Origin of the sequence: Azospirillum sp. SYSU D00513, from assembly GCF_017356015.1 — a bacterium.
GTDB lineage: Bacteria > Pseudomonadota > Alphaproteobacteria > Azospirillales > Azospirillaceae > Azospirillum.
The window spans coordinates 56,181-110,751 of sequence record NZ_JAFIQV010000013.1; the positions used below are offsets into that span (position 1 = coordinate 56,181).

A 54,571-nucleotide genomic window follows, 5' to 3' on the forward strand; every position below is an offset into this window, starting at 1 on the left:
GCGCATGGCCGACCGCCGCCAAGGTGTCTTTCCTTTCCATGTCCCGATGGTCTATACGAGCGGCTTCCATGAAGACCGCCGATTTCGATTTCGACCTGCCCCCGGACCGGATCGCCGAGCATCCCGTCCGCCCGCGCGACGCCGCCCGCCTCCTCGAGGTCGGGGAGCAACTGCGCGACCACATCGTTCGTGACCTGCCGGCGCTGCTGGAGCCGGGCGACCTGATGGTCGTCAACGATACGCGCGTCATCCCGGCCCGGCTGGAGGGGCGGCGCGGCGAGGTTCGCGTCGAGGTCAACCTGCACAAGCGTGACGGCGAGCGCGAGTGGCGCGCCTTCTGCCGTCCCGGCAAGCGGCTGAAGCCCGGCGACGTCATCGCCTTCGGCGAAGGCTTCGAGGCCGAGGTGCTGGCCAAGGACGGGATGGAGGTGCATCTGCGCTTCTCCGCCGCCGGGCCGGCCCTGTTCGAGGCCCTGCACCGCATGGGCACCATGCCGCTTCCGCCCTACATCCGGCGCAAGGCCGACGTGGGCGACGCCGAGGACTACCAGACGGTCTTCGCCGCGCGCGAGGGGGCGGTCGCCGCCCCGACCGCCGGGCTGCACTACACGCCGGAGCTTCTGGCGGCGCTGGAAGCGCGCGGGGTGCGCCGCGTGCCCGTGACGCTCCATGTCGGGGCCGGCACATTCCTGCCGGTGAAGGTGGACGATGTCGCCGAGCACCGCATGCACAGCGAGTGGGGCGAGATCTCGCCGGAGACGGCCGAGGCGGTGAACGCCACCCGTGCCGCCGGCGGCCGGATCGTCGCCGTGGGCACCACGGCCCTGCGCATTCTGGAGACGGCCGGGCGGGCGGACGGGACGCTCGCTCCCTTTTCCGGCGACACGGACATCTTCATCACGCCGGGATACCGGTTCCGCATCGTGGACATCCTGCTGACGAACTTCCACCTGCCCCGCTCGACGCTCTTCATGCTGGTCTGCGCCTTCGCCGGCATGGACCGCATGCGTGCCGCCTACGCGCACGCCATCGACCGGAACTACCGCTTTTTCAGCTACGGCGACACGTCGCTCCTGCGGAGGACTTCATGACGGGCATCGGCTTCGAGCTTCTCGGGACGGACGGCCGCGCCCGGCGTGGACGGGTCTCCACGGCACACGGCGCCATCAACACGCCGGCCTTCATGCCGGTCGGCACCGTCGCGACGGTGAAGGCCATGACCACCGACGCGGTGAAGTCGACGGGTGCGGAGATCCTGCTCGGCAACACCTACCACCTGATGCTGCGCCCGACGGCGGAGCGGGTGCATCAGCTGGGCGGGCTGCACCGCTTCATGAACTGGGACAAGCCGATCCTGACGGACAGCGGCGGGTTCCAGGTCATGTCCCTGTCCGACCTGCGCACCATGACCGAGGAGGGGGTGACCTTCAAATCCCACCTCGACGGCAGCAAGCACCACCTGACGCCCGAGCGGTCGATCCAGATCCAGCACCTGCTGGACAGCAACATCACCATGTGCCTGGACGAATGCACCCCCTTCCCCGCGACCGAGGCGCAGGCCGCCAGTTCCATGCGGCTGTCGATGCGCTGGGCGCGGCGCAGCAAGGACGCCTTCGTCGAGCGGCCGGGCTACGGCCTGTTCGGCATCGTGCAGGGCGGCGTCTACGCCGACCTGCGGGCGGAGAGCGTGTCGGCCCTGTCCGAAATCGGTTTCGACGGCTACGCCATCGGCGGCCTCGCGGTCGGCGAGGGCCAGGAGACCATGTTCCAGGTGCTTGATTTCACCGAGCCTCTGATGGTCAAGGACCGCCCGCGCTACCTGATGGGCGTCGGCCGGCCGAGCGACCTGATCGGTGCCGTCCGGCGGGGCGTGGACATGTTCGACTGCGTCATGCCCACCCGGTCCGGCCGCACCGGCCAGGCCTTCGTGCGGCGCGGGACGGTCAACATCCGCAACGCCCGCCACGCCCATGACGAGCGCCCGCTGGACGACCGTTGCGGCTGCCCCGCCTGCCGGAGCTACAGCCGCGGCTACCTGCACCATCTGTTCAAGGCGAACGAGATGCTGGGTCCGATGCTGCTGACCTGGCACAACCTGCACTACTACCAGGATCTGATGGCCGAGATGCGCCGCGCCATCGAGCAGGGCCGTTTCGAGGAGGTCGCGGGTGCCTTGGAGGCCGAGCTTCAGGAAGGCGACATCCCGGCCACCATCGACCCGATCGCCAAGCCGCCCAAGCCCGCCAAGGACAAGTCCCACAAACAGAAGACCGCGGCGGCGGAAGCCCCCGCGAAGGACGATGCCAATGTCTGAATCCATCTATTCCGGCCTGACCCAGCTCGGCGGCGCCACCGTCCAGCCGCAGACGCCCGAGGAGGCCGTGCTGGAGCGGGTGCCGAATCCGAACCCCGGCGACCGGTATCTCGTGCGCTTCACGGCGCCGGAGTTCACCTCCCTTTGCCCGATCACCGGCCAGCCGGACTTCGCCCATCTGGTGATCGACTATGTGCCCGCCGACTGGCTGGTGGAGAGCAAGTCGCTGAAGCTGTTCCTGACCAGCTTCCGCAACCACGGCGCCTTCCACGAGGCCTGCACGGTCGGCATCGGCAAGCGGCTGGTGTCCGAGCTGAACCCCGTGTGGCTGCGCATCGGCGGCTACTGGTACCCGCGCGGCGGCATTCCCATCGACGTCTTCTTCCAGACCGGCGAGCCGCCCAAGGGCGTGTGGATTCCCTCGCAGGAGGTCCAGCCCTACCGTGGCCGAGGCTGATCCCGCCAAGCTGAAGGCGGCGCTCCGCGACCGCGCCCTTGCCCTGGGCTTCGACGCGGTCGGCTTCGCGCCGGCCTCGCTCGGCGGCGAGGCGCGGGAGAGGCTGGCGGAGTTCCTGGCCCGGGGGCGCCACGGCGACATGGGCTGGATGGAGGAGAAGGCCGACCGGCGCGTCGATCCCAAGGCACTCTGGCCAGAGGCGCGCACCGTCATAGCGCTCGGAACCAGCTACGCACCTCACGAGGATCCGCGCGGCCTGCTCGGCCATCCCGACCGGGGCATCGTGTCGGTCTACGCGCGCAACCGCGACTACCACGACGTCATCAAGGGCCGGCTGAAGACGCTGGGCCAGTGGCTTCACGCGGCGGCGAAGGCGGAGATCAAGGTCTTCGTGGACACCGCGCCGGTGATGGAAAAGCCGCTCGCCGCCCAAGCCGGGCTGGGATGGCAGGGCAAGCACACCAACCTCGTCTCCCGCACCCACGGTTCCTGGCTGTTCCTGGGCGAGATCTACACCACGCTGGAGCTTCCGGCGGACGAGCCGGGGGAGGACCGCTGCGGGCGCTGCACCGCCTGCCTGGACGCCTGCCCGACCTCGGCCTTCCCGGCGCCCAACCAGCTCGACGCCCGGCGCTGCATCTCCTACCTGACGATCGAGCACAAGGGACCAATCCCGGAGGAACTGCGGCCGCTGATGGGCAACCGAATCTACGGCTGCGACGACTGTCTCGCCGCCTGTCCCTGGAACAAGTTCGCCCGGGCGAGCCGCGAGGCCGCCTTCCTCCCGCGCGCCGAGCTGACGGCTCCTCGCCTGGCGGACCTGGCACAGCTCAGCGACGCCGATTTCCGGCAGGTCTTTTCCGGCTCGCCCATCAAGCGGATCGGGCGCGATCGTTTCGTCCGCAACGTGCTGATCGCGCTGGGCAACAGCGGCGATCCGGGGCATCTTCGCGCCGTCGAGCCGCTTCTGAACGACCCGTCGGAGGTGGTGCGCGACGCGGCCGGCTGGGCGCTGACCCGGCTGGCGGCCAAGACCATTCCTCTCGGCGGAGATGCGGCATGATGCGCATTCGTGGCTACATCGCAGCCAGCCTCGACGGCTACATCGCCGCGGCGGACGGCAGCGTGGACTGGCTGTTGGAATTCCAGCAGCAGGATTTCGGCTTCGCCAATTTCCTGGAGGACATCGAGACGGTAATCCTCGGCCGCTCGACCTACGATCAGGTCTGGAGCTTCGGAGTCGGCTGGCCCTACGCCGGAAAGCGCGCCATCATCCTGACCAGCCGCCCGGTGGAGAACCTGCCGCCGGGTGCGGAGGCCTGGAACGGGCCGGTGGAGGAACTCGCCGCGAAGCTGCGGACCGAGGGTGGCGGCGACGCCTGGGTGGTCGGCGGGGCGAGCGTGCAGCGCGCCTTTCTCGACGCGGGCGCGCTCGACCGGATCGAACTGTTCGTCATCCCCGTCCTGCTCGGCGACGGAGTGCCCCTCTGGCCCAAGTCCGACCACGGCCACCGCCTGTCCCTGACCGCGATGGAGCGCCTGGAGGGCGGCATGGTGCGGCTGGACTACCGGTTCGAGCGCCCCTCGGCGGCTTGAGCGAGCAGCGCACGCCGTTCCTCCTCCAGCCGGCACAAGCGCCTTTCCAGCTTGGCGATGCGCTTCTCGACCTTCCGGAGCTTCTTCGGCCCGCGGGCCGGCGCTTCCGCCTCCATCAGGGGACGGACCCGCTGGTTCACGGCGGTGCGCTCGGGGTCGGACAGGCGCTTCCAGTGCCGGACCTCGTAGCGCGTGCGGAAGCAGGCCCGGCAGACGCCGGTGTCGCCGGACGTGCTGAACTTGCAGACCTTCACGCAGGGGTTCTTCGTGCTGTGATCGTCCGGCATGATGGATGGGTGCGGGAAAAGTGGGAGCATGGACGCGACCGGTCAGCACCGGCGCCATGTCCCTGTAGATGTTGGCCCGCCGCTGGAATGCCCAATCGGATTTTGCGAAAGCGGCGATAGGCGAAGCCTGTCGCCAGCCGGAACCGCGGCTCCTTGCCCCGGTTGACCGCTGAAGAAAAGGAGACGCCGACCATGACCGCGCCGACCATCGTGTCGATCCCCGTCCCGCCGCCAGCCTCGCCGGCCGTGCGGCTCCTCGTCTGGTCGGACTATGTCTGCCCCTTCTGCTATCTGGGGCTGCCGGCGCTGGAGCAGCTCCAGGAGGCCTACGGCGACCGGATCGCCGTCGACTGGCGTGCCTTCGAGCTGCGCCCCGATCCGGTGCCCACGCTGGAGCCGGACGGCGACTACCTGCACCGGGTCTGGGGCCAGTCGGTCTATCCGCTGGCCGAACAGCGCGGCATGACGCTACGTCTGCCGCCTGTCCAGCCGCGCAGCCGGAAGGCGCATGAGGCCGCCGCCTACGCCCGAGCGCAGGGGCGGTTCGACGAGATGCACGCGGCCATCTTCCGCGCCTTCTTCGAGGACGGCTTCGACATCGCGCGCGACTCCGTGCTGGTCGATCTCGGGCGGTCCGTCGGGCTCGACGGCCGCGATCTCGCGGTGTCCCTGCGGGAGGGCCGCTACACGGCGCTGGTCCAGGACGACCATCAGCAGGCGCAGGGAATCGGTCTGAGCGGCGTTCCGGCCACGGTGCTCGTCCCCGACCAGAAGCTGGGCGGCCACCCCCTGCTGGTCAGCGGCGCCCAGCCCTTCGAGGCCCTGGCCGGCGCCGTCGAGGAGGTGCTGGCACGGGGCACGGCGAAGAGCTGAGCAGGCCCCTGCCTCTGCTCCCTACTCCGCCGCGACCGCCAGCGCCGGCGCGCCGCCCGCCATGCCCCGGACCCAGCGCGCGACGTCGGTCGTCACGTTGGTGATGCGTCCGGCCTCCATCTCGACCAGCACGTCGCAGTCGCGCAGGGTGGCGAGGCGGTGGGTGATCATGAAGGTGGTGCGGCCTTCCATCAGCCGCTCTATGCCGTCCATGATCACCCGCTCGGTGCGCTGGTCGAGCGCGCTCGTCGGCTCGTCCAGGATCAGGATCGGCGCGTCGCGCAGGAAGGCGCGGGCCAGCGCGATGCGCTGGCGCTCGCCGCCGGAAAAGCGCATGCCGCGCTCGCCCACCGGTGTCTCGTAGCCATCCGGCAGGCGGGTGATGAAGTCGTGGGCGTCGGCGGCCTTTGCGGCGGCGATGATCTCCCACATGGTCGCGTCCGGGCGCCCGTAGGCGATGTTCGCGGCCACGGTCGTCGAGAACAGGATCGTGTCCTGGCCCACCACGGCGAACTGCTTGCGCAGGTCGTCCAGCTTCAGGTCGCGCAGATCCTGCCCGTCGAGCGTCACCGCGCCGCTCTTCGGGTCGTAGAGCCGCGTCAGAAGCCCGATCATGGAGGACTTGCCGGCCCCGGACTTGCCGACGATCCCGACGCGGCTGCCGGCGGCGATCGCAAAGCTCATGTCGTTGAGGATCGCACGGCCGGTGCCATGGTCGAAGGACACGCCGTCGAAGGCGATGTCGCCCATCGCGCGCGTCATGGGACGCGCGTCCGGGCGCTCGGCCGGGTCCTCGGCCTCGTCCAGCAGCGCGAAGGCACGGCGCAGGTTCGCCATCAGCTTCTGCTGGGCGGCAACCTGGTGCCCCATGTTCTGGAGCGGCTGATAGAGCTGGGCCAGATAAGCCAGGGCCAGGAGCAGCTCGCCCACCGTCAGCGCGCCGGCCTGAACGTCGGTCACGCCGATATAGAGCACCGACGCCGTGCCCGACGCCAGCAGGATCGAGACCAGGAAACCGAGGCCGCTTTCCGCCAGCGCCGCACCCATGAAGCAGCGGATCAGCTCGTCCGTGCGCTGGGTGAAGCGGCGCACCTCCCGCTCCTCCTGGCCGAAGGCGCGTACGACGCGAAGGGCGGACAGCGTCTCGTGCAGGACCGACTTGGCGGCGCTGTCCTTTTCGCAGACCGCGTCCCACCGGCTGCGCAGCCGGTGATGGGAGAGCGCGGTCAACAGGGCGAAGAGCGGCGACACGGCCAGCGCCACCATCGCCAGCTTCGGGTTGATCAGGGAGGTGACCCAGACCATGCCCGCGAAGTAGGCCGCCGATGTCACGAAAGGCAGGATGACGTGGCTGATCTGCCATTGAATGGCACCGGCATCGTCCTCGATGCGGTTCAGCGCGTCCGACACGCCCTTCATGTCGTGCCGGACCAGCGCCAGCCGCTGTGCGTGCAGGAACAGCTTGGCACGGAAATCGGCGACCATGCGCTGGCCGGTCCAGTCGCGAAGCAGCCGCTCCGCGAGGCCATGGAACTGCGTCAGCAGCGCCACGAGGACCACGAGCCCGACCGCGAGGACCAGGGCGTTCCCCCCGCTCTCCAGAAACCATGCGGGAACCACGGCCCGCACCGCGTCCGGCAGGGGCTTGCCGCCGATGACGCTGTCCACCGCGATGGTGACCGGCAAGGGCATCAGCAGCCCCAGCGGCGTTCCCAGCACGCCGAGAAGGAGCAAGGCGGCGAGATGGCCGCGGAAGTGGCGTGCCTCGCGGAACACGCGCGCGTAGAGGGAAAGCAGGTCGGACGGGCTTTGGTCGGTGACCATGGTCGATCTCGAAGGCAGGTGCCTGCACGCCGCAGGTCCGGCCAAACTTGCCGATCATGGTTAAGGATAGGTAACCGCCTATGCCTATCCTAATATTACCTCCTATATAGGTTCTATAGGTTCCTAGTTCTCTCGCCGCGGTGGGGAGGTTGCGCGGCGGCTCCGCCGCCGGCCGGCGAACATCAGCCAGCCGATGGGACCCAGCAGCAGCACCATGACCAGCCATCCGGCACGCGGGCCGAAGGGACATTGGCTGCCCGGCGGGGGGCGCCAGGAGCCGCCGCGCGGCGACAGGGCGACGTGCAGCAGCGGAAGGCCGTACAGGGCAAAGGCGATCAGCCAGGGCGTCATCTCGGGCATGGCGCCAGTCTACACCGGCGGCGAAGCTCGGGCGCCCTGAACGAAACGCATAGCGAACGGCGGATCAGCCGCGCGCGGCTTCGACGAGCGCCCTCAGGTCGTCCGGGCGGACCGGCTTGATGAGGCAGCGCGCGCCGAGCTGCGCGGCGCGGCTCTGGATATCCTCGGACAGGTCGCCGGTGACGATCCCCACGACCGCGTGCGGCGCCATGGCGCCGCGCAGGCCCGACACGGCGGCGATTCCGTCCATCCCGCCCGGCAGCCGGAAATCGGCGAGAACCAGCCGGAACGGCTCCGCCGCCTCCCGCGCGAATTCCAGCGCCTCCGTGCCCGACTGGGCGAGCCGCACGCGGCAGCCATACTGTTCGAGCATCATGCGCATGGCGGTCGCGACCAGCGGGTCGTCCTCGATCACCAGCACCGCGCCGCAGCCCGCTTGGTCCCCGACCGCCTTGGCGGTTTCGGGCTCGGCGGCGGGCGGGCGGGACCGCTGTGCGGCGGGCACCATCACGGAGAAACGCGTGCCCCGGCCCGGTGTGGACACGACGTCGAGGGGATGCGCCAGCAGGTCGCAGGCCCTCCTGACGATGGCGAGGCCGAGGCCGTGGCCGCCCTCGCGCTGGCGCGCCGGGTTGCCGAGCTGGTGGAACTCCTCGAAGATCGCCTGGATCTGTTCGGAAGGGATGCCGGGACCGGTGTCCAGCACGTCGATGCGCCAATGGGCACCCCGGCGGCGGCAACCGAGCAATACCCGACCACCGGCCGGCGTGTAGCGTATGGCGTTGGACAAGAGATTGCGCAGGACGCGCTCCATCAGCGTCGCGTCGGTCTCCAGGGCGGCCTGGCTTTCGACGAAGCGGAGCTCCACACCCTTCGCCTCGGCCGGCCCGGCGAAATCGACGCTGAGCCGCTGCTGCAGCCGGTCCAGCCCGACCGCGGAGCGGTTCACGCGGTAGGCCCCCATCTCGAACTGCGACAGGTCGAGCAGGGCGTTGAACAGCTCCATCATCGCATCGAGCGATTGCTGGAGCTGGTCGATCACCTCGGCGGTTCCCGGAGCGTTCTCCCGCGTGCGCAGCACCCCCAGCAGCAGGCTCATCGCGTTCAGAGGCTGGCGGAGGTCATGGCTGGCCGCCGCCAGGAAACGCGACTTCGTCAAGTTGGCGGACTCCGCCTCCTCCTTGGCCCTGCGCAGCGCCTCGGTCGTGCGTTGGCGTTCCGTCACGTCGCGCAGGAGACCGTAAAGGAACAGAGGCTTGCCGGTGTCGTCGCGCTCCACCGTGACTTCGCTGTGGACCCAGCGGACTTCCCCGTGCGGGCGCAGGACGCGCACCTCGAAGGTACAGGGTGCTGCCCCCCGTTCCAGCGCCTCCCGGGCGGCTCTCCGGTCGTCGGGGTGAATCATCGCCCGCACCTCGTCGATGCCCAGGGGCGGTGCGCCCGGCGCGCGTCCGAAGATGGCCGCGACGATGTCGGAATAGGTAAGCCGCCGCGTCCGGAGGTCGCAACTCCACCAGCCGAGCCCCGCGATGCGCTGGATTTCGGTCAGGCGCCGCTCGCGGTCGGCGATGTCCTGCTCCGCCCGCCTGCGGGCCGTGATGTCGCGGAAGACGACCATGACGCCGGTCCGCACTCCGCCCTCGCCGGTGACGGGATGGGCGGCGAGGGCGGCCCAGAAGGGTTCGCCCCCGCGCCGGTACTGGACCAGTTCCTCCTCATGTGAACGCCCCTGCGCCAGCGCCTGGAAAAGGCGTTGAAGGGCTGCCCGGTCGGTGGCCTGCCCATGCAGGACCGACAGGGGTTGCCCGATCAGATCCTCTTCGGCGTGGCCGCTCAGACGGAGGAAGGCGGGGTTGGCGTAAAGGATGGCCGGCCCGGGACCGTCCGGGACGACCGGATCGGCGGCGAGCACGAGGATGCCGTCGTTTGTCAGTTCGGCGAGCCGGCTGAGCGTATCGGCGATCCGCATCGCGATCCTCTCCGCTTTTGCCCATTCCGGAAGACCGGTCGGCATGACTATGACAGATTCGCGTCTCGGTTTAGAACTTTATATATCTGTTTCGGCAATACCGGAATGCTCTCAGGGCACTCAAGGGCGGTCAATACGACTGGCGGCCTATGACACAACTTGGAAGTGCATCAAACGCCAGTCTCGCCCCAGCCGGCGAAGCCATGCCGGTCCGCACGCCTCCATCGGCATGCCGCGCCGGCGGCATGTTCGGCTGGACCGTGGCTATATTGCCGGTTCGGCTGTTGTTGATCGAAGTAACGGATGTCAACCCGAAACGGAGGCCCCGCCATGCGCCGGATGAAGCCGTCCCTGCCTGTCCCTCTTTCCGCTCCCCTGTCCGCCGTCGCCCTGCTCCTGCTGACCGCCTGCGCGGGCGGCCATGCCGACACCCGGACGGCCGCAGCCGACAGCAACCCGCTGGCGATGGAAGGCCTCATGGTCCTGTCCGAGGACGGCGAACGAATGCTCGGCACGGTCGATGACGTGATCGCCGGTCCGGACGGACGCCCGGCCCGCGTCATCATCGCGAGCCGCCCGCCGGCCTTCGCCGTCGGCGACCGCGTCTCCCTTGCGGCGGAGGATCTGATCGTGTCCACCGACCGCAGCGCTGCCGTTCTGACCGGACTGACGCCCCAGGAGTTCGCGGACCTCGCGACCGGCGATGACATGATCGCGCTGAGCGGTGCCAGCTGCGCCGGCTGCTCGCGGGAGCCGACCGACTGGAGCGGCCTGTCGCGGTAGCGGGCCCCGCGTCGGCGGAAGGACCGGCGGCGTCCGCGCCTAGTCCGCCGGTTCCCGCAGCAGGGCGCCCTGGCGCAGCAGCTCGCGCTGGATGGCCCCCGGATGGATGTCGCGCGGACGCTCCCGGCGCATCGCGGCCAGAGCGCAAGCCGCCCCCGCGGCCTGGCCGGTCGCCATGCAGGTCGGCGTGACGCGGTAGGACGAATGGGCCTCGTGAGAGCCGGAGATGCAGCGTCCGGCCACGAGAAGGTTGTTCACCCCTTTCGGAACGAGGCAGCGGAAGGGCAGCTCGTACCACTCCCCCGAGGGCACCCGCTTCAGGACGGTCCCCTTTCCGGTAGGGCTGTGGATGTCCACCGGATAGGTGCCGCGTGCGACGGCATCCTCGAATTTGGCCGCGCCCAGCACGTCGTCCGCCGTCACGCGGTACTCGCCGACGATGCGCCGGGTCTCCCGCACGCCCACCGCGACGCCGGTCTGGCAGATGTGCGACTCCGCGAAGCCCGGCACGTGCTTCTTCATGAACCCCGCGATCTCCGCGGCCTGACGGCGGCTTTCCCATTCCGCCCGCGTCAGGTCGAAAACGTCCGTGCCGAGAACGCCGGTGACCCGCGTGCAGTTCAGCGCGACCTCCATCCCGTGGGTGGTGGCGAAGAACAGGATGTCCTCGCGCGTCAGATTCAGGTCGCCGGCGGCGGTGCCCTTGGCCACCAGATCCCATAAGCCGTGAACGCCGCGCCACTGCGACGGGTTGGCGCGCACGTAATCGGAAAAGCCCGCATGATCGAATCCGGACATCCGGAACATCAGGGTCATCGGCTGGACCAGCCCGTCCTCCTCCCGTCCGACCTCGTAGTCGCAGCCGGACAGGGCGGCGATGTCGCCGTCGCCGGTGCAGTCCACGATGGTGTCGGCTTCGATGACGACCGGGCCGGACTTGGTCTCGAACACGACCCCCGTCGGCTTTCCCCGGTCGCCCAGGATGCCCGAGGCGAAAGCGTGGAGCAGGACCTTCACGCCCGCCTCGTCCAGGATCTGCTGCGCCGTGACCTTGAGGATTTCCGGATCGAAGGGCACCGTGAACCCCGTGTCGGGCGACGGCGGGATCGCGCCCTGGTTGGCATAGAGCCGCCCGAGATAGACGGCCAGCGCGCCACCGACGACCGGTTCCCCAGGGCCGTGGTCCTGCGGCATGAGCTTGGTGTTGTCCACGACCGCGACGGAACCTCGCTGCGTGTAGAAGCTCATCCAGGGCATCACCAGCGCGACCGTGGCGTTGCCGCCGAGGAAGCCGTAACGCTCGACCAGGATGGTGTCCGCCCCGGCCTGCGCGGCTCCCAGCGCCGCCCCCATGCCGGCCGGCCCGCCGCCGACGACGAGAACCTGGCACCGGCCCGCGCGGAGGGCGGGGCGCGGCGGCAGCATGACGGTTTCGGGGCTGGCCGGTCCGGTCAGAATGGGCATGGTTCCTCTCCCTTCTTCTTGCTCCCCTGGAGGTCTTGCCCGCAGGGTGCGCGCCCACGCGCCGGCGACGCGTCAGACCGCGACGGTGCCGGGCTCGGTGACGGCGCGCGTGACGAGCGGGACGGTCCGGCGGGCACGCTCCCGCAGTTCCGGGACGCGCTCCCGCAGCATCCCGGTCTGCTCGGCCCGGTGGTCCCACAGCCGGTCCAGGTCGGCCAGGAAGGTTCCGACCGTGCTGTGCGCCACGGTGGCGCGCGGCGACAGCCCGAGCGAGGCCAGGAAGTCATAGACCTTCGAGGCGTAGGGCAAGGCGATCAGCGGCGTTCCCGTGACCGCCGCGAAGACCAGGAAATGCAGCCGCATGCCGACGGCCATTTCGAAATGCTGCATCAGCCCAAGGATCTGTCGCGGCCGGTAGCGGTAGCCCAGCAGATGCGCGCGGTCCGGCATCGACATCCGGCCCATGACGCGGTGCGCCTCCCGCAGGTCCGCACGCTCCATCGGCACGAAGACGACCTCCGCCCCGAACCGTTCGACGATGAAGTCGGCGGCCTCCGCGAGGAGTTGGTGGTAGGCCGCCTCCGACAGGTCCGGTGCCGCGGCCCCCACTTCCCGGACCGACATGCCCACCAGCCTGCGGTCCCCCGGAATGCCCGCCTCCGCCAGCATCTCCCGCGTGAAGGGCTCCGGGGTCAGCAGCAGCGCCGGATCGGCGGTGACCGTAACGGGCAGGCTGACGCCGGTCTCCTCGATCAGCCGCTTGGCGCTCTGCTCCCGCACGGTGATGACGCCCATGCGGTTCAGCCCGTCGCGCACGGCGCTCCGTTCCATCTGGTCCTTCAGGGGGCCGACGCCGATGGCGAAGGTGTGGGTCGGGATGCCGTACTGCTGGGCGATCACGACCTCGCGCAGGTAGGTTTGCGCCTCGCTGTCGTAGAGGATGCCGCCCCCGCCGAGCAGCAGGAGATCCAGGCGGCGGACCTCGGGGATGATCTCGTCCCGCATCGCGTCGCGCGGGCACACCACCCGATCGACCGCGTGGTTGAGGCGCGTGTGCTCGGCGTTGCGGGTGAAGACGACGATCTCCACGCCGGGGACGGCCATCCGCAGCTGCTCGACCGCCGAGGTGAGGATCGCCTCGTCGCCGACGTTGAGGCCGCCGTAGGATCCTGAAATGCCGATGACGGTCATGAGCACCTCGCTTCCGGGCTCGGCGGCCGGATGTGGGATGATGAGTTTGCGCGTGCGCCGCGATGAACGATATTGCGGTGCAAACTGCCCGAGGGGCGCATGGTTCCCGTCATCGGACCCGGAAAGACAAGTTCGGCCCGCCGCGGTTATCGTCGGGCAGTGAAACGATGGTGGAGGCTATGCGGCGGCCATGGCGACGATGGAACTGTTTCTTGACCTCGACGGCGTGCTCGCGGATTTTGACCGCGGGGTAAAGAAGGTCACGGGCAAAAGGCCTGAAGAGCTTTCGATGAAGGTCATGTGGCGGGAACTCTCCCGCCATGCCGACTTCTTCGGCACGCTGGAGTTCATGCACGACGCACAGGACCTCTGGTCCTTCTGCGCGCCCCACGACCCGACCATCCTCACGGGCCTGCCCATGGGGTCCTGGGCGCCGGAACAGAAGCGGCGGTGGGTCGCCTCGATGCTCGGCCCCCATGTCCGGGTGATCACCTGCATGGCACGCGACAAGCACCGCTACGCCGGGCCGGGAAAGGTGCTCGTCGACGACCGGGACAAGGCCCGGGATCCCTGGGAGGCCGCAGGGGGCACCTTCATCCTGCACACGAGTGCGGCGACCTCCATCGCGGCCTTGCAAAAGCTGGGGTTTTAGGCATGCCCCCTGCCCTATGATGCTTCCGCGCCACAGGTGGGACAAGAACTCGACATTGGGAAAACACCGCCAGTTGCCGGGGGGGTGTTGGCTCTTGTGCGGATGGTTTGCATCTGCCAATAACACGGAAAAGCCGCAAACATCCCATTCCAAGGAGTCTTCGCATGAACCAGGCTGAGCTTATCGACACCGTCGCCACCAGCGCCGGCATCAAGAAGGCCGACGCGTCCAAGGTCGTCCAGGCGGTGTTCGAAGGCATCCAGGCTGCGCTCGGCCGCGGCGAGGAAGTGCGCCTGTCCGGCTTCGGCATTTTCGAGGTCGCCGAGCGCGCCGCCCGCGAAGGCCGCAACCCGCGCACCGGCGAAGTGGTGCAGATCGCCGCCTCCAAGGCTCCGAAGTTCAAGCCGGCCAAGCAGCTGCGCGACTCCGTCAACGGCTGACGCGCGCGGGCCCGGCTGTCCGGCGGATGGCCGAACCCGCCGGGCCGCCCGGCTTTTTCTCCGGTCCATGAAGAAGGGCGCTCCGCGAGGAGCGCCCTTCTTCGTTCCGGCAACGCCGATCGGGACCCGTTCAGACGGGGGGGAGCGTGCCGTTGCCCTCGCCCAGCGCCCTCTGCATCAGGACGGTGTCGACCCACCGGCCGAACTTGAAGCCGGACGCGGTGAGCGTTCCGCAATGCTCGAATCCGAGATGCCGGTGCAGGCCGATCGACGCGGCGTTGCCGCTGTCGCCGATGACCGCGATCATCTGTCGGAACCCCAGGATCGTGCAACGGCCGACGAGCGCCGCGAGCAGCGCCCTTCCGACGCCCTTTCCGACCGCGTCCGGCGCGATGTAGATCGAATCCTCGACCGTGAAACGGTAGGCATTGCGCAGGCGGAAGGGACCGGCATAGGCGTAGCCGACGAGAACGCCTTCCAGCTCGGCAACGAGGTAAGGACAGTTGCGGGAAAGAAGATCGTCGCGCCGCCGCGCCATCTCGGCGATGTCGGGCGGCACCTCCTCGAAACTTCCCGCGCCATTCAGCACGTGGTGAGCATAGATGGATTGAATGCGGTCCAGATCGTCCGCACGGCTGTCACGAATCAGCATGGAAGGCCTCTAGTTTCGCTGCCGTGACGCTAGCATGACGGCCGCCGCCGGGCCATACCTCGGGCCGGGAATCTATGCGCTTCGACTTGGAACGGCCCTGGACGAAAGTCTGGATGACCAGGTCAATTCCCCTCCCTACTTGTGGTGCATGCCGGGCGCCGCATGCTCCTTTCGGTGCGCCACCTCGACATCCGGCCCTGCGCCTTAGGCTCTGCGGCGGATAGCGTCCTCTTCCCTCATCCCGTCTGGGCAACACCGTAGCGACAGCGCTGTCGAAATGCAGGACCATGGACTAAGCACCTGGCCGAAGGTCAGACTGGCCATTCCGCACAGGTGATACAAGGTTCCGCTCTGCCGAAACGGCGATCCGGACGGCAGAACTGCGCGGATATACGCCGAAAAACACGCGCCTTTGCCCTTCAACGCGCTTGCTGGACAATGGATTACCCGACAAACTGAATTTGTCAGTTACGGTCCATTGCTGAGAATTTCAAAGAAAAGCCTCAGAAATAAGATGCAAAGCCGCCGCGATGCCGCTTTGCAGACGTTGGACGGGCGTGGTCTCGGAAGACCATGGAGTGTTGGATAGAGGAGGCCTTGGAGTGCTTAAAAGACTTCTGACCGGCGAGAATGCCACCCTGAGCCGTTACGTCGAAGAGTCGAAGCGTTATCCAATCCTGGCCCCGGAAAACGAACGTGCACTTGCCGTAGCCTTTCGCGACCGCGGCGACGCCCAGGCACTCGAGCAGCTGGTCGGCAGCCATCTGCGGCTCGTCATCAAGATCGCCCGAGGCTTCGGCGGCTATGGCCTGCCGCTGGTCGATCTCGTGGCGGAAGGCAACGTCGGCCTGATGCAGGCCGCCCAGAAATTCGATCCCGAGCGCGGCTTCCGTTTCGCGACCTACGCGACCTGGTGGATCCGCGCCGCCATTCAGGAATACATCCTCCACAGCTGGTCGCTGGTGAAGATGGGCACCACGGCCGCGCAGAAGAAGCTGTTCTTCAACCTGCGCCGCCTGAAGAGCCAGATGGAACAGTTGGAGCAGGGGGATCTTTCGCCCGCCACGGTGACCGCCATCGCGACCGAGCTGGACGTGCCGGAACTGGAGGTCGTCGAGATGAACCGGCGTCTGTCCTCCAACGACAGCTCGCTCGACGCCACCCTGTCCAGCGACGGCGAGACCAACTGGCTGGAGCTGCTGGCCGATGATCGGCCGACGCAGGAGTCGACCATTGCCGACGCCGACGAGCTGGCGCTCCGCCGCAAACTGGTGGGTCAGGCGCTCGGCCGGCTGGACGCCCGCGAACGCCGGATCCTCTATGAGCGCCGCCTGCGCGACGACCCCTCGACGCTCGAGGCGCTGAGCCAGCAGTTCTCGGTCTCCCGGGAGCGCGTCCGCCAGATCGAGGTGCGCGCCTTCGAGAAGCTCCAGAAGGCGGTGCTCAGCGCGGCTTCGGCCCTGCGCCGCCCGCAGGTTCACCATCAGGCTCACATGGTCGCCTGACGCTCGTCCGGCACTACGCTCCCACACTCCGAATCGGCGGCACCTTTCACGGGTGCCGCCGATTTGCGTTTGCCGCTTCCCGCGTCAGCGCGCGAACGCCGCGAGCGTCTCCGCCACCCGATCGGCGACGGCTACCCAGGCGCCCTCCTCCGGCTGGCGGAACAGCCGCATGGTCGGGTACCAGGGGCTGTCCTCCCGCTCCACCATCCAGCGCCAGTCGGCCTCACAGCGCAGCAGCGTCCAGACCGGCGCGCCCATCGCTCCAGCCAGATGGGCGACGGAGGTGTCCACAGAGATGACGAGATCCAGCGACGCGATCATCGCAGCCGTGTCGAACAGGCTCTCGGTGCGTTCGCCCCGGTCGCGGAAGGGCAGCCGGCCGGCGTCGGCCAGTGCTGGCCCCCGCTGAAGGCAGATCCAGTCGATGCCCGGCACCTCCGTCAGGCGCTCGACGGCCTCCGGCGGCAGGGTCCGGTGCCCGCCGTCCCAGGCGCCCGCCGCCCAGGCCAGCCCCACGGCCAGCCTTTCCCGCCGTTCGAACCGCGCAGCTTGCACCGCGATCCTGGCCGGTTCGGGCCTGATGTAGGGCACGTCGGCGGGGATCGTCTCCAGGCTCGTGCGGAAGGCGTGAGCCAGCTCCATCAGCTCCGCCTGGACGTCGAAGGGCGGCAGTTCGACGTCATCGCCGAGCGGGAAGACCGCATCCACTCCAGGCAGGGCGGCGAACAGTTCGTGCCGGGACTCCGGCGCCTGGACCACGAGGCCGCTCGCCCGGCGGGCCAGAAGCGGCAGGTAGCGGCAGAACTGGATATCGTCGCCGAGCCCCGAATAGCAGCGGACCAGCACTCTCCTCCCGTCGAAGGGATTGCCGTCCCAAACGGCGCGCTGATGGTGGGGCTTGCCGGGATCGTTGAAGCCGTCCGGCGCCGTCCGGCTCAGCACGAGGTCGCTGACCTCCCAGGCGGTCGGGAAGTCGCCGAGCAGCATCGCGGCCATCCACCGTTCGCCGCCGACCTCCAGCGGGTCGGCCCCCAGCGCCACCGCCCGGTCGAACAGGGCCAGCGCCTCGCGGGGCTGGCGGGCGCGCAGGAGGGCGGCGCCACGCTCCCGCAGGGCGTCCGCATCGGGAGGCAGGATGGTGTCCACACGGAGTCTCCAGCGGCTTTCGTCGGTGGGACAACGCCCTGCGGCGGTGCTAGGTTCATGGGGAACATCGGCGAATGAGCCGCCGTTGAGAAGGGTACTTTCTTCGGAGGAGCGCGATGGCGAACCGGTGGGAGGCGGACCTCGCGGAGCAGGGTGACCTGTCCATGCCGCTGACCATACGCCTCGCGCGGGCCGAGGATCTGCCGGTCCTGGAGTGGTACGGCCTGCACACCCCGCACCGGGAGATCATTGCCACCGGCTTCGCCATGCAGGAACGCGGCAACGGCGTCTTCATCGTCGCCGAGGTGAACGGCTTCCCCGGCGGCCAGGTCTGCATCGACTTCGCCCGCAAGCAGCGTTACGGACGCGCGACGCTGTGGGCGTTGCGCGTCTTCCCGCCGTTGCGCGGCGCCGGGCTCGGCGTGCGGCTGATGGCGGCGGCCGAGCGGTGTGCGCTCAGCCGTGGGATCATGGAAGCCGAACTGGGCGTGGACCGCGACAACGCGGGCGTCCTCGGCTTCTACGACCGCCTCGGCTACGCCGTCCATGGCACGGAGAAGGGCCGCTACTCCTACCGCACGCCCGGAGGCGAGCTGGTCCACTTGCCCATCGACCAGTGGATCCTGCGCAAGAGGCTGAGGCCCGCCGCGAACCTCAGCGCGGCACTCTAACGGTCATTCGGCGGCCAGGGCCACGATCCGCAGCGGCCGCCGGCGGATCATGCGGATGCCGGAGCCACCGAGAAGCCCGGCGAGCTGACGCGCGTTCGCCGACGCCATGCGGCACACCAGCGGGGGCAGCCAGAGCGCCAGCGTGTCGGCCGCCTCCGCCTCGTCGCCGTCCTGATAGGCCGCCAGCAGGTCGAGCAGGGCTGCCTCGTCCCGCAGGATGCGGGTGTCGCCAGGCGAGCCGATCTCCGGCCTGCGGACCCCCACGACGGCGAAGCCGCCGAGCACCGCGAAGAGCGGCAGCAAGGCCGTCCGCGGGATCCCGGCACCGTCGAGTCGCGCCCGCATCGCCGCCATCGCCCCGGTCGTCCCCGTCCGGAACCATTGCCGGACGGCGCACAGCAGCGCCCTTTCCGGGCCGGTCAGGTCGTCCATCGTCCAAAGGGACAGCCGTCCCTCTCCGCCGGTCATCATCATGCCTTCCTCCCTCAGGGTTTGGCGTGACGGACCTTAAACACGCAACGCCAAATTTGCGAATCATTATTATTCGCTTTGCGTCCGCATGGCTCCGGAGGAGTGACAAAAAGCGGATGAGACAGGCCCGGAAACGGACCATTAACTCCGATCGGTGATTCCTGGCTCCTCTGGCAGGGAGCGTGGATGATGTTGCGGACCATCGGAAAGGCACTTCGGGGGCTTATCGTCGCAGTTGGGGTCGTCGCGGGCACGGGCTTCGTTCTGGAGGCGGCGCCGGCCGCGGCCCAGATCCGCCTCGTTCCAGCCTATGGGGAACAGAGCATCCAAGGGCCTGGCAAGGCCATGGGTGCTGTGGTGTGGAGCCACGGACGCTCGGTCGAGAGCGAGGATTCCGAGGCGCCGACGCCCCTCTACATGACGGCCTTCCAGAAGGCCGGCTGGGACGTCTACCGGCTGGACCGCATGCGCGTCAGCGACACGCTGCCGAACAGCTCGCGCGCGTTGGCCCGGCACGCCGACGGCCTCAAGGACCGGGGTTACGCGCGGGTGGTGCTGACCGGTCAGTCCTTCGGCGCCTTCATCTCCCTGATGGCCGCCGGCCAGACCAGCCGGGTGGACGCGGTGGTCGGCACGGCGCCGGCCGCTTTCGGGAACTTCTTCGACGCCCATGACAGCTACCGCGACAACGCGCGCCGGCTCTGGCCGATCCTTCAGGAGGTCCGCAGCGCCCGCGTGATGCTGTTCTTCTTCCATGGCGACGACTTCGATCCGGGTGGGCGGGCGGAGCCGGCGCGCGGCATCCTGACTGGCCGCGGCCTTCCGCATCTGGTCATCGACCAGCCGGCCAACCTGCCCGGCCACGCCGCCTCGACGACGGGCCTGTTCGTCCGCCGCTTCGGCGACTGCATCGTCCGCTTCGCCCTGTCCGGCCCCGGCCCGAACGACCCGCCCTGCGACGAGAGCTGGGGCCGCACGCCGAGTTCGGACCTGCTGCAGGCCGGCCTGCAGTCGGCCAGCGCCTCGGGCTCCGAGCCGCCCTCCCCCGCCACCCCCTATCTGGGCACCTGGTACGGCGCCTACCTGAACGGCCGCGAGGTCGCCCTGTCCGTGGAGAAGGTCGCGGGCGGCGAGGTCCAGGCACAGTATCTGCTGGGGCCGGGGGTCGAGCCCGACCAGAAGCCCGAGCGGGTGCGCCGCAAGGGCCGCGTCGAGGATGGCGAGCTGGTCTTCGACGAGAACGGCCGCAACATCCTGCGCTACAGCCTGCGCGGCGACGGCCGGCTGACCGGCACGTGGAAGGAGCGCGACGGCAAGGGGCGGCTGGAAACGGTGATGCGGCGGGTGAACTGACGCGTCAGGCGTCCCGCGCCCAGCGGGACGCCGCCTCGTCGTCGGATTCCTTGGCCTCGACCCAGCGCTCCCCGGCCGGCGTTGCCTCCAGCTTCCAGAAGGGCGCCTTGGTCTTCAGCCAGTCGATCAGGAAATGGCAGCCGTCGAAGGCGGCCTGCCGGTGGGCCGAGGCGGTGGCGACCAGGACGATCTGGTCGCCCGGTTCCAGCCGGCCATGGCGGTGAATGATCAGCACGTCGTCGAGTGGCCAGCGTCCCCGGGCCTCCGCCTCGATCGCCTCCAGCTGCTTCTCGGTCATGCCGGGATAATGCTCCAGCGTCATGGCGCTCACCGCTTCGCCGCCGGCCATGTCGCGGACCAGCCCGACGAACAGCGTGACGCCGCCGATGGAGGTCCTGCCGGCGGTCATGGCCGCCAGCTCCGCCCCGACGTCGAAATCCTCCCGCTGCACCTTGACCGTCATGGCGCGTCCTTCCCGTTGCGAATGCCGAGCCGCAGGCTGTTCAGGGTGAAGCCCCAGTTGGAGGTGACCCAGATCTCCTCCTCTGGCCGCAGGTCGCGGTCGCGGATGGCAAGGCAGATGCGGCCGGCGACATAGCCGTAGAGCAGCAGCCCCACCTCCTCCAGCCAGTCCTCCAGCGCCCGGCAGAGCGCCACCAGCTCCGGCGCCAGCGCGCCGCGCCTCAGCGCCTCGTCGTTGCGCGCCCGGAAGAAGCCGGTGTCGGCGCCGTAATCCCGCAGCAGGATCTTCGCCTCGTCCCGCAGCCGGGCGGCGTTGCGCGCCGGATCGGGGTCGAGCCGGATGCGACCGGCGATCGCGTCCAGCCCCGGCACGAACATCATCCGCACGATCTGCGTGCGTTCCGACACCACCCCGTCCGCCCCGGCATAGACTCCATCGACCTCGTAGAGCGTGTAGCCCTGGATGCCGGTCTCCAGCCGCTCCGCGATCTCGTCCATGCGGTCGACCAGTTCCGGCCAGTGGGGCCTCAGCAAGGCGACGATGTGGGCGCGCTCATGCGCGTCGGCCAGATAGGCGCGCACGTTGGCGGCGTCGAAGGCCTGGGTCAGCGTGTCGTAGAGGATGCCCTGGAAATCAGCGCGCTTGGGCAGGTACAGCTCGGCCTGAAGCCCATGCTCCGGCGGCTGGAACAGGTACTGGCGCGCGCCCGCCGGACCGGCCATGCCCTCAGCCGCCCGTCACCGGCGGGAACAGGGCGACCTCATCGGTCGCGGCGACCGGATGGTCGTAGGGGACATGCTCCTGGTTGACGGCGACCTTCACGACCTTGCTGTTGGCGAGCGCCTCGGCGTGGCGCGGGCTGCGCGTCTTCAGCCAGTCCACCAGTCCGCCGACATCGGTCACGCCGGATGGCAGCTCCACCGTCTCCGACGGAATGCCGATCTTCGTCCGCAGCCACGCGAAATAGAGAATTTTCATCACCGGACCTCGCTGAACGGCAGGAACTGGACGGTCATGCCGGGCTCGACCCGGGTCAGTTCCTCGGGCAGCTCGACCAGCCCGTCCGATTCCACCATGGACGACAGGATGCCGGCACCTTCGCGCGGGTGCTTCACCGCGGTCAAGCCGCCATCAGCGCCGCGCGACAGGCGGACGCGCACATACTCGCGCCGTCCGGCCTTCTTCTTGTAGGCGAACTCGGCCCGCACCGGGAACAGGGGCGGCTCATCGGCGGCGGCCCCCATAAGGCGCAGCAGGATCGGACGCGCCACGCGCTGGAAGGTGACCAACACCGCGACCGGGTTTCCGGGCAGCCCGATGAGGGCGGCCGTGCCGACCCGGCCCAGCGCCACCGGACGCCCCGGCTTGATGGCGAGGCGCCAGAAATGCAGCGCCCCTTCCGCCTCCACCGCCCCCTTCACATGGTCCTCCTCCCCGGTGGAGACACCGCCGGAGGTGACCAGCACGTCATGGTCGCGGGACGCGGAGGCGAGCGCCGCGCGCACGTCCTCGACGCGGTCCGGCAGGATGCCGAGGTCGGTGACCGCGCAGCCGAGCTGCCGCAGGGCCGATATGAGCACGTAGCGGTTGGCGTCGTAGATGCAGCCCGGCTCCAGTGGAGCGCCCGGCTCGCGCACCTCGTCGCCGGTGGAGAAGACGGCGGCGCGCAGCGGCCGGCGCAGCTCCAGCGCGGTCCGCCCAATGGAGGCGAGAAGCCCGATGTCCTCCGGACGGAGCCGGCGCCCACTGGTGAGGATCACCTGCCCTTCGCGGATATCCTCGCCCGCCTTGCGCCGGTTGGCGCCGCGCTTGATGCCGGCGGGGATGAGGACGTCGCCGCCGTCGGTCCGGCAGTCCTCCTGCATCAGGACGGTGTCGAAGCCCTCGGGCATGGGCGCGCCGGTGAATATGCGCACCGCCTCGCCCCGCCGCCCAGGCCGGCCGAGGGCGCGGCCCGCCGGAACGCGCGCGGTGACCGGCAGCCGCGTGTCGCCGGCCGGGTCGAGATCGTCGAAGAAGACGGCGTAGCCATCCACGGCCGAGTTGTCGTGCGGCGGCACGTCGAAGGGCGCCACGACCTCTTCCGCCAGGATGCGGCCGAGCGCGTCGCCGAGGCCCGCCCGTTCCGTCCCCGTGACCGGCCCGATCCGTTCGGCGAGCAGGGAAAGGGCGCGGTCCACCGCCATCAGTTCGCCGCCGAAGGCGAAGCAATCGTCGCTAAGCTGTGCCATGCCCGCAGTTTATGCCTTCACCGCTCCAGGAGCGAAACGAAAAGGGCGGCGCGTTTTCCGTTGTGCAACATTGTGCTGCGCGACGCCGCTGCACAACGGCCGAAATGGCCCAGTCCTCCTGCAACGGCAAGCACTGACACCGGTTCCCGCACCCGGTCCCGTTGTGCACTCGCCCATGCTCCATCCCAGGGTTCCACGAGCGGGCTCAAGATAGGGTCATCATCCCACGGGAAACCTCAAGGTTCGTCCCCGGAAATCTGGGCGAGCATGGCCATGGTGGCCCGGCGCAGTTCCTCCGCCTGGATCGGGCCGGCGACCAGCTCCACGAGGCGCAGGGCGTAGAAGAGGCTGAGTTCGGCCGTCTCCGGGTCGGGTGCGCGACGGACCAGCCTCGGGTAGGCGGCCACCAGAGCGTTGGCGCGCTTGGTGAGACCGGCGCCAAGCCCGGCGATGGCCTTCTCCAGCGTGTGGCGCATCTCCAGGGAGTCGGCCAGCGCCTCGCAGCGGCGGAGCGCGCGGGCGTGGTCCTCCGCCGCGGTCTGCGCCTCGTCGTCCCTGGTGAGCCCTGTGCCGTCGCCGTCGATGAGGGCGATGGCGTCGAGCACCCCGCGCGGCGCCGTCCGGATCACCGTCTCGTCCAGCATGGTCCGCACCGCCCCGCGCACGGCGGCGAGCCGCTCGCGGTAGGCGGTCTCGTTCCTGTGGTCCATCACGGCGCTGGTCGTGTCCAGCCCTTGGATCAGCCGCAACGCGATGTCCACCGCCTCGTCCGGCGAGGTGGCCCCCGCCGCCGGCCCGTCCATCCGGGCGGTGCGCTCCTCCAGATTGGCGACGACGAGGCCGCTGAGCTGCGCGAAGAGCGCCGGCTGCTCCCGGTTGGCGCGCCCAAGATCGAGGTCGTTGAGCACGTCCAGAAGCCCGGCCGGCGCGGCCAGCCGGGAGGCGGCAATGAGCAGCAGGTAATAGACCGTCTTCGGGGACAGCCGCGCGGCGGCCTGCGCCGCCTGCTCGATGGCCGCAACGTGCCCCTCGCCGAGCGCCGGGACGGGCCGGGGCGACAGCTCGGCCTTCAGCGACTCGACGATGCTGCCGATCTCCAGGATATGGGCGACGCTCCGCGCCTGGGCGGCCAGCGCCTCGTCGCCGCCGAAGCCCGTCCAGAGCAGCCGCCGGTCGCCGTCCCCATCGAGCGCCCCGTGAAGTGCCGCGGCCGCCAGCGGCCACAGCCGCCCTCCGACGTTGAGCAGGCCGTTGCGGTTCGCGGCGTCCAGACCCTGCACCGCGCGTTCGAGCGCCGCGAGCTGGGCGGCGTCCGCCCGCTCCCGCACGATCCGCCAGACCGGCTCGATGACCCGCCGCTCGATGCGGCCGAGCGGCACGTCCACGCCGTCCAGCGTCTCCAGCACATCCTCGAAGGGCATGCACAGGATCCGCTTCAGCGTCGGCCGTCGCGCCGGTCTCACCCGCGAGAGCCGGGGCCGGATCGTGGCGAAGGTCTGCCGGACGTCGGGATGATCCCGGACATGCTCCAGCAGGCGGACCACCTCGACGAACTTCGCCTCGGGAATGTCGAGCAGGCGCTCGCGAAGCACCGGCAGCACGTCAGGCGATGCCGCAGGAGTGGGCGTGGCGCCGGCCGGAGGGTCCGGCCGGGTCATGCGGCCTTCGCCTTCAGCATCTCGATGCGCCGGATCGCGTCCACGTCCATGCGGCCCGTCCGCCAGTCCTCGAAGGCGCGGACGGAGCGGCGGTGGACGGCAGCGACCCGCTCCGCCTCGCCGCTGAGGTCGCGGTCCGATTCGAGGCGGGGAACCAGCGGAATGATGCGGAACAGCTCGTTCACCACCATGGACTGGGCGTGGCGGTCATCCCGCTCCATGGCCATCTCCCAGGCCTTGGCTATGTGGTCCCAGCCGTCGAGCAGCCAGGCGATCCGCGCGGCGAGACGGCGGATCTCCGCCATTTCCGCGTCCCAGTCGCGCAGGATCTGGCCGATGGCCGCGACACGGCGGTGAAGGTTCCCCAGCACGGCATCCCCAATGGCGACGGTGTGCTGCGCCACCTCCGCGCAGAAGGCGGCGACCGGCGCCGCTTCGCTCATGGCCTCGTTCGACCAATCCTCGATGGAGGACTTGAAGCCCTTCAGCTCCATCAGGCCACGCAGCAGCCGGCCGGGCTTGGGCGATTGGGCCAGCCCGACCGGTGCCACCGTGTCGGCGATCTGCGCCAGACGGGCGTAGAGGAGATTGGGTTCCATGCGCAGCGCGGCGGCGGCGCGCGCCATGAGCTGCCGGGTCAGGCGCTGGCCCTCGTCGGTGTCGAGCCCCGCCTTCAGCACGTCCGCCGATTCCAGCCCCACCGCTTTCAGGACCGACATGAGCAGCAGATAGTTGGTGAGGGTCCGCTGCTCCTCCTCTTCCTCCAGCGCCTGTCGGGCGGCCTTCACCGCCTCCGGCCCGGCCAGCCCGCGCCGCGCCGCGCGCAGGGTGGCGCTGCGGATCTCCTGCGGGGAGCATTCCTCCTGCTTCACGATCAACTCGTGCAGGTAGCGGTCGTGCATGGTCATGCCGACCATCTCCGGCACGGCCTTCCAGGCGACGACATAGATCCCCAGCCCTTCCGAAAGGCTCGGGATCAACACTTCCAGCCGCGAACGCTCCCCCCGGCGAACCCGGGTCTGCGACAGCAGCGGGGTCGTGAACGCCACGGCGGCGCCCCGCTCCTCGAAGGTCGATGGCGCGTACTCGACGGAACCTTTGAGCATTTTAGCCAAATTTGTTATACAGTTCGCTCATGATGCGGAGGCTGCCCGCAAAGGTGGCGCTCCAAATTGCGGAATTTTGCATCGAAACGTGACAGGCCGAACGGGGTCTCTGGACGTTCCGGCATAACCCCGGCAAGATTAGCTCCTTTGGTTGAGCCACATCCTAGGGTATGTTCCGGCCAGGGGTTGAGGCAGCGTCAGCGCACGGGGTTGGGCAGGCATGGTGGCACCGGTGATCGTCGTGGTCGAAGACGAGACCTCGTTACGGCGCGACATGGTGGAATATCTGCGAAGCTGCGGATTCGACGCCCTTGGCGCGCGCAATGGCCAGGAGCTCGACGAGCATGCCGCGGTCAAGCCGGTCTCGCTGGTGATCCTGGACGTCAACCTGCCCGGCGAGGACGGCTTCAAGATCGCGTCCCGCCTGCGCGAGAACCGTGACCTCGGCGTCATCATGGTGACCGCGCGCGGCTCGACCGTGGACCGGGTCGTCGGGCTGGAGATCGGCGCCGACGCCTATCTGGTGAAACCCGTCGAGATGCGCGAGCTGGAAGCCCAGGTCAAGGCGCTGCTGCGCCGCCTGGAATCCTCGGAAGCCAAGCCGGCGCAGGCGGCCCCGTCCGCTCCCGCCGAGGAGGCCGGCGAAGAGGGGCGCTGGGCGCTGGACGCGACGGAATGGTCGCTGACCAGCCCCGCAGGCGTGCGCATCAGCCTGACCAGCATGGAAATGAAGCTGGCCTCCCTGCTCGCCGCGCAGGCCCGCCAGCCGGCCACCCGCGACCAGATCTCCATGGCCCTCTACAGCCGCCGCTGGAACCCCGAGGACCGCTCCATCGACACGGTCGTCGGCCGCCTCCGCCACAAGATCGAGGCCGCCATCGGCGGCACCGCGCCGCTGAAGTCGGTTCACGGAGTCGGCTACGTCTTCTCGGCGCAGGTCCGGGTGCTCTGAAACCCTGAGGGACGCCGTCAGCCCCGCAGGTTCGGACTCGCGGACAGGGTCGTGCCGACCGAGGCGAGTACGATCATCCCGATGGCCAGCCACTGAACGGGCGAGAGCAACTCGCCCAGCAGCGCCAGCCCGACCATCGCGCCGATGGCCGGCTCGGCGCTGGTGAGCGTGCCGAAGGTCTGGGTGGGCAGCCGGCGCAGGGCGACCATCTCCAGCGCATAGGGCAGAGCGCCCGACAGCAGGGCGACGACGGCGCCCGCGAGCAGAACCGCCGGTTCGAGCAGCGCTGATCCGGCATGGGCGATCCCGACCGGGGTCACCAGAAGCCCGCCGATGATCATTCCCAGTGCGGCGGCCTGCGCGCCGTGCTCCGCCCCGGCGCGCTGCCCGGCCAGGATGTACAAGGCCCAGAAGACCCCGGCGCCCAGCGCGAAACAGACGCCGCGCCAATCGAGCGCACCGACCGAGGAGCCGAGCGGAAGAAGCAGGAGCAGCCCGGCGGCGGCCAATGCGACCCAGAGCAGGTCGATCCGGCGCCGCGAGGCGAACACGGCGACCGCGAGCGGCCCGGAGAATTCCAGGGCGATGGTGACGCCCAGCGGCACCGTTTCCAGCGCCATGTAGAACAGCAGATTCATGGCACCCAGCGAGCCGCCATAGAGCAGCAGGGGCAGCGCGTTGCGCCTGGACAGCCGCGCGCGCCAGGGCCGGAAGACCAGGGCCAGCATGAGCGCCGCGAGCGACAGGCGCAGGGCGGTGGTGCCCTCCGCGCCGACGACCGGAAACAGGGTCTTCGCGACCGAGACGCCCGAGGTGATCGACAGCATCGCCAGCAGCAACGCGCCGACGGGGACGAGCATCGGGAAGGCCGCCGCCATACGGCTGGCCAGGAACGCGTTCGGTTTCATGGAAGGGACTCTCGAATCCGTTGCCGTTCGCGCCGGGACCGGCGAACCGCTCGCGCCGGAGATTAGCGGTGGGCACCGTCGAAGGGTGTCGATTTGGGCGGGAAAACGATAAAATTTATCGCCCTGGAGAACGACGATGCAGAAGACCGACCTCGACGCCCTGGACCTGAAGATACTGGAGCAGCTCCAGGGGGACGCGCGCATGCCCTTTCCGGAGCTTGCCGAGCGGGTCGGGCTGTCAGCTCCCGCCTGTTACCGGCGCGTGCGGCGGCTGCGCGAGACGGGCGCGATCGAGCGGGAGGTGGCGGTCGTACGGCCGCGCACCATGGGCTGGCCGTTGATGATGATCGTGCTGGTCACCTTGGAGCGCGAACGCGCCCACACGCTCGACCAGCTGATGCGCAAACTCGCCGCCGTCCCCGAGGTCGTCGAGGCCTGGTACGTGACCGGCGATCACGACGTCGCGCTGCGCATGGTCGCCCGCGACATGGAAAGCTACGACGAGCTGACCCGGCGCGTCCTTCTGGGGGAGGAGAGCGTGCGTTCCTTCAAGACGCTGGTCGTGATGCGCCATGCAAAGCCGATGAGCCCGATGGTTCCCGCCCAGGGTTGATGCCCGGCTGATGAGGCACGGCGGAGCCGGCAGCCCTCAGGCGTCGGGCGCGCGGCGTGGGAAGGTCACGGTGAAGGTGGTGCCGCTGCCCGCCAGGCTCTCGACGGTGATGGTCCCCTTCAGTGGGCCGGCCACCAGGTTGTGCACGATGTGCAGGCCGAGACCGCTTCCCCCCTGCCCGCGCCGGGTGGTGAAGAAGGGTTCGAAGATCTGCGTCAGGTGGTCCGGCGGGATTCCCCGCCCGTCGTCGCGGTAGACGAGCTGCACCGTGTCGGGATCGGGTCTGGAGGCGGCGATGGACATGGTTCCCGCCTGCCCCTCCGCGAAGGCGTGGGTCAGGGAATTGATCACGAGGTTGGTCAGGATCTGCGAGACGGCTCCGGGATAGCCGTCCACCTCCAGATCGGCCGGGCAGGTCACCTCGACCGTGTGGTGGCCAGGGCGCAGCTTCGGCTGGAGGCTGGTCAGGGTTTCCTGGATCGTGGAGCGCAGCGGAAAGCGCCGGCGCTCGGCACTGGCGCGATCCACGGCGATCTGCTTGAAGCTGTTGATCAGCTCGGCCGCGCGCCCGGCGTTGGAGAGGATCAGCGCCGTGGTGTCCGCCGCCGTGGCCAGATAGCGGTTGAAGTCCGCCCGACCGAGCGCGCCTGCCTCGACCTTCCCCTTCAGCTCGGCGGTGGCATCGGAGAGATGAGAGGCGCAGGAGACGGCGATGCCGACCGGCGTGTTGATCTCGTGGGCGACGCCGGCGACGAGCGCGCCGAGCGAGGCGAGCTTCTCGGCCTGGACGATCATCTCCTGCGCCTCGCGCAGCCTTTCCAGCGCCGTCTCAGCCTCCTGACGGCGGCGCTCCAGCTCCTGGTTGGCCGCGCCGACCTGTGCCTGGAGACGGTCGCTGACGCGGACGAGGCGGCGCTGCTCGCGGTAGCTGCGCTTGAAGCTGTCGACGAGCGCCTCGAACTCGGCGCTGCATTCCGGCGCCGCCGAGGCCAGCTTCTCCGCGAGCAGGCGGGCCTGACGGATCGCCTGCTCCTCGGCGTCGAACAGCGTGAAATCCATGCGCTCAGCCTGGCGAGGTCTTGTGCGCGGGGCGTGCCTTCATCGTGAAGGCGACGGCTTTAAGGTCCTCGGAGAAATCCTCGCCCAGCTCCATCATGGAGTCATCGTCCGGCTCGTAGTACCAGTCGATGGCGACGTCGCGCCCGCCCTCCGCGACCGTCTCCAGCATCTGGAAGATGTTCATCAGGGCCTTGGCACTGGAGCTGTTGAAATAGACCAGTTCCATGTCGAAGCGGATCGGCGTCTTGTCCGGCTCGGCCAGATAGGCGCGCAGCGCCGAGAAGATCGGGCCGAAGAAGGTGGCCACATCGTCCGGGTAGGACTCGCCGCGCATGCGCAGGACGCCCGAAGCGAAATCGAAATGGACGTCCGGCGTCCGGCCGGTCGCGGCAATGTTCAGGGAATCCATGATCGCGCTCAGATTCTAACCTTCAGGCAGAAAAAGGTCTTCCCGTCCTCGGAGGGCGCGAAGTCGTACTCGATGGGCTCGCTCGCCCGGCGCGCGATCTCGATCAGGCCGATCGTGGCGCCCCGGCTCCCCTCCTCCGGGGCTTCGCGCAGCTGCTCGCGGTAGTATGTCTTGATGGCGTCCTTGTCGAGCCCCTTGAGAAAATCCAGCCGCTCCCTCAGACGCGGCACGTCGCAGTTGAGCACGATGTTGCCGCAGACGATGAAGACCTTCCCCTGCTCCATGCCGATGGTCACCATGCCGGCGCTCAGCTCGACGGCGCGCTGCTCGCCACCGGTCAGCTTCTCGGCCGAATAGCGGATGATGTTCTGCATCTGCTCGACGAAGACGGAAAAGACGCGCCGGATGGTCGGCCCGTCCGTCTCCTCCAGCGTCATCTTCTCGCGCAGGGCCTCGCCGAGGGAATAGAGGATGCCTTCGGACAGATACCCGCTGAACGAGAAGACGATACCCTTGGCGTCGAGGTCCCGTTTGATGATCGAGTATTGATGGGCGAGCATTGCTGGAATCCGTGCAGATCCGTTGAGGCGTATCGAGGAAGGGGTGGAGACTATCTCATCATCCGCATGCGGCGGCCACCGTCCCGTGCGGCCGGGTACCGAGCTGAACTCTGGCTCCGTCTCATGCCGTGGCGCCGCGCACCGGCAGGACGACGCGGAAGGTGGAGCCGGCGCCCGGCTCGCTGTCCACGTCGATGGCCCCTCCGTGGAGTTGGACGACCTGCTGGACCGTGTGCAGGCCGATGCCCGTGCCGGGCACGCCGACGGAGCCCGCCCCCCGGAAGAAGCGGTCGAACAGCCGCGGGATCTCGTTCTCGGCGATGCCGCAGCCGTTGTCAACGACCTCGACGACCGCCATCGGCCCATCCTTGCCTCCGCGGATCGTCACCGAAGGGGAGGCGCCCGCGTATTTGACAGCGTTGTTGACGAGGTTTGAGAAGACCAGCCCGAGCAGGTTGGCGTCGCCGGAGAGATGGGACGGCAGACCGTCCAGTTCCAGCTCGAACCGGTTGCCGGGATGGGTCACCTGGAAGGGGCGGACGACGTCGCGCAGCAGCGCCGGCAGATCCACCTGGCGGCGTTCCAGCACCAGCGTGCCGGATTGCAGCCGCTCGTCCGTCAGGTGCGCCTCGATCAGGCCGGTCAGCCGCTGCACGCTGGTGCGGATGACGGAGAGCCGTTCCAGCATATCCGGGTCGATCCGCTCCGCCCGGAAGCCCAGCATCTGGGCGGCGCTGTCGATGATGGCCAGAGGCGTGCGGAATTCGTGCGAGACCATGGCGAGGAACTGGCGCTGGTTGTCGCCCGCCGCCAGTTCGCGCTCGAGCGCGCGCTCCACCCGCTCCTTCGCCGCGACGAGGGCCACCTGGTTGGCCGCCAGCTCCGCCGTCCGGTCGCCGACGCGCTGCTCCAGGGACTGGTTCAGCGCGATCAGGTCCTCGTAAAGGCAGACATTGTCGAAGCCGATGGCGATGCGGTTGCAGAACAGCTCCAGCAGCCGGTGGTCGTCCGCGCTGTAGGGTTCCGGCCGTTCCAGCAGGAAGACCGTCACCCCATGCTCACGCGTTCGGAAGACCAGCACGCAGCGGTCGCCCGAATAGGCGCTTTCCTGGCTTTCGAAAGCCAGTGCGACGTCCGCCGCCAGGGATGCCGGCAAGGCCTCGGTGGCGGGCAGCCCGGCGAGGGGCGAATGGCGGCCGGTGGCGGCGACGATGCTGATGCGCCTCACCCCGTCGCCCGACACCACCTCGCGGCAGGCGACGGTCGAGCCGGCGCAAGGCTGCGCCAGCCCGTGATCGACGACCCGGCCGAGCTGGTTCACCAGCCCCTCGACCAGCCCGCGCATGGACCGCTTCTCGAAGAGGGCCGAGGAGACGGACAGGATGCGCTCCAGCGCCTGCCGGTGCCGCTCAATGGTGACGATGTCGCGCCATGCCCGCAGTGCGCTGACCAGGGCGGTGAAGAGGCGCTGCGCGGTCAGCTCGCTCTTGCTCTTGTAATCGTTGATGTCGTAGGCGACGACCACGTCCCGCTCCGGCGCCTGGCCCGGCTGGCCGGTGCGCAAGATGATGCGCATGCGGGTGTTGCCCATCACGTCGCGGATGTGGCGGACAAGCCGCAGGCCCGCGTCGTCCGTTTCCATGACGACGTCGAGCAGGGCGACGGGGATCTCTGGGCGGCCGGCAAGGACGGATTGCGCCTCCGCCGCGGACAGCGCGCTCACGATCTCGAAGCGGCGCCCGTCGAACTCGAAGTCGCGCAGCAGCACGGCGGTCATCGCGTGCACCTGCGGGTCGTCGTCCACCACCAGGATGGTCCAGGGCTCCGCCTGCCCTTCGGCGGCCGACTGTTCCTCCTCGGCGTCCGGCCGGAACAGCAGATCGTCGTCCATCCTCATTGCGTTCTCCAACGGTCCCTTCTCGACGGCCTCTCGCGCGCAGACCAATGCAACCAAGGAATACCGCCTCGCGCGGCTTTGGGAAGCCGATTCTTGGAGACACCCCGCAGATGACACAATTTATTGCGAACTGTCGGAAACCTCGCGCGGCGCGGCGCATGTTGCCACCATTCCTTGCGATTGTTGCGTGTCCAGCGCGGCTCCGGTCGCATAGATTGGACTCTCAGGCAAGAGGCTCGAATCGACGGGCGCGGGAGGGCGGCGGAATGCAGCGGAGCGACATGATGACGGGACAGTACGAACCGGTCCGCCGGCTTCTGCTCCGCCTCGACCGCCAGTTGCAGATGCGGCTGTTCGACCGGATCGCCGCAGGCGACCCCGATCCGGACGCGGAGCCCGCGGGCTCCGCCGTGGCTCCGGTGACGGGCATGCTCCTCGACCTGCTGGCCGGCCGCCGTCAGGAGCATGCGCGGCGGCTCTGGACGGACTGGTTCGAGCCGGTGATCCAGCGCGACCTCCGGCCTCTCGCCGCTTCCCGCCGCCTGCCCGGCTGCGTCCACGTGCTCGACGTCTCGGCCTGCTGGTTGGCGCTCTCCCGTGCCATGATGGCGACCGTGGCCGACATCCAGTACCGCGCAGCGGCCATGGCCCGGCACATGCCGCTGGACCGGGTGCTCGTCTCGGAGGAAGCGCTGGCTTGGGCGGAAACGCTGCGCCGCGCGAGCCTGGCCGAACTCCAGGCGATGCGGCGTTCGCCCGCGCGTCTGGCGGCTTTTCTCAGCGTGGTGAACGCGGAGCGCGCCGGCCTGACCGCGCGGCTCGTTCCGGTGGCGCGCGCCTTCGAGGCCGCGGACCTCCAGGACATCGCCGCCGTCCTGGAACATGCGCCGGCGCTCCGCGCCTTCCGGCGCAACGCCGGCACGCTGGCGCCCGACGTCTTGCAGGCCGAACTCGCGCGCGCCCTGGAATCCGGAACGGTCGCACTGGAAGCGGTGGCGCTCTACGCCGCCGCCGGCCTGCACGCGCGCGGAGAGCCTTCGCTCGCGGCGCGCCTGTCGGCGCTTCTGCCGCTGCCGCTCGTCGAGGAAGCGGCATCGGTCTGCCGCCGGGAAAGTTCGGCGGAGCCGGGCGGGATGGAGGCGGACGGAGCCCCGGTGGGCAGCGCCGTCGCTCGCTGCGGCTCCACCCCCGCCGGCGACGCCCCGCTTTCGCCCGAAGAAGCCGCCCTCGTAGGGCGTTCGCTTGCCAGGATCGCGGAAGCCCTGTCCGGCACCACCCCGTTCCGGCGATAATCCGTACGGACGCGGACGCTTGACCCGGACGCCGCGCCTCTCACATAAGAAAGCCAGCCCACCCGCGAGGACGACCTCGCCCAGCCACGGGGGATCGGCGGGGACGACCCTGCCTTTTGCCGGGATGTGGCACCATGGCCTGGGTCTATCTTTTCATCGCCGGACTTCTCGAAATCGTCTGGGCGATCGGCTTGAAGCACACCGACGGATTCTCGAAGCTCGCTCCGACGGCTGTGACGGTCACCGCCATGCTGGCGAGCGTCCTGCTGCTCGGCCTTTCCCTCAAGACCCTGCCGATCGGCACCGCCTACGCGGTGTGGAGCGGAATCGGGATCGTCGGCACGGCCCTGACGGGCATCCTGCTGTATGGGGAAGCGGCCGACGCGCTGCGGATCGGCTGCATGGCGATGATCATCGCCGGGATTGCCGGGCTGAAGCTCCTGACGCATTGAGGCTTCCGGCCGCTTCTGGCACAAGGCGGCTGGCTGTCTAGCGCGGCTGACCGGCGCTTCTCAGCGCGCCGGCGCCGCGGCTTGAGCCGCCTCTGACATGATGCAGTTGCGGCCCGAGCGCTTGGCTTCGTAAAGAGCCTCGTCAGCGCGGCGGACGAGGCTTTCGGCGGTGTCGCCGGCCCGCCCGCCGACCGCGATCCCGACGGAGACGGTCACCGGGATGCTGCCGACCTCAGCCGAGATTTCGAAGGGGGAACCGGCGATGCGGTCGCGAAGGCGTTCCGCCACGAGCAGGGCCGCTTCACCGTCGCTGTCCGGGAGGATGACGATGAACTCCTCCCCGCCCAGCCGCGCGACGAGGTCGAAGGTGCGCAGGTGGCGGCTGGCGCGCGCGGTCACCTCGCGCAGCACCTCGTCGCCGATGCCGTGGCCGTAGGTGTCGTTCACGACCTTGAAGTGGTCGATGTCGAACATCAGCAGCGACACGGGCTTGTTGCTCTCGATGGCTCGCTCCAGCAGCCGCGGCAGATGCGCGTTCACGTAGCGCCGGTTGAACACGCCGGTGAGGCTGTCGGTGAGAGCCATCGACAGGCTCTGCTCGTAATTGGAGCGCAGCCGCTCCTGGTAGCGCTTGCGGCGGAGTTGGGTGCGCGCCCGGGCGAGCAGCTCGTTGCGGTCGAGCGGCTTGATCACATAGTCGTTGGCGCCGAGTTCGAGCCCCTTGGCCACGCGGGTCAGGTCACCCTCGTCCGCCACCAGCAGGATGGGAACCTGCCGCGTGCGGTCCTGCGACCGGAGCTGCGAGCACAGGCGCAGCCCATCCTCGTTCAACAGGGTAAGGCTGATGACGACGAGGTCGAAGTCGCCAGCGAGCGCCTGCTCCATCGCCTTGGCGCTGACGTCGGTCGCCACGATCTCCGCCCGGTCGCGCTGGAGCGTTTCCGTGATCTTTTCCACGTCGAGCGCCGAATCCTCGAGCACCAGCACACGGCCTCGCTCATGCGATTCGCTCTGCAGGGTGCCGGCCCGCTCGATGACGCCGAAATGGCCGGACGTGCTCTCGCGCAGCCGCCATTCGTCCATCATCATCTTCAGCCGGACCAGCGAGCGGACGCGCGCGAACAGCGCGATGTCGTTCACCGGCTTGGTGAGGAAATCGTCCGCACCCGCCTCCAGCCCGCGGACCCGGTCGGCGACGTCCGACAGGGCTGTGACCATGACCACGGGGATGTGCATGGTCGCCGGGTCGGACCGAATCTTCTCGCACACCTCGAAACCGTCCATGCCCGGCATCATCACGTCGAGAAGCACGATGTCCGGAGCCTCCCTGCGGATCTGCTCGAGCGCTTCGGGACCGTTGTAGGCCGTGATGACGTCGAAATATTCGCGCGTCAGCTTCGCTGCGAGAAGCTTGACGTTCGGCAGAACATCATCGACGACCAGAACACGTGCTGACATGAAAAGATCCGGTTTTGTTAGGGCGCTATCAGGCCACAAACTTCTGAACGGTTTCTAAAAACTTCAAAACCGAGATGGGCTTCGCGATGTACTCCTCGCAGCCGCCCTCGCGGATCTTTTCCTCGTCGCCCCTCATCGCGAAGGCCGTGACGGCGATCACCGGGATCGACCGCAGCTCCGCGTCTTCCTTCAACCGCCGCGTGACCTCCAGCCCGGACACCTCCGGAAGCTGGATGTCCATGAGGATGAGGTTCGGCCGGTGCTGCCGCGCCAGTGACAGGGCGTCCAGACCATTGGCCGTCTGGATCGTCTCGTAACCATGCGCTTCCAGAAGGTCCTGAAAAAGCTTCATGTTCAACTCGTTGTCCTCGACGATGAGGACACGCTTCCCCGGCCTGTCTTCCGCCGCCACCATGGGCAGGCTATCCGCGTGGGCAGACAATGGAACCCCTCCTTAGACTGGCCGTCCTGCCGGGACGGTATCAACTCCCGCCTCAGCTACGCGCATTGGGGGAGATACCTATCCTTTCTTCATAGATGCGGAGGGTTAATTTCTTATTACCGAAAGGGGGTTCCCCATGAAATGCCAAGCTCCCGGTTGCCTCTCGCGCCTGCCCGGCGGTCAGGCCGCGCGGCGCATGGCCCGGCGCTCCCGCTTGTCTGCGTACATGCCGATGTCGGCGAGGCGCAGCACCTCCTCCTCCTGGTCCTCGGCGCCATAGGGCTGGATGCCGAGGGAGAAGCGGATGGGCAGTTCCACCCCGTTCCAGGCGGCGCGGGCATCGCGGGCGGCATCCGCGATCTGGCGCGCGCGGGCGGCGCCGGTGTCCGGGTCGGTGTTGGTCAGCAGAACCGCGAACTCGTCCCCGCCCAGCCGGGCCACCACGTCCGCCGCGCGGACGCTGCCGGCCAACAGCCGGGCGACCTTCCGCAGATAGGCGTCGCCGGCCAGATGGCCGTGGGTGTCGTTGATGGCCTTGAAGCCGTCGAGATCGACCAGCATCAGGACCCCGCCGGCGGCATCGTTGCGCCGGGCCGCCGCCAGCTCGCGCCGGAAATGGCTCGCGAAGCCGCGGCGGTTCAGCAGACCGGTCAGCTCGTCCGTCATGCTGAGGCTTTCGAGATAGGCGATGCGCTCCTGCTGCAGGGCGATCATCTCCCGCGCCTCGGCCAGCATGGCAAGCGCGTCGTCCAGAGGCCGCGCGGCCAGGGTGTCGGCCGACGCGGAGACGCCAGGATAGGGGAAGCCCGGCCAGGACGCGGAACGGGCGGCCTTGGCGACGGCGGACTTCTTCGACACCCGGACGGCTGCGCTGGCGCTCATGGATCGGCTCCTCTTGCTCGGCGGAACGCTTCACCCACCACCGAGCAACGGCCATGCCAACGATCACCTCCCTGATTTTGCTCTATTTTTCTTGGACGGCCCGACTGGTGCCGCAGTCCCTGCCCGGCAGGTTTTTCCCCGCCGGCCGCCCAGGCCGGAAAATATGACCAGGACGGGCGGGTCGGAACGGAGCCGGGCGGGACGGAAGGCGGCCGCCGGCTCAGGCCACTTGGTCGGGAGGAGCGGCGCCTGCGAAGAAGGCGTCGAGGTTGTCCAGTGCCCGGAACCCCATGGCGTTGCGGGTTTCGATGGTGGCGCTGCCGAGATGGGGCAGCAGGAAGCAGTTGGGGAGGGTGCGGTAACCGGGATGCAATTTGGGTTCGTTCTCGAACACGTCGAGCCCGGCTGCCCGCAGCCGCCCCGACTTGAGTGCTGCGATCACCGCCTCGTCGTCGATCACGCTGCCCCGCGCCGTGTTGACCACGATGGCGCCCGGCGGCAGCTTCCCGATGCGCTCCGCGTTCAGCCAGTGGTGCGTGTCGGGCGATGCCGGGAAATGGAGCGACAGCACATCGCACACCTCCAGCATCGCTTCCGGATCGGCGTGGAAGACCGCGCCCGATTCGAATTCGGCCGGCAGGCGACGGCGGTTGCTGTAGTGGATCGCCATGCCGAAGGCGCGGGCGCGCTGGGCCACCGCGCGGCCGATCCGGCCCATGCCGACGATGCCCAGGCGCTTGCCCCCGAGATGCGTCCCCAGGAGCTGGGTCGGCTTCCAGCCGGTCCAGGCGCCGTCGCGGATCATCCGCTCGCCCTCCGACGCGCGGCGGGCCGCACCGAGCATGAGCAGGAGCGCTATGTCCGCGGTGGCGTCGGTCAGCACGTCGGGCGTGTTGGTCACCAGGATGCCACGCGCCTTCGCCGCCTGCACGTCGATGTGGTCGGTGCCGACGGAGAAGGTCGCGATGATGCGGACGGAATCCGGCAGGGCGGCGATCGTCTCGGCACCCATCCGGTCGCCCGCCACGCACAGGATCGCGTCGGCGCCCTCGGCCCGCGCGGCGATCGCGGCACCGGCCAATGCTTCGTCGGACGGGTCCTGGCGGACGTCGTATCCACCCGCCGCGCGGGCCTCCACATCCTCGGGCAGGCGGCGGGTGATCAGCAGGACGGGGCGACGGGCGCCGCTCTGGTCGGGCATGGGTGAGGTCCTTCGCAAGTCGATGGCGGGGATCAGGGTTGCCTGGATGGATACAGGAAAAGGCGCCGGGGGTCTTCCGAACGGCCGGTGAAACACCCATAATCCAAAGCGAGACTTCAATCATCCGTGGATGTCGAACCCGTGGCCCTGCCGAACCGCCGATCCGCCGCCCGCCTCGCCGCCTCCCTGGCCATCGGCACGCTGCTGACCACCGCCATGGCACCCGCGGTCCCCTCGCCCGCGCTGGCGGCCGGACCGGCTGCCGGCGGCATCCAGCCGCACCGCGCGGTCTACGCCATGTCCCTGATGTCGGCGCGCAACGGCTCCAACGTGTCCAACGTCAGCGGCCAAATGAGCTTCGAATGGGACGACGCCTGCGACGGCTGGACGACCGAGCAGCGGTTCCAACTCCGCTTCGCCTATGCCGAAGGCGAAGAGATGAACATGACCACCCATTACGTGACGTGGGAGGCGAAGGACGGGTCGCGCTACCGCTTCAACGTCCGCAAGACGATGAACGGCGAAGGGGACGAGGAGGTGAGCGGCACCGCCCAGCTGTCCAAGGACGGAACCGGCAAGGCCGCCTTCACCAAGCCGGAGGCCAAGCAGATCCCTCTTCCCGCCGGCACCATGTTCCCGTCCGCTCACACGCTGGCCATCCTGGACAAGGCGCAGGAAGGAGAGAATTTCTTCACCCGCACCATCTTCGACGGCGCCGAGGACGAGGGCGTCACCGAAGTGAGCGCCGTGATCGGCAAGCCGGCGCAGCCCAACCAGACGACCCGCGACAAGGCCGGCAACGCCCTGAAGCTCGACGGGCAGACCAGCCTGCCCGTGCGCATGGCCTTCTTCCCGAGCGACAGCGATTCCGCCCAGCCGGAATATGAGATGGGGCTCCACCTGCTGCGCAACGGCATCGCTGAATCCATGCAGATCGACTATGGCGACTTCGCCGTGAAGGGTGTGCTGGAAAGCCTGGAGCCACTGCCGCGCACCGGCTGCTGACGGCGGCGGTTCCTGCGGGCTATCCCTGCCAGGAAATTCACGCTCTGTTGATGAAGATCGGGCAAGCTGCGAACAAGTTGCGCGGCGCCCGGAGTAGCCGCGCGGAACATCATCCGCCGCGAAAGGCTGGGCCATGAGCAAGAAGAGAGTCGAGATCGGTCAGGTCTTCCAGTCCGTGGGGTCGCCGAACGGCCGGACTTGGCGCGTCAGGTCCACCCGCACGCTTTACGGCATCCTGCATGCGGAACTCGTCAGCACCGAGGACGAGGGCGACGCGAAAACGCTGAGCTGCCTGATCCTGGCGGATTCGAGCCACTACCGCCGCATCGAGGCGCAGGGCGCGGCGGTCTGAGGGCGGCCTTCCCTCCCCCTTTCGGGACGGGAAGCGACCCTCCCGCGGCCGGTCACGCCGCAAAGAGAAAGCCCCCGCCGGTGACGGCGGGGGCTTTCTCGTTCGGTCAGCTTACTGCCCCGGCTTACTGGGCCGCCTTCGGACCGTCCGCCGGAGCGGCGGGGGCCTTCGGCTTGGGCAGGTCGAGCTTCAGGTGAAGTTCCTTCAGCCGGCTGGCATCGACCGGGGCCGGCGCCTGCATCAGGAGATCCTCCGCGCGCTGGTTCAGCGGGAAGGCGATGACCTCGCGGATGTTCGGCTCGTCGGCCAGCAGCATGACGATGCGGTCGATGCCCGGTGCGGAGCCGCCGTGCGGCGGGGCGCCGAGCTTGAAGGCGCTGAGCATGCCGCCGAAGCGGGCTTCCAGCTCCTCCGCGCCATAGCCGGCGATCTCGAAGGCCTTGTACATGACTTCCGGCAGATGGTTCCGGATGGCGCCCGAGGACAGCTCGATGCCGTTGCAGACGATGTCGTACTGGTAGGCCTTGATGTCGAGCGGGTTCATGGTCTGGAGCGCTTCCAGACCGCCCTGCGGCATCGAGAAGGGGTTGTGGGAGAAGATGACCTTCCCAGTCTCCTCGTCCATCTCGTACATCGGGAAGTCCACGATCCAGCAGAAGCGGAAGGCGTTCTTCTCGATGAGGTCCAGCTCCTCGCCGATGCGGGTGCGGGCGAAGCCGGCCAGCTTGGCGGCGGCGGCCGGCTGGTCGCAGACGAAGAAGACGGCATCGCCGTCCTCCAGCCCGGCGAGCTTGCGCAGCTCGGCCTGGGCGGCCTCCGGCACGAACTTGGCGATCGGGCCCTTGCCGCCGGCGGCCTCGAACAGGATGTAGCCGAGGCCCGGCGCGCCCAGTCCGCGCGCCCAGTCGTTCAGCTTGTCGAAGAAGCTGCGCGGCCGGTCGGCGACGTTCGGGGCGCGGATCGCGCGCACGACACCGCCCTTGTCCACCACCTGGCGGAAGGCGCGGAACTCCACGTCGTCGCGCTTGAAGACTTCGGTCACGTCGGTGATGACCAGTGGGTTGCGCAGGTCCGGCTTGTCGTTGCCGTATTTCAGCATCGACTCGGCGAAGGTGATGCGCCGGAAGGGCGGCTTGTCCACCGCGGGCGGGGTCTCGCGGCGGAAGCCGCCGAACTCGTCGAACAGGCCGCCCAGCACCGGCTCGATCGCCGCGAAGACGTCGTCCTGCGTGACGTAGGACATCTCGAAATCGAGCTGGTAGAACTCGCCCGGGCTGCGGTCGGCGCGCGCGTCCTCGTCGCGGAAGCAGGGGGCGATCTGGAAGTAGCGGTCGAAGCCGGCGACCATCAGCAGCTGCTTGAACTGCTGCGGCGCCTGCGGCAGCGCGTAGAAGCGGCCGGGATGGTTGCGGCTCGGCACCAGATAGTCGCGCGCGCCCTCCGGCGAGGAGGCGGTGAGGATCGGCGTCTGGAACTCGGTGAAGCCCTGGTCGATCATGCGGCGGCGCGCCGAGGCGATGACCTTGGAACGCAGAATGATGTTCTCGTGCAGGCGCTCGCGGCGCAGGTCGACGAAGCGGTAGCGCAGGCGCACGTCCTCGCCCGTGTCCGTGTCCTGGTTGACCGGGAACGGGATCTGATCGGCCTCGCCCTGCACCGTCAGTTCGGCGATCTGCAGCTCGATGCGGCCGGTCGGCATCTTGTCGTTGATGGTATCGTCCGTGCGCTTCACCACCTTGCCGGTCACCGTGATGACCGACTCCAGACGGAGGCGCTCCGCGGTCTTGAAGGCCGGGTTCGACGTGTCGACCACGCACTGGGTCAGGCCATAATGATCGCGCAGGTCGATGAACAGAAGCTGTCCATGGTCGCGCTTGCGGTTGATCCAGCCCGACAGGCGGACGGTCTGCCCGGCATTTTCCTCGCGGAGCTGACCGCAAGTGTGCGTGCGGTAGGGGTGCATGGTCGAAACACCTTAAAAAACGTCGAATTTCAGCGCGAAACGGCGGGGCGACACACCACACCGAAGGCGCCGGATTGTCAAGAAGCCATCCGAGGGCCGGCCCGGTGAAAATATGGCCGAAGCGCGCACTTTCGCGCGCGCTTGCGCTCGTGTATGAAACGTTCATGACGCTGATCACGACCACCGACGCCCTGGACTCCTTTTGCCGCTCGCTCGCGGGGACCGAATACATAACGGTCGACACCGAGTTCCTCCGCGAGAAGACCTACTGGCCGCAACTTTGCCTGGTGCAGATCGGGGGGCCGGACGGCGCGGTCGCCATCGACCCGCTGGCCGAGGGCATCGACCTGGCGCCGCTCTACGCGCTGATGGCGGACCCGAGCATCCTGAAGGTGTTCCACGCCGCGCGGCAGGACGTCGAGATCTTCCTCCACCTGTCGGGCAAGATTCCGGCCCCGCTGTTCGACACTCAGGTCGCCGCCATGGTCTGCGGCTTTGGGGAGAGCGTCAGCTACGAGACGCTGGTGACCAAGCTCGCCGGCGCGCGCATCGACAAGTCGAGCCGCTTCACGGACTGGTCGCACCGCCCATTGACCGAGCGGCAGCTGACCTACGCGCTGGCCGACGTCATCCATCTGCGCCCCGCCTACGAGAAGCTGAAGCGGCGCCTCGCCCGCACGGGCCGCGCCCATTGGCTTGAGGAGGAGATGGCGGTGCTGACGCAGCCCTCCACCTACCAGGCCGATCCCGAGACGAGCTGGATGCGGTTGAAGGTGCGGACCAACAAGCCGCGCTTCGTCGCCGTGCTGAAGGAACTGGCGGCCTGGCGCGAGCGCGAGGCGCAGCGCCGCGACCTGCCCCGTTCCCGCGTGCTGCGCGACGAGGCGCTGCTGGAGATCGCGGCGAACGCCCCGGCGACGGTGGACGATCTCGCCCGCACCCGCGGTCTGGGCCGCAGCATCGCGGAGGGCCGGCAGGGCACCGACATATTGGCCGCCGTGCAGCGCGCCACCGACATTCCGGAATCGGAGCTGCCGCCGCTGGAGCCACGCGAGGAGCCGCCGGCCGGGCTTCAGCCGACGGTGGAGCTTCTGCGCGTCCTGCTGAAGATGAAGTGCGAGGAGAACAACGTCGCGCCAAAGCTCGTCGCCTCCTCCAGCGACCTGGAAGCCATAGCGGCCGACGATGCCGCCGACGTCCAGCCAATGCATGGCTGGCGCCGCGAGCTGTTTGGCGAGGACGCGCTGGCCCTGAAGCATGGACGTCTGGCCCTCTCGATCGTGGACCGGCGGGTCCGGATCATCCCCGTGGCGCAATAAAGGCGCCCAGCCCCGCCAAGATGCATCGCGCATGGGCGCTTTTCGCCCAAACCCATGCATGGAGATCCGTGCATGCAGGTCCGTGCACGGCGCGCACTTGCAACATTTCGCCGCAATTCGAAGAAAAATCGTTTTATTAACGACGCATTAATGCCTAGGGCGGACGATTGGTGCTAAAATCAGAAGGCCTGTCCATGCCTTCCCGCTTTCGTTGAGGCCATACAACGGGTTCATCCAGGGCTGTTTGGCGGACATCGGGCGGCGGCTTGCTCCTTCAGGGGGGCTGCTGGGCGGGGAGCTAAGGACCGGGCGCATGCGGCGCCGCAGAGGGCAGGAGATTTCGGCGATGAACAGGTTCGACGGCAGAGCACCGATGGGACGGGACCGCGTCCGGCTGTCCACGTCGGAGAAGCAGGCCGCCGTCGCCGCCGCGAAGGACGCCCGTCCGGAATTCGACAACGACAAGCTGCTGAACCTGCTGCGCTCCGCGAAGAGCGAATTGCAGGGCATGCGGCTCATCCACATGCACCTGTCGCTGCTGAAGGACCGTGATCCCTCCAGCCAGATGATCGTGCGCACCATCATCCAGGAGCTGGCGACCAAGGCCTCCTTCCTTCAGTCCTTCAACATCTCCAACGGCGACGTCATCATCCTCTACAAGGGATTGAAGCTGACCGGCGTGACCGACATCTGCCAGAAGGTGGAGCAGGTCTTCCTGTCCAAGACGACGTTGACGGGACCGAACCCGTACAAGGAATATTCGCTCTATTCCATCATGGAGCTGGCGTTGAACTTCATCAACGTCATCCGTTTCATGGAGGATCTGCAGGCCGGCGAAAGCGGTGGTGGCGTCACGGAAACCAAACCGCCGATCACGCTGGAGGAGCTGGGCAAGCTCGAACGCTCGATGCAGATGTTCGACCTGTCGCCCTTCCTCTTCAACCAGGCGATCGCCAGCCTAACGCCCGACGCCACGGACGAGATGGAGTATTACGAACTCTACATCTCCATCAAGCTGCTGCAGGAGCGGCTCTGCCCGGACTACGACATCACCGCGAACAAGTGGCTGTTCAACTACTTCACGGCCAATCTGGACCAGTCGGTGCTGCGCGCGCTCAACCACGGCATGAGCTTCATGCGCGGGCGGCGCATCGGCATCAACATCAATCTCTCGACGGTCATTTCCACGGGATTCGTGAAATTCGACGAGCGGCTGCCGATCGACTTCCGCGGGCAGGTCGTGCTGGAAATCTCCAAGGGCGACCTCATCGAGAACCTCTCGCTCTTCAACGAGGTCGTGGACTTCGCCCAGGACCGCCGCTACGGGATCGCGGTGGACGGGCTGAACCCCTTCTGGGTCACGAACTTCGACCTGGAATATCTGAACGCCGATTATGCGAAGATCTTCTGGTCCACCGACATGCTTGAGATGGACCCGGCCTTCGAGAAGCACTTCTTCGACCGGATCGCCGAGCAGGACCGCTGCAAGTTCATCCTGGCGCGCTGCGACAGCGTGTCGAGCCTCGTCTACGCGCAGAAGGCCGGCATCAAATTCGTGCAGGGCCGCGCGGTGGACAACATCATCCGCAAGGGCGTCAGCGTCCGCGACGCCATCGCCCACGCGAAGATGGTCTGAACGGAGCGGAAGGGACCCGGGCTTTCCGGGGTCCCTTCCCTGCCGCCGCCCTTATTTTCCTTATTCCGCCGCCTGGGGCCGCGCGACGAGCATCTCGCCCTTGCGGTTGAGCGCCTTCGCCAGGGAGTCAAGGCGGCGCTGCACCACCTCGCCGCCGGGAACGCTGCCGTCCTCCGGCAGGGTCAGCAGAAGGCTGTCCCCGGTCACCCTCAAACTGGTCCGCTGCAGCAGAGCCGAACCGCCGCCGGTCAGCGTGTGCGCCAGCCGCAGGGCGAGACCGAGCACGAGCGCCTTCGTCGCCTGCGCGTCGGAGAGCAGCGAGCGCGCGCCCGACGTCAGCGCCCCATCGAGCACGCCCGCGTAGCGAGCGTGGCCGGTCAGCGCCAGGAAGGCGCGCTCCGGATGGTCCACCGCCGGGAAGGGGAAGCGCAGGATGCGCAGGAAGGCGTGCTCCGCCCGGTAGTCGGGATGGTCCACCCAGCCGACGTCGGTCAGCGTGCAGGCCGCGTGGCGCAGCCTTTGCGCCGCGTCGTCCTCCCCGGCGAACAGGCCGGCCGTCCAGGCGAAGAGCTGCGAGGGGTCGCTCAGCCGCCCGAAGCGCGTCGTCCAGTCGTCCGCGGCGGACAGCAGCGGGTCCTTCAGCCGCTGCTCCGGGGTCAGCAGCGACAGCAGGTGCCCCTCGCGCAGGCCGTAGGCCGAGAAGACCACGTGCGAGGGCTGGGCCGCGCGCAGCAGCCGCTCGAACACCAGCGCCGCGAAGGGAAGCGTGTCGCCCCGGCGGCGCGAGCCCGACAGCTTCTCCAGCGACGACTTGCTCTGCCTGGCGATCAGCGCCGCGAAGTCACGGGCCTCCGACGCCGGCATGCGGTAGCCGTGGATGATGTGCAGGGGGTGGTTCACCTGCTCCATGTGCAGCTTGGCGAGCGCCCGCCAGCTTCCGCCCACCGGGTGGAAGGGCCGCCCCTTGGCCGTGCCGAGCCAGTCCAGCCGCTCGAAATGCTTGTCGACGTACTTCGCCAAGTCGCCCTGGCGGAGCCCCGTCTCCATCAGCCGCAGCGGCCCGAGCGGCGTGGTCACCTGCTCGCCGATCTCGCCGCGGGCGAGCGCGACCAGCTCCAGGCTGCCGCCGCCCAGGTCGCCGACCAGCCCGTCCGCGCCCGGGGTGCCGGACAGCACGCCCATGGCGGAAAGCTGGGCCTCCCGCTCGCCGCTGATCACCTGGACCTGGAGGCCCGTCCGCCGCCCGACCGCCTCGACGAACTCGGCTCCATCATCGGCATCGCGCACGGCGGCCGTCGCCAGCACGTCCAGCCGGCAGACCCGCATGCTGTCGGCCATGACGCGGAAACGTTCCAGCGCACCCAGCGCCTGGACCACCCCCTCGGGGTTGAGACGGCCCGTCTTCTCCACGCCGCGGGCCAGCCCGCACAGGAGCTTCTCGTTGAAGATCGGCATGGGCGCGCGCTTCAGCCCGTCATAGACGACGAGGCGGATGGAGTTCGAGCCGATGTCGATGACCGCCACCCGTTCGTCCGTGCCGCAGCCCGGGGATGCCTGATCGTTTGCCATGGAACGCGCCGTCTCCCCTGGATGGAACCTGCTCAGGACACGGTCCGGAGCTTCAGCCTCGGCGGGGTGCGCTTGGCCGTCAAGGCGCTGCCCCGGCCCGACAGACTCGGGTTGGTCATGAAGTAGTTGTGTGCACTGAACGCGTCCGGACCCGCCTTGATCCGGTGGTAGGTGCCGTCAGGGCCGAGAAGCCAGGTGCCGGTCTCGTCCTTGAAGTTCGCCACCATGATCTGGTCGAGAACCTGCTCGTGGACGGTGGGGTTTTCAATCGGAACCAAGGTCTCGATGCGGCGGTCGAGGTTGCGCGGCATCCAGTCGGCCGAGGAGATGTACAGCTTGGCATGCGGGCTCGGCAGGCCGTGGCCATTGCCGAAGCAGATGACGCGGCCATGCTCCAGGAAGCGGCCGATGAGGCTGTGCACGCGGATGTTCTCCGACAGCCCCTTCACGCCCGGCCGCAGGCAGCAGATGCCGCGGATCACCATGTCGATCTGGACGCCTTTGCGCGACGCCTCGTAGAGCTTGTCGATGATCTCCGAATCGACGAGTGAGTTCAGCTTCACCCAGATCTGAGCCGGCCGGCCCGCCTCGGCGTGGGCGATCTCCGCGTCGATCAGCTCCACCAGCCGTTTGCGCAGCGTGATCGGCGCGATGGCGATCTTCTCCAGCACCTTCGGAGTCGCGTAGCCGGTCATGTAGTTGAACATCGCCGCCGCGTCGTGGCAGAGCGCCGGGTCGCAGGTGAAGAAGGACAGGTCGGTGTAGATCTTCGCCGTGATCGGGTGATAGTTGCCCGTCCCGAAATGCACGTAGGAGCGCAGCGCCTTGTTCTCGCGCCGCACCACCATCGACACCTTGGAGTGGGTCTTCAGGTCCACGAAGCCGTAGACGACCTGCGCGCCGGCGCGCTCCAGGTCGCGCGCCCAGCGGATGTTCGCCTCCTCGTCGAAGCGGGCCTTCAGCTCGATCAGGGCCGTGACCGACTTGCCTGCCTCCGCCGCCTCAATCAGGGCGGCGACGATGGGGCTGTCCTTGCTGGTGCGGTAGAGCGTCTGCTTGATGGCCGCGACCTGCGGGTCCTGCGCCGCCTGCCGGATGAACTGCACCACCACGTCGAAGCTCTCATAGGGGTGGTGGACGACGATGTCCTTGTGCCGGATCGCCGCGAAGCAGTCGCCACCGAAGTCGCGGATGCGCTCGGGGAAGCGGGCGTTGAAGGGGCGGAAGACGAGGTCCGGCCGCTCGTCCACGATCAGGTGGCGGGTGTCCGACAGGCCGATCAGCCCGTCCAGAACGAAGACGTCGTCGTTCGACACATGGAGCTGGTGGCGCAGGAACTCGCGCAGGTCGGCGGGCATGCCGGCATCGGTGGCCAGCCGGATCACGCTGCCCCGGCGGCGGCGCTTCAGCGCGCTTTCGAAGGTGCGGACCAGATCCTCGGCCTCTTCCTCGATCTCGATCTCGCTGTCGCGCAGCACGCGGAACACGCCGTGCGCCTTCACCTGGAAGGGAGGGAACAGCCGGTCGATGAAGAGCATGACCGTGTGTTCGAGCTGGATGAAGCGGATGTCCGAGCCCGGCAGGCGGATGAAGCGGTCGAGCTGTGCCGGCAGCGGCACCAGCGCGTCGATGTCCTTGCCCTTGTCGGGCGCATGGAGCTGAAGGGCCAGCGAGAAGCCGAGGTTCGGCAGGAAGGGGAAGGGGTGGGCCGGATCGACCGCGATCGGCGTCAGGAGCGGGAAGATGTCGTCGAGGAACTTGGCCTCCAGCCAGTCCTTCTCCCCCTCCGTCAGCTCGTCCCCGTCGAGCACGGAGATGCCCGCCTCGCGCAGGTCCTCGCGGATGGTGCGCCAGATCCCCTGCTGGCTGTCCATCAGCTCGATGATGCACTGGTTGACGGCGGCGAGCTGCTGAGCCGGGGTCAGGTTCTCCGGACTCGGCGTCTTCACGCCGGCGGCGACCTGCCCTTTCAGGCCGGCCACGCGCACCATGTAGAACTCATCGAGGTTGCTGGCCGAGATGGACAGGAAGCGCAGCCTCTCCAGGAGGGGGTGATTCGGGTTCGTCGCCTCCTCCAGGACGCGCTGGTTGAACGCCAGCCAGGAAAGCTCACGGTTGATGAACCGCTCCGGCGCGTTCGGGTCGATGGCAATAACCTCTTTTTCCTGAACAATGGTCACGGCGGCCTCGGGCAATCTTCTGGCTGGGGAAGCGGGATCTCTGTCCGGCAGGGCGCCGACACTATACGATCAAGGTTACGGTTTTGAGACAACCGCGCAACTCCCCACGCTCTCCGGTTCATATCGGATGACAAACAGCCCCGGGGGCTCTCCGTCACGCGCCTTCCTTGGGCAGGACCGCCCGGTATCGAGGACCCTGATGAAAACGCTGTACCTGCTGCGCCACGCCAAATCCGCCTGGGACGCCCCCGCCCTTCCCGACCACGACCGGCCGCTCGCCGGGCGCGGCGAACGGGCGGCACCGCTGGTCGGCCGCTATCTGAAGGAAAAAGGGGTGCTCCCCGATCTCGTGCTCTGCTCCACCGCCCGGCGCGCGCAGGACACCTGCGCTCTGGTGCTGGAGGCGATGGGAGCGGACCAGGCGCCGGTCGAGCGGGAGCGGCGGCTCTATCTCTGCGGGGCTCAGGTTCTGCTCGACCGGATCCGGGAAGTGCGGGACGAGGTGTCCTCGCTGATGCTGGTGGCCCACAACCCCGACCTTCACCGGCTGGCTTGGGACCTCGCCGGAAGCGGCGATCCGGCCGCGCGCGAGGCGCTGGAAGAGAAGTTTCCGACCGGCGCCTGCGCGATCCTCCTGTTCGAGGGACGAAGCTGGCGCGAGATCGCCCCGGCGACGGGCCGGCTTTTGGATTTCGTGCGGCCCCGCACGCTCGAATCATGAGCGCGTGCGGTGGACACGCAATAAAATTGAATGCGGCTTAACGCGCGGAGGCGCATGCGCTATGTCGGTGAAACGCCCCCGCAGACCCAAGGACCCGCCGCCTTTGCCATCCCAGACGCCCGCGCCTTCCCAGACATCGGACCGGGCCCCGAACCAAACGCCGGCCCGGACGCCGGCGAAGAAGCCCGTTCCGGCGGCGCCCATGCGCGAGGTCGAGCTGAAGCTCCATGTGGCGCCCGGCGACCTGGAGCGGATCGCCTCCCTGCCGGCGGTGCTGGCGGCGGCCGATGGCGGGCCGGTAACGCGCCGGCTGCGGACCGTTTATTTCGACACCCCGGACCTTCGCCTCTTCGCAACCGGAGTCGCCCTGCGCGTCCGGCGGGAGGGGGACGGTTTCATCCAGACGGTGAAGACGGTCAACGACGGCAACGCCGGCGATTCGGCGGGCGTGGCGGTCCGGCGGGAATGGGAATGGGCGGTGGCGGGCGAGACGCCGAACCTGTCGCTGCTCGACTCGGAGGGCGTCGCCGCACTCGTTCCCGCCGACGCGCGCGGCGCGCTTCGCCCCATCTTCTCGACCGATTTCCGGCGCACGGCGATCCTCGTCCGCCCCGACGCGCTGACAGCGATCGAGGTGGCCCTCGACGAGGGAGAAATCCTCGCCGGAACGCGCCGCACGCCGATCAGCGAACTCGAGCTTGAACTGAAATCCGGCCGTGTCGCCAGCCTGTTCGCCCTGGCGTCGCTGATCCAGAAGACCGTGCCCCTGCGCATCGGCACCGACAGCAAGGGGGAGATCGGCTACCGGCTCGCCACCGGCCGCCCGCCCCGCCCGGTGCTGCCCGAGCCGCTCGGCCTCTCTCCCGTGACCACGGTGGCCGAGGCCTTCCGTCACATCCTGCGCCACGGCCTGCGCCATCTCCTCGCCAACGAATCCTGCGCGCTGGCCGACGGCGACGTCGAAGGGCTGCACCAGATGCGGGTCGCGCTGCGCCGCCTTCGGACAGCGCTCGCCCTTTTCGCCCCGCTGGTGGGCTCGGAGGACATCGGACGGCTTCGCGGCGAGTTGCGCTGGTTCGCCCGGCGCCTCGGCCCGGCGCGCGGCTGGGACGTCCTGCTGTGCAACACGCTGGGGCCGCTCGCGGCGTCGGGGAAGGCACCGGAGGGTGCCGACGCATTGCTCGCGCAGGCGCGCGACGCCCGGCGCAAGCCGGTGGAGCGGGCGTTCGCGGCCATCGCAGACCCGCGCGCCACCGCGTTCCTTCTGGGGCTCGGTGCCTGGCTGGAAGAAGGCCGCTGGTACGCCGACGCGCCGGCCGACATCCGCGCGCTGTTCGACCGGCCCATGTCCGATCTTGCCGGAAGCTGGCTCACCGGCCGGCTGCGCAAGGCGCGCGCGGCCGGGAAGGGTCTGGAGTCGCAGGATGCCGCCGGGCGCGAAAGGCTGCGGCGCCAGCTTCGCAAGCTCGGCTACGCGGCGAATTTCTTCCAGGGGCTTTACCCGCCCGCCAGGGCGCAGGCCTTCAACGAGCGGCTGAAGCCGCTGCTCGACGCGCTGGACGCGGAGCATGACGCCGTGGTGGCGCGCAAGCTGCTGCGCGGGCTCGGCCAGGATGCGCCGGACCACCGGGCGGCCATCGACGCCGTCCTGCGCGGGCTGGAGCGCCGGGGCGAACGGCGGCGCAAGGCCATGAAGGGACTCTGGAAAGCCTTCCGGGACACCGACGCCTTCTGGTGACGCCGGGGGTGGAGGCCTGAGATCAGGCCTCCACCTTCTCTTCCACGGCGGCCTGCTTCTCCGCCTTGCAGCAGCCCTGGCCGAGCACGCGCTCCCGCAGGGCGACGATCCGCCTTTTCAGTTCCTGCGCCTCCTCGACGTCTCCGTCGAAGGCGTCGCGGACCCAGTCGGGAATGCAGTTCGCCTTCTTGTGAAGCTCCCTGCCCTTCTCGGTCAGGCGCACGCGCACCTGCCGCTCGTCGGCCGAGTCGCGGGCGCGCTCGACGTAACCGGCCGCCGCCAGCCGTTTCAGCAGGGGCGTCAGCGTGCTGGATTCCAGGAACAGCTTCTCGCCGATCCGCCCCACCGTCTGCTCATCCTTCGCCCAGAGCACCACCATCACCAGATACTGGGGATAGGTCAGCCCCAGCCCGTCCAGCATCGGCTTGGACGCGCGGTGGATGGCATGCGCCGTCGAATGGATGGCGAAACACAGGAATTCATCGAGTCTCAAACTGTCATCGGTCATGATGTGCCTCCTTCAGTCACCTATATAAATCGTTCGCGACTTAATCGCACGAACCATTCACGCATGACTGAGGTGCCCGCACCGACGCCTTCGCATGGCGATGCCGCCCACGGAACCGGTGCACCGGAACCCGGGCATGAAAAAAAGCGGGCCGCGGCCCCGCCGCAGCCCGCTTTTCCGAAGCGGACAATCCCCTCGCCAGCTGCCTTACAGCGTGCCGGAGAAGGACCCGCCGTCGAGCAGCATGTTCTGGCCGGTCATGAAGCCGGCATGAGCCGAGCAGAGGAAGGCGCAGGCGGCGCCGAACTCCGCGGGATCGCCGAAGCGGCCGGCCGGGTTCTGCTTGCGGCGCAGGTCCATCTCCTCGTCGATGCTGCGGCCGGCGGCCTTGGCCGATCCCACCATGGTGCCGCGCAGCCGGTCCGTCTCGAAGGGACCCGGCAGCAGGTTGTTGATCGTCACGTTGTGCCGGACCGTCTGTCGCGACAGGCCCGCGATGAAGCCGGTCAGTCCGGTGCGGGCGCCGTTCGACAGGCCGAGATGCGGGATGGGCGACTTCACCGACCCGGAGGTGATGTTGACGATTCGCCCGAACTTGCGGTCGATCATACCGTCGACCGTCGCCTTGATCAGGAAGATCGGCGCCAGCATGTTGGCGTCGAGCGCACGGATCCACTCGTCGCGATCCCAGTCGCGGAAATCGCCGGGCGGCGGGCCGCCGGCGTTGTTCACGAGGATGTCGGGTTCCGGGCAGGCCGCCAGGGCCGCCGCGCGCCCCTCCTCCGTCGCGATGTCGCCGACGGCGGTGGTCACGGTGGCGCCGGTCGCCTTGCGGATCTCCTCCGCCGTCGCTTCCAGCAGGTCGGCGGTGCGGGCGGTGATGGTGACGGCCACGCCCTCGCGGGCGAGCGCCATGGCGCAGGCCTTGCCCAGTCCCTTGCTCGCCGCGCAGACGATGGCGCGGCGGCCGGCGATTCCCAGATCCATTGTTCTTTCCTCTTCGGTCTTCTTCGTTCGGTCGGCGTTCAGCCGCTTTTCCCGGGCGCGGCGGCCTTCGCCCGCTCCAGCGCGGCCAGTACCTCGCGCGCCAGAGGCACGGTCACGGGGCGGTGCGCCGCCAGGGACGCGTGATCCATCGCCGCGACCACCCGGCGCGCGGCGTCAAGCGAGCGTTCCATGCGCGCCAGAAGATAGCTGACGACCTCCACCCCCGGATGGAGCTGGCGGTCGGCGAAGATCTTCACCAGCACGGCGGCGAGCAGCGCGTCGTCCGGCGGCTCGACCCCGACGGCGGGCGCGGCCCGGAGGCGCGAGCGCAGGTCGGGAAGCCGGACGCGCCAGCGTGCCGGCGCGATGCGCGACAGCAGAAGCAGGTGCCCGCCCGAATCGCGCGCGAGGTTGTAGAGGTGGAACAGCGCCTCCTCCCGCGCCGGTGAGCCGGCGACGCGGTCGGCGTCGTCCACCACCACCGCGTTGGCCGGCGCCAGCAGGTCCGGCAGGCCGGCCGTGTCCAGATCGGCGCCCTGCGCCACGACGGCGCGGCTGCGGGCGCGCCAGACATGGCCCAGATGAGTCTTGCCGCAGCCGTCCGGCCCGAACAGGGCGAGCGCCGGGGCTGGCCAGGAGGGCCAGCGGTCGAGCCACGCCACGGCGTCGGCGTTGCTGGGCGTCACGAGAAAATCCTCTCCTCCCATGGCGGTCCGGTGCCCGAGGTCCAGGGGGAGCTGCGCCGCCGGGTTCATGGGAGGGTGCCGCGGTAATAGGGGCTTTCCATGTAGCGCCCCAGCGCGAAGCGGGCCAGCACGCCGATCACCGCCGCCACGGGCACGGCGAGCAGCACGCCGACGAAGCCGAACAGCGACCCGCCGGCCAGCAGCGCGAAGATCACCCAGACCGCGTGCAGCCCGACCCGTTCGCCCACGAGCTTCGGCGTCAGCACGTTGCCCTCGACCGCCTGGCCGAGCAGGAAGATCGCGACGACGATCCCGACCCGCCAGAGGCTGTCGAACTGGAGCAGCGCCAGCCCGGTGCTCGCCACGAATCCGAAGAGCGAGCCGACATAGGGGATGAAGGACAGGATGCCGGCGACCAGCCCGATGACGAGGCCGAAATCCAGCCCGGCCGCGGACAGCGCCACGGCGTAGAAGAGACCCAGCACGATGCATACGGTCGCCTGCCCGCGCACGAATCCGGCCAGCGTCTCATTCACCTCGCGCGCCTGGGCGCGGATGGTGCCGATGTGATGGCGGGGCAGCCAGCTGTCCACCTTGGCGACCAGTATGTCCCAGTCCCTCATCAGGTAGAAGGCGACGACCGGCGTGATGAACATGACCGACAGAACGTCGAACAGGGCGACGCCGCCGGACAGGATGCGGCTCAGCACAGCGCCCACCCAGGACAGGGCGTCGCCCGCGTAGTTGCCGGCGGCATCCCGCAGCCGCGCCACATCCTGCGGCGACAGGCGCCGGACCAGCTGGTCGATGGTGGGCATCAGCCGCTGGCGCACGGAGGTGGCGTAGCTCGGCAGGACCTCGGCCAGATGGGTGGCCTGCGCCCGGACCAGCGGCACCAGCAGCAGGACCAGCAGCACGATCAGCACCAGGAAGGACAGCAGCACCAGCGTGGTGCCGAGCCAGCGCGCCAGCCCAAGCCGCTCCAGCCGGTCGACGAGGGGATCCAGGAGATAGGCGATGGCCAGCCCCGCCACGAAGGGCAGCAGCATGTCGGCCAGCACCCAGAGCGCCAGCGCGAACACCGCGAAACCGATCAGCCAGAAGCGAATCGGATTGGCCGGATTCACGAAACGCCTCCGTGGCGGTTGAACAGCAGGCCGCCACGGTACACGTAGGCCACGCCCGACGCCACGGTGGTCGCGGCGCAAAGCCAGATCAGCAGCGGCATGACCGTCGTCCCGAACATCTCCGGCAGCGGCCAGCCGAGACCGGCCGGCGCAAGAACCGCGGTCACGAGGACGAGCTGCACGACCGTGTTGACCTTGCTGATGTAGGCCGGCTGCATGGCCAGCGACTCCTTCAGCGTGTAGGCCAGCAGCACGCCCCCGACGATCATGATGTCGCGGAAGACCACCAGAATGACCAGCCACAGGGGCAGCGCGTCCACATGCCCCAGCGCCACGTAGACGCTGACCAGCAGGGCCTTGTCGGCGATGGGGTCGAGATAGCCGCCGAGCACGGTGCGCGCCCGGCACATGCGCGCCACGGCGCCGTCCAGCGCGTCGGACAGGCCGGCGGCGACGAACAGCCAGAAGGCCCAGTACAGGTCGCCCGACAGGATCAGATAGACGGCCAGCGGAACCGACAGGAGGCGGGCGAAGCTGATGATGTTCGGAATGCTCACTCTGATCCCTTTGCCGTCATGGAGTCCCTGCCCGTCCCGATGAACGCTCCGTCAGTAGCGGGGCGCGCCGGTTGCCGGCAACGTGCCCAGCGTCCGCGGCGGCGCGCCCGGCGCCATGCCGGGCTGCGGCTCGTAGGGCTGGGCGTAGCCGGGCTGGGCGTAGCCGGGCTGCTGGTATTGCGGCTGGGCGGGATAGGCGGGCGTCCCGTAGCCGGCCTGGCCACCCGCCACGCCCGCTGCCGGGCGCGGAGCCGCGCCGGGCCGGAGTGAGAGCTGCCACTGTGGGACGGGGCCGGCTGACGGCGTCGGCTGGCCCGGCAAGGGCGGATAGGCGGGCGCCGGGCTGTCGGGGTAGAGCGCCATGCCCTGCCGTTCCAGCGCCTGCTGCAGCGCGCTCACGTCGCCCCGGTGCGTCAGTGCGACGACCGCGGCCTCGCGGCTCAGCGACAGCACGTCCATGCGGGTCAGCCCCGGTACGCCGGCCAGCCGCTTGCGCGCGGCGACCAGTTCCTCCAGCCCGCGCAGGGGCAGCCGGACCAGCGTCGCCTGCTCCGGCCCGCTCGCCACGACATTCTCGTTCTGCCAGGACTTGTCGATGGCGGCCCCGACGAAGTTGGTGGCGCGGATCAGGA

At 68.8% G+C, this 54,571-nt stretch carries 55 protein-coding genes (1 of these 55 running past the window's edge); 22 read left to right on the forward strand and 33 right to left on the reverse strand.

Translation table 11 applies throughout. The features are described 5' to 3' along the window. Positions 1–68: 68 nt before the first annotated feature. Genes queA through JUB11_RS11975 form a run of 5 tightly spaced genes read left to right on the forward strand, consistent with a single transcriptional unit; the run spans position 69 to position 4,367 of the window. Entirely contained in the window at positions 69–1,091 is a 1,023-nt protein-coding gene (queA, locus tag JUB11_RS11955) for a tRNA preQ1(34) S-adenosylmethionine ribosyltransferase-isomerase QueA (RefSeq protein ID WP_207458771.1), read from the forward strand. Beyond that, a complete protein-coding gene (gene tgt, locus JUB11_RS11960) occupies positions 1,088–2,314 on the forward strand; it encodes a tRNA guanosine(34) transglycosylase Tgt (RefSeq protein WP_207458772.1) in 1,227 nt (408 codons plus the stop codon). Before queA ends, tgt begins: the two co-directional genes overlap by 4 nt. Continuing rightward, a complete protein-coding gene (gene queF / locus JUB11_RS11965; RefSeq protein WP_207458773.1) occupies positions 2,307–2,771 on the forward strand; it encodes a preQ(1) synthase in 465 nt (154 codons plus the stop codon). Before tgt ends, queF begins: the two co-directional genes overlap by 8 nt. Further along, positions 2,758–3,834 carry a tRNA epoxyqueuosine(34) reductase QueG gene (gene queG, locus JUB11_RS11970; protein ID WP_207458774.1) on the forward strand — a complete coding sequence of 359 codons (1,077 nt, stop codon included), beginning with the start codon at positions 2,758–2,760 and terminating at the stop codon, positions 3,832–3,834. Before queF ends, queG begins: the two co-directional genes overlap by 14 nt. Beyond that, on the forward strand, positions 3,831–4,367 hold the full coding sequence (locus tag JUB11_RS11975; protein ID WP_207458775.1) for a dihydrofolate reductase family protein: 537 nt from the start codon (positions 3,831–3,833) through the stop codon (positions 4,365–4,367). The genes queG and JUB11_RS11975 overlap by 4 nt, the downstream gene beginning before the upstream one ends. Here JUB11_RS11975 and JUB11_RS11980 read toward each other — a convergent pair. Next, on the reverse strand, positions 4,337–4,684 hold the full coding sequence (locus JUB11_RS11980) for a DUF1289 domain-containing protein (RefSeq protein WP_207458776.1): 348 nt from the start codon (positions 4,682–4,684) through the stop codon (positions 4,337–4,339). The genes JUB11_RS11975 and JUB11_RS11980 overlap by 31 nt on opposite strands. A 162-nt stretch (positions 4,685–4,846) precedes the next feature. Here JUB11_RS11980 and JUB11_RS11985 point away from each other — a divergent pair, with 162 nt between their 5' ends. Further along, entirely contained in the window at positions 4,847–5,527 is a 681-nt protein-coding gene (locus JUB11_RS11985; protein WP_207458777.1) for a DsbA family protein, read from the forward strand. Positions 5,528–5,548: 21 nt separating this feature from the next. Here JUB11_RS11985 and JUB11_RS11990 read toward each other — a convergent pair whose 3' ends face one another. From JUB11_RS11990 to JUB11_RS12000, 3 genes are all read right to left on the reverse strand, one after another. Beyond that, entirely contained in the window at positions 5,549–7,351 is a 1,803-nt protein-coding gene (locus JUB11_RS11990; protein ID WP_207458778.1) for an ABC transporter ATP-binding protein, read from the reverse strand. A 123-nt stretch (positions 7,352–7,474) separates the two neighbouring features. After that, on the reverse strand, positions 7,475–7,711 hold the full coding sequence (locus JUB11_RS11995) for a hypothetical protein (RefSeq protein WP_207458779.1): 237 nt from the start codon (positions 7,709–7,711) through the stop codon (positions 7,475–7,477). Positions 7,712–7,775: 64 nt separating this feature from the next. Then, on the reverse strand, positions 7,776–9,680 hold the full coding sequence (locus JUB11_RS12000; protein WP_207458780.1) for an ATP-binding protein: 1,905 nt from the start codon (positions 9,678–9,680) through the stop codon (positions 7,776–7,778). 330 nt (positions 9,681–10,010) lie between these two features. Between JUB11_RS12000 and JUB11_RS12005 the strand changes: the two genes are divergently transcribed. Continuing rightward, positions 10,011–10,463 carry a hypothetical protein gene (locus tag JUB11_RS12005; RefSeq protein ID WP_207458781.1) on the forward strand — a complete coding sequence of 151 codons (453 nt, stop codon included), beginning with the start codon at positions 10,011–10,013 and terminating at the stop codon, positions 10,461–10,463. A gap of 39 nt (positions 10,464–10,502) precedes the next feature. Here the strand turns inward: JUB11_RS12005 and JUB11_RS12010 are convergent, their stop codons facing one another. Next, positions 10,503–11,927, reverse strand: coding sequence for an FAD-dependent oxidoreductase (locus JUB11_RS12010; protein WP_247887001.1), 1,425 nt, complete (start codon positions 11,925–11,927; stop codon positions 10,503–10,505). Between the two features lie 72 nt (positions 11,928–11,999). Continuing rightward, positions 12,000–13,118, reverse strand: a complete 1,119-nt coding sequence (locus JUB11_RS12015) for a polysaccharide pyruvyl transferase family protein (protein WP_207458782.1) — start codon at positions 13,116–13,118, stop codon at positions 12,000–12,002. Between the two features lie 190 nt (positions 13,119–13,308). Here JUB11_RS12015 and JUB11_RS12020 point away from each other — a divergent pair, with 190 nt between their 5' ends. Then, complete coding sequence (locus tag JUB11_RS12020) at positions 13,309–13,770, forward strand: hypothetical protein (RefSeq protein WP_207458783.1); 462 nt, start codon at positions 13,309–13,311, stop codon at positions 13,768–13,770. A 164-nt stretch (positions 13,771–13,934) separates the two neighbouring features. Further along, positions 13,935–14,210: an HU family DNA-binding protein gene (locus JUB11_RS12025; protein ID WP_207458784.1), complete on the forward strand. Its 276-nt coding sequence runs from the start codon at positions 13,935–13,937 to the stop codon at positions 14,208–14,210. A 130-nt stretch (positions 14,211–14,340) separates the two neighbouring features. Here the strand turns inward: JUB11_RS12025 and JUB11_RS12030 are convergent, their stop codons facing one another. Further along, entirely contained in the window at positions 14,341–14,862 is a 522-nt protein-coding gene (locus JUB11_RS12030) for a GNAT family N-acetyltransferase (protein WP_207458785.1), read from the reverse strand. A gap of 602 nt (positions 14,863–15,464) precedes the next feature. Here JUB11_RS12030 and rpoH point away from each other — a divergent pair. After that, positions 15,465–16,367, forward strand: coding sequence for an RNA polymerase sigma factor RpoH (gene rpoH / locus JUB11_RS12035; RefSeq protein WP_348771415.1), 903 nt, complete (start codon positions 15,465–15,467; stop codon positions 16,365–16,367). An 84-nt stretch (positions 16,368–16,451) separates the two neighbouring features. On the opposite strand, the gene JUB11_RS33365 is transcribed toward rpoH, so the two are convergent. After that, entirely contained in the window at positions 16,452–17,513 is a 1,062-nt protein-coding gene (locus tag JUB11_RS33365; RefSeq protein WP_207458787.1) for a glycosyltransferase family 9 protein, read from the reverse strand. Between the two features lie 116 nt (positions 17,514–17,629). Between JUB11_RS33365 and JUB11_RS12045 the strand changes: the two genes are divergently transcribed. Beyond that, entirely contained in the window at positions 17,630–18,184 is a 555-nt protein-coding gene (locus tag JUB11_RS12045; protein WP_207458788.1) for a GNAT family N-acetyltransferase, read from the forward strand. 3 nt (positions 18,185–18,187) lie between these two features. Here JUB11_RS12045 and JUB11_RS12050 read toward each other — a convergent pair whose 3' ends face one another. Further along, the gene (locus JUB11_RS12050) at positions 18,188–18,658 is read right to left on the reverse strand and encodes a hypothetical protein (RefSeq protein ID WP_207458789.1); all 471 of its coding nucleotides are present in this window, start codon (positions 18,656–18,658) and stop codon (positions 18,188–18,190) included. 183 nt (positions 18,659–18,841) lie between these two features. Between JUB11_RS12050 and JUB11_RS12055 the strand changes: the two genes are divergently transcribed. Next, entirely contained in the window at positions 18,842–20,008 is a 1,167-nt protein-coding gene (locus JUB11_RS12055; RefSeq protein WP_247887002.1) for an alpha/beta hydrolase, read from the forward strand. Positions 20,009–20,012: 4 nt separating this feature from the next. Here JUB11_RS12055 and moaE read toward each other — a convergent pair whose 3' ends face one another. The 6 genes from moaE to JUB11_RS12085 form a co-directional block, all read right to left on the reverse strand. Next, on the reverse strand, positions 20,013–20,471 hold the full coding sequence (gene moaE, locus JUB11_RS12060; protein WP_207458790.1) for a molybdopterin synthase catalytic subunit MoaE: 459 nt from the start codon (positions 20,469–20,471) through the stop codon (positions 20,013–20,015). Further along, positions 20,468–21,193 (reverse strand): hypothetical protein, encoded by a 726-nt coding sequence (locus JUB11_RS12065; protein WP_207458791.1) that lies wholly within the window; start codon positions 21,191–21,193, stop codon positions 20,468–20,470. The genes moaE and JUB11_RS12065 overlap by 4 nt, the downstream gene beginning before the upstream one ends. Positions 21,194–21,197: 4 nt before the next feature. Continuing rightward, entirely contained in the window at positions 21,198–21,449 is a 252-nt protein-coding gene (moaD, locus tag JUB11_RS12070; protein WP_207458792.1) for a molybdopterin converting factor subunit 1, read from the reverse strand. Further along, entirely contained in the window at positions 21,449–22,702 is a 1,254-nt protein-coding gene (glp, locus tag JUB11_RS12075; protein WP_207458793.1) for a gephyrin-like molybdotransferase Glp, read from the reverse strand. The genes moaD and glp overlap by 1 nt, the downstream gene beginning before the upstream one ends. A gap of 236 nt (positions 22,703–22,938) precedes the next feature. Next, complete coding sequence (locus JUB11_RS12080) at positions 22,939–24,360, reverse strand: hypothetical protein (protein ID WP_207458794.1); 1,422 nt, start codon at positions 24,358–24,360, stop codon at positions 22,939–22,941. Beyond that, positions 24,357–25,466, reverse strand: coding sequence for a hypothetical protein (locus tag JUB11_RS12085; protein WP_207458795.1), 1,110 nt, complete (start codon positions 25,464–25,466; stop codon positions 24,357–24,359). Before JUB11_RS12085 ends, JUB11_RS12080 begins: the two co-directional genes overlap by 4 nt. 220 nt (positions 25,467–25,686) lie before the next feature. On the opposite strand from JUB11_RS12085, the gene JUB11_RS12090 reads away from it, so the two are divergent. Then, complete coding sequence (locus JUB11_RS12090; RefSeq protein WP_207458796.1) at positions 25,687–26,418, forward strand: response regulator transcription factor; 732 nt, start codon at positions 25,687–25,689, stop codon at positions 26,416–26,418. A gap of 17 nt (positions 26,419–26,435) precedes the next feature. On the opposite strand, the gene rhtA is transcribed toward JUB11_RS12090, so the two are convergent. Further along, a complete protein-coding gene (gene rhtA / locus JUB11_RS12095) occupies positions 26,436–27,326 on the reverse strand; it encodes a threonine/homoserine exporter RhtA (RefSeq protein ID WP_207458797.1) in 891 nt (296 codons plus the stop codon). Between the two features lie 136 nt (positions 27,327–27,462). On the opposite strand from rhtA, the gene JUB11_RS12100 reads away from it, so the two are divergent. Beyond that, entirely contained in the window at positions 27,463–27,939 is a 477-nt protein-coding gene (locus tag JUB11_RS12100) for an Lrp/AsnC family transcriptional regulator (protein WP_207458798.1), read from the forward strand. Between the two features lie 36 nt (positions 27,940–27,975). Here JUB11_RS12100 and JUB11_RS12105 read toward each other — a convergent pair whose 3' ends face one another. The 4 genes from JUB11_RS12105 to JUB11_RS12120 all read right to left on the reverse strand — a co-directional run bounded on the left by JUB11_RS12105 (position 27,976) and on the right by JUB11_RS12120 (position 31,858). After that, positions 27,976–28,998, reverse strand: a complete 1,023-nt coding sequence (locus tag JUB11_RS12105) for a HAMP domain-containing sensor histidine kinase (protein ID WP_207458799.1) — start codon at positions 28,996–28,998, stop codon at positions 27,976–27,978. A gap of 4 nt (positions 28,999–29,002) precedes the next feature. Then, positions 29,003–29,407 carry a DUF1987 domain-containing protein gene (locus tag JUB11_RS12110; protein WP_207458800.1) on the reverse strand — a complete coding sequence of 135 codons (405 nt, stop codon included), beginning with the start codon at positions 29,405–29,407 and terminating at the stop codon, positions 29,003–29,005. An 8-nt stretch (positions 29,408–29,415) separates the two neighbouring features. Continuing rightward, positions 29,416–29,967, reverse strand: a complete 552-nt coding sequence (locus JUB11_RS12115; RefSeq protein WP_207458801.1) for a SiaB family protein kinase — start codon at positions 29,965–29,967, stop codon at positions 29,416–29,418. A 121-nt stretch (positions 29,968–30,088) separates the two neighbouring features. Further along, complete coding sequence (locus JUB11_RS12120) at positions 30,089–31,858, reverse strand: DUF3369 domain-containing protein (RefSeq protein ID WP_247887003.1); 1,770 nt, start codon at positions 31,856–31,858, stop codon at positions 30,089–30,091. A 272-nt stretch (positions 31,859–32,130) separates the two neighbouring features. Here JUB11_RS12120 and JUB11_RS12125 point away from each other — a divergent pair, with 272 nt between their 5' ends. Continuing rightward, positions 32,131–33,156: a hypothetical protein gene (locus tag JUB11_RS12125; protein ID WP_207458803.1), complete on the forward strand. Its 1,026-nt coding sequence runs from the start codon at positions 32,131–32,133 to the stop codon at positions 33,154–33,156. Between the two features lie 134 nt (positions 33,157–33,290). After that, positions 33,291–33,608, forward strand: coding sequence for a quaternary ammonium compound efflux SMR transporter SugE (gene sugE / locus JUB11_RS12130; RefSeq protein ID WP_207458804.1), 318 nt, complete (start codon positions 33,291–33,293; stop codon positions 33,606–33,608). Positions 33,609–33,668: 60 nt separating this feature from the next. Here the strand turns inward: sugE and JUB11_RS12135 are convergent, their stop codons facing one another. From JUB11_RS12135 to JUB11_RS12150, 4 genes are all read right to left on the reverse strand, one after another. Beyond that, positions 33,669–35,066 (reverse strand): PleD family two-component system response regulator, encoded by a 1,398-nt coding sequence (locus tag JUB11_RS12135; protein ID WP_207458805.1) that lies wholly within the window; start codon positions 35,064–35,066, stop codon positions 33,669–33,671. 28 nt (positions 35,067–35,094) lie between these two features. Further along, the gene (locus JUB11_RS12140; RefSeq protein WP_207458844.1) at positions 35,095–35,481 is read right to left on the reverse strand and encodes a response regulator; all 387 of its coding nucleotides are present in this window, start codon (positions 35,479–35,481) and stop codon (positions 35,095–35,097) included. Between the two features lie 207 nt (positions 35,482–35,688). After that, positions 35,689–36,390, reverse strand: coding sequence for a GGDEF domain-containing protein (locus JUB11_RS12145; protein ID WP_207458806.1), 702 nt, complete (start codon positions 36,388–36,390; stop codon positions 35,689–35,691). 220 nt (positions 36,391–36,610) lie between these two features. Beyond that, entirely contained in the window at positions 36,611–37,591 is a 981-nt protein-coding gene (locus tag JUB11_RS12150; RefSeq protein WP_207458807.1) for a D-glycerate dehydrogenase, read from the reverse strand. Positions 37,592–37,732: 141 nt separating this feature from the next. Here JUB11_RS12150 and JUB11_RS12155 point away from each other — a divergent pair, with 141 nt between their 5' ends. Both JUB11_RS12155 and JUB11_RS12160 read left to right on the forward strand, forming a co-directional pair. Continuing rightward, entirely contained in the window at positions 37,733–38,596 is an 864-nt protein-coding gene (locus tag JUB11_RS12155; RefSeq protein WP_348771416.1) for a cell envelope integrity EipB family protein, read from the forward strand. Positions 38,597–38,729: 133 nt separating this feature from the next. After that, complete coding sequence (locus tag JUB11_RS12160; protein WP_207458808.1) at positions 38,730–38,948, forward strand: hypothetical protein; 219 nt, start codon at positions 38,730–38,732, stop codon at positions 38,946–38,948. Between the two features lie 124 nt (positions 38,949–39,072). Here the strand turns inward: JUB11_RS12160 and aspS are convergent, their stop codons facing one another. Next, positions 39,073–40,911, reverse strand: coding sequence for an aspartate--tRNA ligase (aspS, locus tag JUB11_RS12165; RefSeq protein WP_207458809.1), 1,839 nt, complete (start codon positions 40,909–40,911; stop codon positions 39,073–39,075). A 164-nt stretch (positions 40,912–41,075) separates the two neighbouring features. On the opposite strand from aspS, the gene rnd reads away from it, so the two are divergent. Both rnd and JUB11_RS12175 read left to right on the forward strand, forming a co-directional pair. Beyond that, complete coding sequence (gene rnd, locus JUB11_RS12170) at positions 41,076–42,230, forward strand: ribonuclease D (RefSeq protein WP_207458810.1); 1,155 nt, start codon at positions 41,076–41,078, stop codon at positions 42,228–42,230. 346 nt (positions 42,231–42,576) lie between these two features. Then, positions 42,577–43,866, forward strand: coding sequence for a hypothetical protein (locus JUB11_RS12175; protein WP_207458811.1), 1,290 nt, complete (start codon positions 42,577–42,579; stop codon positions 43,864–43,866). A gap of 60 nt (positions 43,867–43,926) precedes the next feature. Here JUB11_RS12175 and JUB11_RS12180 read toward each other — a convergent pair whose 3' ends face one another. After that, positions 43,927–45,435 carry a Ppx/GppA family phosphatase gene (locus tag JUB11_RS12180; RefSeq protein WP_207458812.1) on the reverse strand — a complete coding sequence of 503 codons (1,509 nt, stop codon included), beginning with the start codon at positions 45,433–45,435 and terminating at the stop codon, positions 43,927–43,929. A 32-nt stretch (positions 45,436–45,467) separates the two neighbouring features. Next, the gene (locus tag JUB11_RS12185) at positions 45,468–47,615 is read right to left on the reverse strand and encodes an RNA degradosome polyphosphate kinase (protein WP_207458813.1); all 2,148 of its coding nucleotides are present in this window, start codon (positions 47,613–47,615) and stop codon (positions 45,468–45,470) included. 199 nt (positions 47,616–47,814) lie between these two features. Between JUB11_RS12185 and JUB11_RS12190 the strand changes: the two genes are divergently transcribed. Next, positions 47,815–48,336, forward strand: coding sequence for a histidine phosphatase family protein (locus JUB11_RS12190; RefSeq protein WP_207458814.1), 522 nt, complete (start codon positions 47,815–47,817; stop codon positions 48,334–48,336). 202 nt (positions 48,337–48,538) lie between these two features. Then, positions 48,539–50,074, forward strand: coding sequence for a CYTH and CHAD domain-containing protein (locus JUB11_RS12195; protein ID WP_207458815.1), 1,536 nt, complete (start codon positions 48,539–48,541; stop codon positions 50,072–50,074). Between the two features lie 22 nt (positions 50,075–50,096). On the opposite strand, the gene JUB11_RS12200 is transcribed toward JUB11_RS12195, so the two are convergent. The 6 genes from JUB11_RS12200 to JUB11_RS12225 all read right to left on the reverse strand — a co-directional run. Continuing rightward, on the reverse strand, positions 50,097–50,582 hold the full coding sequence (locus JUB11_RS12200) for a MarR family transcriptional regulator (RefSeq protein ID WP_207458816.1): 486 nt from the start codon (positions 50,580–50,582) through the stop codon (positions 50,097–50,099). A 207-nt stretch (positions 50,583–50,789) separates the two neighbouring features. After that, positions 50,790–51,569: an SDR family oxidoreductase gene (locus tag JUB11_RS12205; RefSeq protein ID WP_207458817.1), complete on the reverse strand. Its 780-nt coding sequence runs from the start codon at positions 51,567–51,569 to the stop codon at positions 50,790–50,792. A 38-nt stretch (positions 51,570–51,607) separates the two neighbouring features. Beyond that, on the reverse strand, positions 51,608–52,255 hold the full coding sequence (locus JUB11_RS12210; RefSeq protein WP_348771417.1) for a DnaA/Hda family protein: 648 nt from the start codon (positions 52,253–52,255) through the stop codon (positions 51,608–51,610). Positions 52,256–52,320: 65 nt separating this feature from the next. Beyond that, positions 52,321–53,382 (reverse strand): AI-2E family transporter, encoded by a 1,062-nt coding sequence (locus tag JUB11_RS12215; RefSeq protein ID WP_207458819.1) that lies wholly within the window; start codon positions 53,380–53,382, stop codon positions 52,321–52,323. Next, a complete protein-coding gene (locus JUB11_RS12220) occupies positions 53,379–53,939 on the reverse strand; it encodes a CDP-alcohol phosphatidyltransferase family protein (RefSeq protein WP_207458820.1) in 561 nt (186 codons plus the stop codon). The genes JUB11_RS12215 and JUB11_RS12220 overlap by 4 nt, the downstream gene beginning before the upstream one ends. Before the next feature lie 51 nt (positions 53,940–53,990). After that, on the reverse strand, positions 53,991–54,571 hold the final stretch of the coding sequence (locus tag JUB11_RS12225) for a DUF2066 domain-containing protein (protein WP_207458821.1). Its footprint extends 922 nt past the window's final position; the window shows 581 of its 1,503 coding nt (coding positions 923–1,503); its start codon lies beyond the right edge, outside the window — the gene reads right to left on this strand; its stop codon occupies positions 53,991–53,993.

Excerpts from the sequence above, each read along its gene's own strand:
- JUB11_RS12140 (WP_207458844.1), bottom strand. The coding sequence starts at position 35,481 with ATGGTGGCGGCGGAAGACAGGCCGGGGAAGCGTGTCCTCATCGTCGAG.
- moaD (WP_207458792.1), bottom strand. The coding sequence starts at position 21,449 with ATGAAAATTCTCTATTTCGCGTGGCTGCGGACGAAGATCGGCATTCCG.
- JUB11_RS12145 (WP_207458806.1), bottom strand. The coding sequence starts at position 36,390 with ATGAGCGCCAGCGCAGCCGTCCGGGTGTCGAAGAAGTCCGCCGTCGCC.
- rnd (WP_207458810.1), top strand. The coding sequence starts at position 41,076 with ATGACGCTGATCACGACCACCGACGCCCTGGACTCCTTTTGCCGCTCG.
- JUB11_RS12100 (WP_207458798.1), top strand. The coding sequence starts at position 27,463 with ATGCAGAAGACCGACCTCGACGCCCTGGACCTGAAGATACTGGAGCAG.
- JUB11_RS12065 (WP_207458791.1), bottom strand. The coding sequence starts at position 21,193 with ATGGCCGGTCCGGCGGGCGCGCGCCAGTACCTGTTCCAGCCGCCGGAG.
- tgt (WP_207458772.1), top strand. The coding sequence starts at position 1,088 with ATGACGGGCATCGGCTTCGAGCTTCTCGGGACGGACGGCCGCGCCCGG.
- JUB11_RS12180 (WP_207458812.1), bottom strand. The coding sequence starts at position 45,435 with ATGGCAAACGATCAGGCATCCCCGGGCTGCGGCACGGACGAACGGGTG.
- JUB11_RS11980 (WP_207458776.1), bottom strand. The coding sequence starts at position 4,684 with ATGCTCCCACTTTTCCCGCACCCATCCATCATGCCGGACGATCACAGC.
- JUB11_RS12030 (WP_207458785.1), bottom strand. The coding sequence starts at position 14,862 with ATGCTGATTCGTGACAGCCGTGCGGACGATCTGGACCGCATTCAATCC.
- JUB11_RS12205 (WP_207458817.1), bottom strand. The coding sequence starts at position 51,569 with ATGGATCTGGGAATCGCCGGCCGCCGCGCCATCGTCTGCGCGGCGAGC.
- JUB11_RS12190 (WP_207458814.1), top strand. The coding sequence starts at position 47,815 with ATGAAAACGCTGTACCTGCTGCGCCACGCCAAATCCGCCTGGGACGCC.
- JUB11_RS12090 (WP_207458796.1), top strand. The coding sequence starts at position 25,687 with ATGGTGGCACCGGTGATCGTCGTGGTCGAAGACGAGACCTCGTTACGG.
- glp (WP_207458793.1), bottom strand. The coding sequence starts at position 22,702 with ATGGCACAGCTTAGCGACGATTGCTTCGCCTTCGGCGGCGAACTGATG.
- queA (WP_207458771.1), top strand. The coding sequence starts at position 69 with ATGAAGACCGCCGATTTCGATTTCGACCTGCCCCCGGACCGGATCGCC.
- JUB11_RS12080 (WP_207458794.1), bottom strand. The coding sequence starts at position 24,360 with ATGACCCGGCCGGACCCTCCGGCCGGCGCCACGCCCACTCCTGCGGCA.
- JUB11_RS12050 (WP_207458789.1), bottom strand. The coding sequence starts at position 18,658 with ATGATGATGACCGGCGGAGAGGGACGGCTGTCCCTTTGGACGATGGAC.
- JUB11_RS12150 (WP_207458807.1), bottom strand. The coding sequence starts at position 37,591 with ATGCCCGACCAGAGCGGCGCCCGTCGCCCCGTCCTGCTGATCACCCGC.
- JUB11_RS12085 (WP_207458795.1), bottom strand. The coding sequence starts at position 25,466 with ATGCTCAAAGGTTCCGTCGAGTACGCGCCATCGACCTTCGAGGAGCGG.
- aspS (WP_207458809.1), bottom strand. The coding sequence starts at position 40,911 with ATGCACCCCTACCGCACGCACACTTGCGGTCAGCTCCGCGAGGAAAAT.
- JUB11_RS11975 (WP_207458775.1), top strand. The coding sequence starts at position 3,831 with ATGATGCGCATTCGTGGCTACATCGCAGCCAGCCTCGACGGCTACATC.
- JUB11_RS12135 (WP_207458805.1), bottom strand. The coding sequence starts at position 35,066 with ATGTCAGCACGTGTTCTGGTCGTCGATGATGTTCTGCCGAACGTCAAG.
- JUB11_RS12160 (WP_207458808.1), top strand. The coding sequence starts at position 38,730 with ATGAGCAAGAAGAGAGTCGAGATCGGTCAGGTCTTCCAGTCCGTGGGG.
- JUB11_RS12025 (WP_207458784.1), top strand. The coding sequence starts at position 13,935 with ATGAACCAGGCTGAGCTTATCGACACCGTCGCCACCAGCGCCGGCATC.
- JUB11_RS12010 (WP_247887001.1), bottom strand. The coding sequence starts at position 11,927 with ATGCCCATTCTGACCGGACCGGCCAGCCCCGAAACCGTCATGCTGCCG.
- JUB11_RS12005 (WP_207458781.1), top strand. The coding sequence starts at position 10,011 with ATGCGCCGGATGAAGCCGTCCCTGCCTGTCCCTCTTTCCGCTCCCCTG.
- JUB11_RS12200 (WP_207458816.1), bottom strand. The coding sequence starts at position 50,582 with ATGACCGATGACAGTTTGAGACTCGATGAATTCCTGTGTTTCGCCATC.
- JUB11_RS12045 (WP_207458788.1), top strand. The coding sequence starts at position 17,630 with ATGGCGAACCGGTGGGAGGCGGACCTCGCGGAGCAGGGTGACCTGTCC.
- sugE (WP_207458804.1), top strand. The coding sequence starts at position 33,291 with ATGGCCTGGGTCTATCTTTTCATCGCCGGACTTCTCGAAATCGTCTGG.
- JUB11_RS12195 (WP_207458815.1), top strand. The coding sequence starts at position 48,539 with ATGCGCGAGGTCGAGCTGAAGCTCCATGTGGCGCCCGGCGACCTGGAG.
- moaE (WP_207458790.1), bottom strand. The coding sequence starts at position 20,471 with ATGACGGTCAAGGTGCAGCGGGAGGATTTCGACGTCGGGGCGGAGCTG.
- JUB11_RS12015 (WP_207458782.1), bottom strand. The coding sequence starts at position 13,118 with ATGACCGTCATCGGCATTTCAGGATCCTACGGCGGCCTCAACGTCGGC.
- JUB11_RS12000 (WP_207458780.1), bottom strand. The coding sequence starts at position 9,680 with ATGCGGATCGCCGATACGCTCAGCCGGCTCGCCGAACTGACAAACGAC.
- rhtA (WP_207458797.1), bottom strand. The coding sequence starts at position 27,326 with ATGAAACCGAACGCGTTCCTGGCCAGCCGTATGGCGGCGGCCTTCCCG.
- JUB11_RS11985 (WP_207458777.1), top strand. The coding sequence starts at position 4,847 with ATGACCGCGCCGACCATCGTGTCGATCCCCGTCCCGCCGCCAGCCTCG.
- JUB11_RS12110 (WP_207458800.1), bottom strand. The coding sequence starts at position 29,407 with ATGGATTCCCTGAACATTGCCGCGACCGGCCGGACGCCGGACGTCCAT.
- JUB11_RS12125 (WP_207458803.1), top strand. The coding sequence starts at position 32,131 with ATGCAGCGGAGCGACATGATGACGGGACAGTACGAACCGGTCCGCCGG.
- JUB11_RS12115 (WP_207458801.1), bottom strand. The coding sequence starts at position 29,967 with ATGCTCGCCCATCAATACTCGATCATCAAACGGGACCTCGACGCCAAG.
- JUB11_RS12055 (WP_247887002.1), top strand. The coding sequence starts at position 18,842 with ATGATGTTGCGGACCATCGGAAAGGCACTTCGGGGGCTTATCGTCGCA.
- JUB11_RS12105 (WP_207458799.1), bottom strand. The coding sequence starts at position 28,998 with ATGGATTTCACGCTGTTCGACGCCGAGGAGCAGGCGATCCGTCAGGCC.
- JUB11_RS12175 (WP_207458811.1), top strand. The coding sequence starts at position 42,577 with ATGAACAGGTTCGACGGCAGAGCACCGATGGGACGGGACCGCGTCCGG.
- JUB11_RS12120 (WP_247887003.1), bottom strand. The coding sequence starts at position 31,858 with ATGGACGACGATCTGCTGTTCCGGCCGGACGCCGAGGAGGAACAGTCG.
- queF (WP_207458773.1), top strand. The coding sequence starts at position 2,307 with ATGTCTGAATCCATCTATTCCGGCCTGACCCAGCTCGGCGGCGCCACC.
- JUB11_RS12020 (WP_207458783.1), top strand. The coding sequence starts at position 13,309 with ATGGCGACGATGGAACTGTTTCTTGACCTCGACGGCGTGCTCGCGGAT.
- JUB11_RS11995 (WP_207458779.1), bottom strand. The coding sequence starts at position 7,711 with ATGCCCGAGATGACGCCCTGGCTGATCGCCTTTGCCCTGTACGGCCTT.
- JUB11_RS11990 (WP_207458778.1), bottom strand. The coding sequence starts at position 7,351 with ATGGTCACCGACCAAAGCCCGTCCGACCTGCTTTCCCTCTACGCGCGC.